The sequence below is a fragment of the Hyphomicrobiales bacterium genome (assembly GCA_016125495.1).
Classification (GTDB): domain Bacteria; phylum Pseudomonadota; class Alphaproteobacteria; order Rhizobiales; family RI-29; genus RI-29.
This window is the reverse complement of the sequence record WGLQ01000015.1, coordinates 1-56,125: the sequence shown is the minus strand read 5'-3', so window position 1 is coordinate 56,125 and position 56,125 is coordinate 1. Positions and strand designations below refer to the sequence as shown.

Genomic DNA, 56,125 nt, shown 5'->3' with positions numbered 1-56,125 from the left:
CGCCGCGGTCGGCCGCGAGGTCGTGTCACTCCTGAGGTCGATCATCGCTCGTCCTTTGCAGTTGTTGAATGAATTTCGTCCGTCGTTGTGGGGCGGTGCGCAGCCGTGTTCCGACCGCCCCCAATGACCCGGACCACTGCCGGCGGTTCGTCAGGCCGGGATGGTCATGGCAGCCTGCGGGCCCTGTTCCCGAAGAGCAATGGAGCGAGTGCCATGAAGGCGAGCCCGAATGGAAACAGCGCGCCTCGGCGCACATCGTAGCTCGTCAGATAGACGTCGAGGGGCAGGCCGAGCACGAGGATCGCAAGGCCGCTCTCGAGAACCACCAGTAGCAGCACGGCGAGGGCGCCCTCGGCAAGCCGGCCTGGACCATGCCCCTCCGTCGTCTCGCCGAAGATCCACCGTGCGATGAGCCACACGGCGATCAGCATCAGCGGGAACTCGATCCAGTGTGCCGCCTGCGCTCCAAAAAGCGGCGCGAGCGCCAATTCCCGCAGGGCGCCCAGGCAGAAGCCGGCGGCAAAGACGATCAGGCCGTACGCGATGACACGGCGCATTGCCTTGGCTGGCCCGGATCAAAAGAACGCCTGGAGGCCCGTCTGCGCCCGCCCGAGGATGAGCGCATGGATGTCGTGGGTCCCCTCGTAGGTGTTGACCGTCTCGAGGTTCACGGCATGCCGGATGACGTGATATTCGTCCGAAATGCCGTTTCCCCCATGCATGTCGCGCGCCATGCGGGCGATGTCGAGCGCCTTGCCGCAGTTGTTGCGCTTCATGAGGCTGATCAGTTCCGGCGATGCGATGCCCTCGTCCATCATCCGCCCGAGCCGGAGTGCCCCCTGCAGGCCGAGCGCGATTTCGGTCTGCATGTCCGCGAGCTTCTTCTGGATGAGCTGGTTCTGCGCGAGCGGTCGTCCGAATTGCTTGCGATCGAGCGTGTACTGGCGCGCCGCGAGCCAGCAGAACTCCGCCGCGCCCATGGCTCCCCACGCGATGCCGTAGCGGGCCCGGTTGAGGCATCCGAACGGCCCCTTGAGCCCCTTGACGCCCGGCAGCAGATTTGCCTCCGGAACCTCGACGTTGTCGAGCACGATCTCGCCCGTGACCGACGCCCGAAGGGATACTTTTCCCTCGATCTTCGGTGTCGAGAAGCCCGCCATCCCGCGCTCGAGGATGAAGCCTCGGATTTCCTCGCGCCCCGTTCCCTCGTCCTTGAGCTTGGCCCAGACTACCGCGATGTCCGCGACTGGCGAGTTCGAGATCCACATTTTCGATCCCGAGAGGCGGTAGCCGCCATCCGTCCGAACCGCCCGCGTCTTCATGCCGGCGGGATCCGATCCGGCATCGGGTTCCGTCAGACCGAAGCAGCCGACCAGTTCCCCGCTCGCCAGCCCCGGCAGGAAGCGCTCGCGTTGTTCCTGGGAGCCATAGGCATAGATCGGATAGATGACCAGGCTCGACTGCACGCTCATCGCAGAGCGATAGCCGGAATCGATCCGCTCCACCTCGCGGGCAACGAGACCATAGGCGACATAACCCTGGTCGGAGCCGCCGTAGACCTCCGGTAGCGTCACACCGAGCAGACCCATGTCGCCCATCTCGGTCATGATCGCGCGATCGAAGGTTTCGTTGCGGAAGGCCTCCTTGATGCGTGGCGCGAGCGCGTGCTCGCAGAACTGGCGCGCCGCGTCGCGCACCAGCCGCTCCTCCTCGGTCAGTTGCGCCTCGAGCCCGAACGGGTCCTCCCAGTCGAATGCGGCCAGCTCCGGGCGCGAGCTCGGGTTTTTCAGGTTGGCGTCCGTCAATACGATCATCTCGCTGCTCCGTTGTCGCGTGGGCCGCCCGACTGCTTTCGATGATCGGTCCGGGTCGTCGGCACCATGGTCTCTCCACCAGCATGCCACTCGCGGCTCGTTGGCGGCAAGCGGCGCCGGCCGATCAAGTCGAGGCCGCCTCGGCCTTGTCCGCCGGATTGTGCGCACCCGTCACCCGGATGGTGAAGGCATAGGCGAGTGCGAACTCGCGCAACCGCTCGAATCGACCGGGCGCGCCAGCGTGACCTGCCGACATGTTCATGCGCATCAACATCGGTTGGCCGCTCGTCGAGTGCGCCCTGAGGCGGGCGATCCACTTGGCCGGCTCCCAGTAGGTGACGCGGGGATCGGTGAGGCCGGCAATGGCCAGGATCGGCGGATAGGGCCTTGGTGCGACGTTGTCGTAGGGCGAATAGGAGGCGATGAGGTCGTACGCCTCGGCCGACTCGATCGGGTTGCCCCACTCGGTCCACTCCGGCGGCGTCAGCGGCAGGCTCGCATCGAGGATGGTATTGAGCACGTCGACGAACGGCACGAACGCGACCATCCCGGCAAAGAGCTCCGGCGCTCGGTTCGCGACCGCACCGATGAGGAGCCCTCCCGCCGAGCCGCCTTCGGCAACGATGCGTCCCTTCCCGGTGTAGCCTGCAGCGATGAGATGCTCGGCGGCGGCGACGAAGTCGGTGAAGGTGTTCACCTTGTGCTCGCGTTTGCCCTGGCGATACCACGCATAGCCCTTGTCCTTTCCGCCGCGCACGTGCGCGATGGCGCAGATGATGCCCCGGTCGGCGAGGCTGAGCCGGTTGGTGTTGAACGCGGCCGGGATCGAGATCCCGTAGGAGCCATAACCGTAGAGGTGCACCGGAGCGGTGCCGTCGATGGGCGTATCGCGGTGGTGGAAGAGCGAGATCGGCACGCTCTCGCCATCGGGTGCTGTCGCCATGATCCGCCGCGCGATGTAGTGGCTGGGGTCGTGCCCTGAGGGAACCTCCTGCGTCTTTCGCAGCACGCGGGCGCGCGTGACCATGTCGTAGTCGAACACTTGGGCCGGCGTGGTCAGGGACGAGTAGCTGAAGCGCAGCGTCGTCGTCTGGTGCTCGTAGCCAGGCGACATCCCGAGCCCATAGGCCTCCTCGTCGAACGCGATGGCATGCTCGGCGCCCGTCAGCCCTTCGCGAATGACGATGCGCGGCAGCCCGCTTTCGCGTTCGAGCCGAACGAGATGGCCGGCAAAGGCAGTCACATCGAGAATGAGGCGTCCAGGTCGGTGTGGCTCGATCTCCTCCCAGTGCTCCTCGCCGGGCGCGTCGACCGGCGCGGTGACGATCCTGAAATCCTCGGCACCCTGGTTGTTCGTCAGGATCACGAAGCGGTCGCCGACGTGTTCGAGGCCGTATTCGTGGCCACTGCGGCGGGCCGAAACGAGGCGCGGGGCCGTCTCGGGGGCGAGGGCGTCGACGACGTGCAGCTCGACGGTCTCGTGGTCGTTCGAACGGATGACGATGTGGGCACCGCTGAGCGTCGAGGAAACACTGACGAAGTATGCCGGGTCATCGTCCCGGTAGACCTCTACGTCGTCGTCGGACGGTGTCCCGACACGATGACGCATGACGGCGTAGGAGCGGTGGTTGTCGTCGAGGAGGGTGTAGAACAGCGTGCTCGAGTCGGCCGCCCAGACCATCCCGCCGGATGCATTCGCGATGCTGTCCGCGAGCGTCGTTCCGCTCACGAGATCCTTGATTCGTATGGTGTAGAATTCCGACCCCGCGAGGTCGACGGCATAGGCCAGCAACCGGTGGTCGGGCGAGTGCTCGGCCGCGCCGAGATTGAAGAAGTCGCATCCCTCGGCCATGGCGTTGCCGTCGAGCAGAACCTCGTCGCCGCCGCCGTCACGGGCCGAACGGCAGACCAACGGATACTCCCCGCCCTGCACGTGGCGCACGCTGTAGGCGTAGGGACCGTGCGGCGTCGGTACGCTCGAATCGTCTTCCTTGATGCGACCGCGCATTTCGGCGAGCAACGTTTCCTGCAACTCGGCGGTGTCGGCGAGGACAGCGTCGGCGTAGGCGTTTTCGGCCTCGAGATGGGCACGGATCGGTTCGGCGAGCGTTGCCGGATCACGCATCACCTGCTGCCAGTTCTCCGCCCGCATCCAGGCATACTCGTCCGCGCGCCTGCGACCGTGGGCTTCGAGCCGGACCTCGATGCGATCCGGCGCCGGTGGCTGATGGGTGCTGCGGGTGAGCGCCATGGTGTGTCCTTTCCAATCATTTTCGGCGCGCGGGCGGGAGCATGTCCGAGCGTTGCGCGCCCCTGTGCGAACCAACGGCAACGCAGCCTCCCTCTAGAGGGGGCTTGTATGGTGCGTTCGCCGAGGATCGATGACGCGGGCCGGTCGCACCGCCGCGTCTCGCTAGGGAGTGGAGCCGGGAGGCCACCCGCTCGGGCGGCCGATCGGCAGGTCAGTCCTGCGATGGCTCGAAGTCGAGTGCAACCCCGTTCATGCAGTATCTGAGACCGGTCGGCTCGGGTCCATCCGGAAAGACGTGACCGAGATGGGCATCGCATGTCGCGCAGCGCACCTCGGTTCGCACCATCAGCCAACTGCGGTCCACGTGCTCCGTCACGGCATCGGGGCTGACCGGCTCGAAATAGCTCGGCCAACCGGTGCCGGAATCGAACTTGGCCTCTGCATCGAACAGCGGTGAGCCGCAGCACACGCACTTGTAGATGCCGGCGTCCTTGTGGGCGTGATACGCGTGGCTGAAGGCACGTTCGGTGCCATGCTTGCGCGCGACGCGGTACTGCTCGCTCGTCAATTGCGCCTTCCATTCGTCGTCCGATTTCTGGACGCGCGGGCGCTGTGTCTCTTGCGGCTTGCTCATCTCGGCTCCACATCTGCACGGCTCGCTGCGCCTGGGGAATGGCGGCTCGTCGAGCACCGGGGCAGGTCACTCGCAGCGACGACTTGACGGACAGGATAGTCGTTGGCGCAGCGCCTTCCTAGGCCCCGTCGTCGGGAGCAGCGCATACGCCTGCCTCGAACATGCTCTTGGACCGCGAACGGCCTTGATATTGGGCGCGATTGTAATAGAACCGTGGCACTTGGTGAGGGCATCCGGAGTGGGACTCGCCGCGGGCCTTTGAATTCGGGGGAATGATGCGGCTCGCGAGCCTGGCTTTCTTTCTTTCGGTCTTCTGGCTGCTGCTTTCCGGCCACTATACACCCATGCTGTTGGCGCTCGGCGCGCTATCGGTCCTGGGCGTCGTGGCGTTGACCAGCCGCATGGGCCTCATCGACGATGAAGGCCACCCGATCGGATTTGCCTGGGGCGCCATGACCTATTGGCCCTGGCTCGCTTGGGAAATCGCCAAATCCAGCGTCTCGGTCGCCCGCATCATCTGGTCCCCGTCGCTGCCCATCTCACCGAGGATGGTCGAGGTCGAGGGCCATCAGCGCACCGCCGTCGGTCTCTGCACCTATGGCAACTCCATCACCCTGACGCCGGGAACGGTCACGGTCGGCATCGCCGGCCAGTCGCTCACGGTGCATGCCTTGACCAAGGAGGGCGCCGAAGACGTCGTCGCCGGTTCCATGGACAGGCGCGTCAAATCCTTCGAGGGGAGCTGATGATGTTCGCCGCGGTCGCCACGGCAATTCTCGTTGCCCTCGCTCTTGCCTTGGTTCGCGCGCTGCGCGGCCCGACGGTTTTCGACCGGGTACTCGCCGCCAACACCATCGGCACCCTCGCCATTCTCCTCCTTGCAGTGTTCGGCTTCATGACCGGACGGCCGGATTTCCTGGACATCGGCATCACCTATGGTCTCTTGAACCTGGTTGGTACGCTGGCGGTCCTCAAATACTGGCGCTACGGCACGCTCGGCGGCAGCGGGACGGAGGACGAGGCTTGATGCTGGAGCTGGCCCGGGAAATCGCAACGGCCAGCCTCCTCGGGCTCGGCTCGTTCTTCGTTGTCACCGGCGCGATCGGGATCATCCGCATGCCGGACATGTTCACCCGCATGCACGCGGCCGGCATGATCGACACGCTCGGCGCCGCGCTCATCATCGCCGGCTTGGTGTTGGAGTCCGGATTCACCCTGATCTCTCTGAAGTTGCTCGTTCTTCTCCTGCTGTTCTTTTTCACGAGCCCGGTTGCGAGCCATGCCCTGGCGCGCGCCGCGCTTTATGCCGGGCTGAGGCCGCGGGTCTCCGACGATTCGCTGAAGCTCGCCGATCCGCGCCATCAGCGCGCCGGCAAGCCGGCTGCACGGCGCTGAGGGAGGCGGCATGGAAGCCTTCATCAACATGATCCTCCTGACCCTGATGGCCATCGTCACTCTGGCCATCATGCGCATGAAGGACCTGTTCGGCGTCGTCATCCTCGCCGGCATCTATAGTTTCCTCATGGCGAGCGTGTTCGTGGTGCTCGATGCCGTCGATGTCGCGATGACCGAGGCGGCCGTCGGCGCCGGCATGTCGACCGTACTGTTCCTCAGTGCCCTCTACCTCACGAGCGCGCGCTCGGCCGGTCCGCTGCACTCGGGGGGCGTGGCGCTGACCCTCGCGCTGGTCACCGCGGGCGTTCTGATCTACGCCACGCTCGGCCTGCCGGAGTTTGGCACCGCCGACGCGCCGATCCACAAACACGTCGCCGACCGATACCTCGCCAAGTCCATCGAGGAGACGACGGTGCCCAACGTCGTGACGTCGATTCTGGCGAGCTACCGTGGCATGGATACGCTCGGCGAGGTGGCTGTCGTCTTCACCGCGGGCATTGGCGTTTTCATGTTGCTGACCGGCATGCGGCGCCCCGGCGCCCGAACCGCCGATGACGAGGGCGAGGCTCTGCCCGACGATGTCAAGGCGGAAGCCACGCGCGGCATTCCGCGCCTCTTCACCGACGACTTGAAGCCGCGCGCCGAGGGCGGCGCAGCCGCAACCAAGCGCCGGCCACAGCACGCGCGCGGCAAGGGGCATCGCAAATGAAGCTCGACATCATCCTGCGCGTCGTCGCCAAGCTCCTCATGCCATTCATGCTGATTTTCGCGCTCTATGTGCAGTTCCACGGCGACTTTGGACCTGGCGGTGGCTTCCAGGCCGGTGTGATCGTGGCGGCGACCCTCATCCTCTATGCGCTCATTTTCGGTCTCGATGCCGTCCAGCGCGTGGTGCCGCTGCGCGTTCTGGCCGTGCTTGCGCCGCTCGGCGTTCTGATCTTTGCCGGGGTCGGCGTCGCCGGGATGCTTCTCGGTGGCCAGTTCCTCAACTATTCCGTTCTCGACAGCCACGATCCGGCGCACGGCCAGCACATCGGCATCATCCTCGTCGAACTCGGTGTTCTCGTCACGGTCGCTTCGACCATGGCGGCGCTTTTCTATCTCTTTGCGGGGCGTGGCCGATGAACCCTTTGCTTTCCGAATTCATCGCCCACTACAATCACTGGATCACCATCTTCCTCATGGTGGCCGGGCTCTACATTGTCATCGCCAAGGACAACCTCATCAAGAAGCTCGTTGGCGTCGCGTTGTTCCAGACCTCCGTCTTTCTCCTCTACATTTCACCGGGCAAGATCCTCGGCGGTACGGCGCCAATCCTCGATCCACGGTTCGCGGTCTATTCCAACCCGTTGCCGCACGTACTGATCCTGACCGCGATCGTCGTCGGTGTCGCGACAATCGCCCTTGGCCTCGCGCTCGTCGTTCGCATCCACGAGAGTTACGGATCGATCGACGAGGACCGCATCCTTGAGATGGATGAGGATCGATGAACGCATCCGCGACCATGGGCCTCGCCGAGCAGTTGCCGGCGCTCGTTGTGGTGACGCCGCTGATCGGCTCGCTGCTGACCGCCGTGTTGCCGCGCGGCCATCTCGCATGGGCCGTTTCGCTGCTCGTCACCTGGGCGTGCGCGGTGATGGCGTTTCTCCTCCTCGGCAAGGTCGCCGGGGGGGAGGTGATCTCCTACCATCTCGGTGGCTGGCCACCGCCGTGGGGGATCGAGTACCGGATCGACCGGCTGTCCGCCTTCCTGCTGTTCCTCGTCACCGGTGTATCGGCGGTGATGGTGCCCTTCGCGCTGCGCAGCGTCGAAAGCGAGATCGCATCGCACAAGCAGGCGTGGTTCTACACCATGTACCTGCTTTGCCTTTGTGGCCTGGTCGGAATCGTGGTGACGGGTGACGCGTTCAACGCGTTCGTATTCCTCGAGATTTCCTCGCTCTCAGCTTATGCGATGATCGCGCTCGGTCGCGACCGCCGGGCACTGGTCGCGGCCTACCAGTATCTCGTCATGGGGACCATCGGGGCGACCTTCTATGTCATCGGTGTCGGCTTCCTCTACAGTCTGACGGGCAGCCTCAACATGGTCGACGTGTCGACGCGTCTCGGTGCGCTCGGCTTCGCCCCGCCCGTTCTCGCCGCCCTCGCCTTCCTCTTCGTCGGCCTCGGCCTCAAGCTCGCGCTCTTTCCGCTCCACAGCTGGTTGCCTGGCGCCTATGCCTATGCGCCGTCTTTCGCGACGACCTTCCTCGCCGCCACGGCCACCAAGGTCGCGATTTATCTCATGGTGCGGTATTTCTATTCCGTCTTCACGGCGAGCCGCATCTTCGAGGCCCTCCCGATCAACGACATCCTGATAGCGCTCTCGCTCGCCGGCATTTTCGGCGCCTCGATCGTGGCGTTCTTCCAGAGCGACATCAAGCGGCTGCTCGCTTATTCCTCCGTCTCACAGATCGGCTACATGACGCTCGGGGTCGGCCTCGCCAATCTCGACGGCCTGACGGGCGGCCTCGTGCATCTCCTCAACCATGCCGTCACGAAAGCCGCCCTCTTCCTCGCCGTCGGCTTCGTGTTCCTGCAGTGGCGCACCTGTCGGCTCGAGGACCTCGCCGGCATCGGCCGGCGGATGCCGCTGACGTTGCTCGCCTTCGCCATCGCGGGCATGAGCCTCGTCGGTGTGCCGGGCACGGCCGGCTTCGTTTCCAAGTGGTATCTGGCGCTCGGGGCCATAGAGAAGGGTTGGTGGTGGATGGTGATCGCCATCATGGTCTCTTCGCTGATTTCCCTGTTCTACGTCGGGCGCGTCCTGGAACTGGCGTTCATGCGCCCGCAGCCGGAGGTGATGGCCTACCGCAAGCCGTCGGTTGCCAGTTCGCCGTGGACCATGACGGTCCCGCTCGCGGTCCTGACGCTCGCGGTCGTGGCCCTCGGTCTCGATGCGACATACGGGGCCGACCTCGCGCGCGCGGCCGCCGAGATGCTGATCGCAAGGGGTCCCTGATGCTCGCTTCCCTTTCCGATGTCGAGCTGCTCGCCGCGATCCTGCTGGTCGCCCCGCTTGGCTGCCTGCTAATTCTGCTGTTCTCGTTCGAGCGCAATCTGCGCGAGACCGCGACGCTCGCGACGGCCGCAGCGCTTTTTCTCGGGATCGTCGAACTCGCCGGGCGTGTGCTCGCCGGCGCCCGCCCTGGTCTCGAGGTCGCAGAGATCGCGCCCGGCTTTTCGATCGCGTTCGCCGTAGAGCCTCTCGGCATGCTGTTCGCGGTGATCGCGAGCGGCCTCTGGATCGTGAATTCGATCTATTCGATCGGCTACATGCGTGGCAACGACGAGCCGCGTCAGACCGTTTTCTATCTCTGCTTCGCCATCGCGATTGCAGCAACCATCGCGCTCGCCCTCTCGGCGAACCTCGTCACGCTTTTCATCTTCTACGAGATCCTGACGATCTCCACCTACCCGCTTGTCGTCCACAAGGCCAACAGCGAGGCGGTCGCCGCCGGACGCGTCTATCTCGCGCTCCTGATGGGATCGTCGGTGGTCCTGCTGCTGCCGGCCGTGATTTTCACCTATGCGCTCGCCGGAACCACGGATTTCACCGCTGGTGGTGTCCTGGCCGGCAAGGCGGACTATGCGACGCTCGGCTTTCTCCTCTTTCTCTTCGCCTTCGGGATCGGCAAGGCCGCCCTGATGCCTGGCCATTTCTGGTTGCCGGCCGCGATGGTAGCGCCGACCCCGGTCTCGGCGCTGCTGCACGCCGTTGCGGTCGTCAAGGCCGGCGTCTTCACGCTCCTCAAGGTCGTGGTCTACACCTTCGGTCTCGACGCGCTTTCCGCCTCGGGTCAGGGCGAGTGGCTCGTGTGGCTCGCCGGCTTCACGCTGATAACCGCCTCCCTCATCGCGCTCCACCAGGACAACCTCAAGAAGCGCCTCGCCTATTCGACGGTCTCGCAGCTCTCCTACGTGATCCTGGCGGCCGCCATCCTGACACCGATCTCGGCCGTTGGCGCCGCCATGCACATCGCCGCGCACGCCGTCAGCAAGATCACGCTCTTTTTTGCCGCCGGCTCCGTCTACACCGCCGCCCACATCACCGAGATCAGCCAGATGCGTGGCATCGGACGGCGTATGCCTGTGACCATGGGCGCATTCGCGATCGGCGCGATAAGTATGATCGGGTTGCCGCCGACGGCCGGCTTTCTCGGCAAGTGGTTCATCCTTTCGGGGGCGGCTGGCAGCGGGCAATGGTTCGCGGTTGCCGTCATCGTGGCGAGCACGGTGCTCAACGCTTGTTATTTCCTCCCGATCATCTACACCGCGTTCCTGCCCCCCGCCGCCGACGTCGGCGCCGCGCATGCGTCTGGTCATGCCCGCGCCGATGAATTCCACGGCGCGCCCTGGCAGATCGTGTTCGCCATTTCGATGACCGCGCTCATGACGCTCGCCCTCTTTTTCTATCCCGACCCTGTTCTCGAACTGGCACGTCAGATGGTCGTGGTTGGAGAAGGCCGATGAGCGAGCCGCGTCAGGATCACTGGTTGGTGCGACCGGGCACCGTGCGCGTGCTCTGGGGAGCGTTCGCCGCACTCCTCGCCCTGACCGTGCTCGCCGATCTTTTCGTCGAGCACTACAACCATTTCGGCATCGAGGACGGCTTCGGTTTCGGCGCCTGGTTCGGCTTTGCCGTGTGCGTCGTCCTCGTGGCTGGATCGAAGCTTCTCGGCCTCGTCCTCAAGCGCCCGGATACCTATTATGATGATTGAGGCGAACACGTATCCGCCGGGCCTGCCGCTCATCGTCGCCGGCCTGCTGCTGCCGCTGCTGCCGGCCGTGCTCAGACCGCTATTGGTGCTCGGCGCCCCGATCCTCTCGGTGCTCCTCGTGCTCGCGACCGGCGATGGGCCGCAGCTGACCCACCAATGGCTCGGCCACACCCTGGTCCCCGTTGCGGGCGACGATCTGAGCCGTTTGTTCGGCCTCGTCTTTTCGCTGGTGGCCGTGACGGGGGCGGTCTTTGCGCTCGGCCAGTCGAACCGTCTCGAGATACCGGCCGCCTTCGTTTATGGCGGTGCGGCGATTTCGGCGGTGTTTGCGGGTGATCTGATCACGCTCTTCGTTTTCTGGGAAGTGATGGCCATCGCCTCGACGCTCGTCGTCTTCGCGGGCGGTCCTGCGGCGCGCGGGGCGGGCCTGCGCTATGCCGCCATTCACTTTCTCGGCGGGGTCCTGCTCATGGCGGGGATTGCCGGCGAGGTGGCCTCGACGGGTTCGATCGCCTTCGTGGCCTTCGATATCTCGACTTGGCCGCGCGTGCTCATGCTGGCCGGCATCCTCATCAACGCCGGCGCCCCACCGCTCGCGGCCTGGCTGCCCGACAGCTATCCCGAGGCGTCCTGGAGCGGCATGGTTTTCCTTTCCGCATTTACGACCAAGACGGCTGTGTATGCGCTCATCCGCGGCTTTCCGGGGGTCGAACTGCTCGTGCCGATCGGTCTCTTCATGGTGTTCTACGGGATCGTCTTTGCGATCCTCGAGAACGACGTGCGCCGCGTTCTCGCCTACAGCATCGTAAATCACGTTGGCTTCATGGTAACGGCCGTCGGTGTCGGCACGACACTGGCGCTCAACGGCGCGGCAGCCCATGCCTTCGCGCACATCCTCTACAAGACCCTCTTGGTCATGGCGGCCGGATCGGTGCTGCTGATGACCGGTAAGCGCAAGTGTACGGATCTCGGCGGATTGTTCCGGACCATGCCGCTCACCTGCCTTTTCACCGTGATCGGCGCGCTCTCGCTCGCTGCGTTCCCGTTCACGGCGGGCTTTTCCGCCAAATCGCTCATCACCGCATCCGTGGCCGAGGCCCATCTGGCGACCGTTTGGTTTCTGCTCGCGGCAGCCTCGGCCGGTGCCATGATTTATGCTGGTCTGAAGCTTCCCTGGTTCGTCTTTTTCGACCGGGATTCCGGCCTTCGCCCGGCCGAGCCGCCGCTCAACATGCTTGCCGTCATGGCGCTGCTCTCGGTCGCCTGCATTGCCGTGGGCGTTGCCCCCCGCCTGCTCTACGATCTCCTGCCGCACCCGGTGGACTACGAGCCCAACACGGCATCGCACATCGTCTATCAGCTGCAGTTGCTGCTCTTTTCCGGCCTCGCCTTCTTCCTGATGCTCGGCTGGCTGAGGCGCACGCTGACGATCACGCTCGATTTCGACTGGCTCTGGCGTCGCCCCGGAGCATGGGTGGCCGCAACGCTCTGGATGCTGCTCTCCGAACTCTGGAGGTTCGGCTCGGGCGTCGTGCGAGCGAGTGGCTCCTATGCGCTGGACACCCTCACCCGCCAGAACGGGCCACATGGCTTGCTCGGTCGCCAATGGCCGACCGGCAGCATGGCCTTCTGGACCACGGTGCTGCTGGGCGGTTCGCTACTGGCGTACTATTGGCAGTGAGTCCTCGGCGAGCTGGCCAACGCGTGACCAGCGACAAGGTTCACGAATACTTGTTGGGCACCATTCCACAGCGATCCAACGCTCACGGCGGGCAAGTGACCCATCGTATGCAGTGCCCGTTGTCTGCCGAACCTTCTGTCTGAATGTGGCGAAAGCTCGAAGACTACTCTCGCTATGCGCTTAATGTTTCTGCGAATTCAAAGTTGATCTGGCACCCGTAGTATCGCTACAGATGAGCGCATGGGCGCTTCTGTTGCGGGTGCAGTCGCGCGCAGAGTGAACATGTTTATCGAAGAGGACCGCGACCAGATTCACCAAGACGATGCACAGATCGGGACCGGTTGGCGGCGGCCCCGATGAGCGCTTCGTCATGAGGGGGCTCGCCGTGTTCCGGCGCATCGATCGGTCGATCGGCGTGGGACATGACGGGGGGTACGCGGCAAAGGGAGTAACGCAATGGACGATCCGAACTCGCAGGAGCGCTACGAGTTGATCGAACTCACCGCCGAGATCGTGGCTGCCTTCGTCAGTCACAACGCGGTTGCCGTGACTGACGTCTCGAGCCTCATCAGCGAAGTCCACGACGCTTTGTCGCGGGCAACCAATCGAAGCGAGCCGCTGGCCCGCGAGGAGCTTCGTCCGGCCGTCCCGATCAAGAAATCGGTCACCCCCGATTTCATCATCTGCCTGGAGGACGGCAAGAAGTTCAAGCAGCTCAAGCGGCACCTGCGCACGCATTACGATCTCTCGCCCGAGGACTATCGCGAGAAGTGGGGCTTGCCGGCCGATTACCCGATGGTGGCGCCCAACTATGCCAGGGCCCGTTCCCAGCTGGCAAAGCAGATGGGGCTCGGTCAGCGCCGCAAGACTGGTCGCCCCAAGGCCGTCCGCGTCTAGCGCCCCGCATTTCCTGCCTCCCCCCGTACCTCCGGACTGGCGCGCAGGACCCGGCGCGCCCTTCGACCCACCGCCAGCCACAGCTGCGCGAACCGCGTGCGCGCCGAGGTGCTGTGACACGAACGAGGACCAAACCCCGGCTCCCGATTGCTCTGCGAGCGATCGGCGGCCGATGGCTTGCCTCCACCCTTCGTTTGGATGGGGAAATTTACCCTCGAGGGCACCCATCATTTCACTGTGAGGCCCGTCACAGTCCCCGCACGCCATATCGTGCCTAATCTTGTCCTGGTGCCAGTGCTCCAGTGACAGGGTTGAAAAATGCTTCGACAACTTGACCACGTAGCTGCCATTCGTCACGCCCCCGGCTTGCTCGACGCCGAGCAACGGGGAGTGCGCATCGCGGTGGGATCATCGCTCGTCGCACTCGTTGCGAGCGTCCACGGCGTCGGCTTGGCGGAACTCGCCTTGCGCACGCGCGGACGGGCCCCGATCGCCTTTGCGCGACAGGTTGCGATGTATCTTGCGCACGTCACTTGCGGACTGACGTTGACGGAGGTCGGTCGCCTCTTCGATCGCGACCGCACGACCGTCGCCCATGCCTGCCGCTTGATCGAACTGCGGCGCGACGAGGCGCCGTTCGATCAGGCCCTCGATGTCCTGGAAGCCATTGCGATGGTCCGCCTGCGCGGGGCCGGCATCCACGGTATTCCGGGAGAGGACTGCCGATGATCGCGCGAACGACGACCGGAAGCGGGGCGCACGCCGGAATCGGTCTCCTTGCCCTGGTCAAGGCGCTTGCCCGCCCAAACGCGCACCTGGCCATCGGGCCGGGCACGTCACGCTGGTGCATTGCGGTTCCGAACGGCCCCGACGGCGAAATGCAGTCGCGATCCCTCGACATCGAGAACTCGATCGTCGAAGCCGCGCTCTCATCGGGTGTGCTGACGCGTGACGGTGGTCGGGTGCGCCTATCACCCGCCGGCCTCGCCTGGTTGAAACGCCGGATGTGCGACGGGGATGGGTTCACCGGCCAGCATCGCGTCGAGGTGTCGCGCCCGGTCGGCCCGCGCCAAGCCGACGTGCTGGTGGAGAACCTCATGGAAAGCCCCCTCGCCTGGTTGCGGAGCCGCACCGGCCGGGACGGCAAGCCGTTCATCTCGGACGAGGCGTTCGCGGCCGGCGAGCGGTTGCGGCGCGACTATACGTTCGCCTCCATGGAGCCCCGTGTGACGATGTCGTGGGCGCCGGCGGGCGGCGCCGGCCGTTCCGGTCGCAGGGGCCCGGCCCCGAACCCGGGCGATCTGCGTGACGACGTGCTCGCGGCCCGCGAGCGAGTTTATCGAGCGCTCGATGCCGTGGGCAGGGACCTTGCTTTGGTCTTGCGGCTCGTTTGTTGCGAGCAGACCGGCATCGCGGAGGTCGAACGGCGCATGGGCTGGTCACCCCGTTCCGGCAAACACATCCTCGAGATCGCGCTCCAGATGCTGGCGGTGCATTATGGGATCGCGAGACCGGCGCGCCAGACCGTTCCACGCTTTACCCATTGGGGTGCCGACGGCTACCGCCCGGGGCTCGACGGCGATTGAGCTGTGGCCGCCGGGCAGCCGCTGGCCGGGCCCTTCGCGGCCCCTAGGCCGATCCGCCTCCGCTCCCCACAGCCGAGGCCCGCCGCGCGTCGGCACGCACGCGCTCGACCATGGACGCCAGGCCGTTCGAGCGCTGTGGTGTAAGGTGCTCGGTCAGGCCCAGCTCCGCGAACACGCTCTGGGCATCGATTTCGAGGATCTCGCGTGCCCGACGTCCGGACATGAGGGCAAACAACACCGCGATGAGTCCCTTGACGATGGAGGCGTCGCTGTCGCCGAGGAATTCAAGGCGCGGATTGGCGGGGTCCTCCGTCGGAATGACGTGCGTTTCGAGCCAGACCTGACTGGCACAGCCGCGGACCTTGTTGGCGTCGTTGTGGGCCTCACTCGCCAGCACGGGCAACGCCCGCCCGAGCTCGATGACATAGCGGTAACGGTCCTCCCAATCGTCCAGGTAGGCAAAGTCCTCGCGGATCGCGTCGATGTCGGCCGGTTTGCTCGCCATTGCCGCCTCGCTTTCTTCCACACCGCCGTCGGACACCCCTAACGGCGACAAAAAATATCGACATTGCAGCGACTTGTCAGAGCCGAATTCAGGAAAGCTTCACCCTGTCGGGGCATAGCTTTGGGGGAATGGCCCGGAATTGTACGGCGTTGAGGACCATGACACCGATTCAAGCGCGCTTCTCGATCCTCGGCCCTCTGCTGCTGATGGCAGGGGTCGCAGGCAATGCCCTCTTCTTGCAGGCCGAGGGGACCGGCGCAAGGTGGCGAGCCCCGGTAGAGTCGCAGGCGTGGCCCCAGGCCGCCGCCGGCACCGGCGGAGCGACGATCGACACGACCTCTGGAGCAGGCGGCGGGGCGCGCCTCGTTCGGATCGTCGACCAGGCACCCGTGCCAGGCCTTTCGAGCCCCTCGGCCGGCTCCGGCAGCGGCGCTGGCGCCTCGAACGCCGCGCCAACGGCCGCCGCGAGTGGCGAGGATCCGACGAAGTCCAATCCGGTCGCCACTATTCAGAGAGAGTTGATCGAGCGGGGCTATGAACCCGGGCCGATCGATGGGGTTGTCGGCCTCATGACCCGCGCTGCGGTGATGGCCTACGAATTCGACGAAGGTCTCGCAATCACGGCTGAACCCGGCCAGGCGCTCTTGAAGCACCTCGTTTTCGGCGGAACCTCCATGCGCGGTGACGGCAACCCGCGTTCGGCGAGCGAGAATGCCCGCCGCGTCACGCGCAGCGTCCAGGAATTGCTGGTTCGACTGGGCTATGCGGGGGGGCCGGCGACGGGCGAGCAGGATGCCGCCACGCGTTCGGCCATCCGCGCCTTCGAGCGTGATCACGGCATGGCGCCGACGGGGCGGATATCCGGCCGGCTCGTCAGCCAGATCAGCCGCGCCGGCAATGTGCGCATGACCATCGTGGCGGAGTGGAATTGAGCGGCGGGCATTGACGTTCGTGTTGAAGTCGGCTCCTGTCCGCTCATGCGTCTGAAATCGGAAGTCTGGGTCCAGGCCTATCTGCGGCGGGTCAACGCCGCAGGGGCGAGCGCGATGCTGGTTCGCCGCGGCGACCGCGATGCAGGTGCGATCTACATCAAGATTTGCGACCTCGGGGGCCTCGCCTGGCTGTTTTCCCCCGCACCTCCCTCGCTCTCGCCGGAAGGACCGGCGCAGAGTTGGGCTGCCGAATTCGATGGCGATGCCCGCCCGGAGCGCGAGGTGGACGAGCGCCTCGCCGGCCTCCTCTCATACGATCGGGATATCTGGATCATCGAGGTTGAGGATCGGGGTGGGAGGCATTTCCTCACCGATTGGCTCAACTGATGTTCCGCATTATTTCGCGCCAATACAACTTGACCTCGGATACTTGCCAAATCAGCACACTCCGAAGTCATTTTCATATCATGACGTCAGCAATATCTTGCTCTTAGACAGCGGTTAACCCTCATTTGGAAAACCATGTTCGTGCAAGTTCGGCGCATCGCATGGACGTGCATTTCCGGGTCCCGCCACGCTGGGGTGGCTTGGCGGCAATCCGGGCGGGGGACTGCACATGGGGATTATTCTTGAATTCGGACCGCGCGAGAGCGGCACGCGCCGTCGCCGCGTCGCCTCGACTGGGGATGGAAATTGTGAGGTCGTGATCTTCCCGGGGGTGCGCATCGAGCGCTACGGTGACCGTCCGCAGCAGAGCGACACCCGTCTGGCGGCGGCCGGCATCCCGGGCGAGTAGGTGACGCGGGAGCGGTCGTGCCTTCGCGTTCGCGTCGGCTTCGCAAGCGATCGTCCATCCTGCCGAGACTATTCTTCGGTTTCTTCGCATCGTGCGCGCGAGAGCGCCTCGGTGGTGAGGGCTTCGTAGGCCGGGCCCTTGACGGGCGCACGCAGGATTACGATGCCCTTGGGCTCCGTGAGCGGCACGGTGAGTGTGCTTGCCATCGCGCCTTCGGCAACGGGGGCCGACGTCGTTTCAGCCTGCGAGCGCGTCAATACCAGCGAAATCTTCTGATGCTGCAGGTCGGTTCCGCCGATCGTGTAGCTGTTGAGGCCGAGGCGATTGTAGATGGCGATCGACCAGGAACCCTCGAGCATCTCCGTGGAAAAGGTGACGGCGCCTTTCGTCACGTCGAACTGGCAAACGGCGTAGTGCACGTCCGGTGACATGAGCGGCAGCGCCATCTCGCCCGGTTTTGCCCGGGCCAGCACCTGCAGCGTATTGACGGGATAGCGCACACCGAGCTGTTGCCATGCGCGCGCCGGTGCGATGTGGGGCAGCGTCAGGATCGCCAGCACGTGAACGAGCCCGCCCGCCAGCACTCCGAGCAGCACATAATAGTATGTCCAGCTGTCGAGCAGTCCCTTCAGCCTCAGCATTTGAGCCTCCGGATCGACGGCAGCTCTGCGGCCTCCTCGCTGCTCGTGCGCTCGTCGGCTCGGTAGGTCGGTCGATAGACGCGCAGGACGAGCTGCATCCGACTATCGCCGCCCGTGGGCAGCCAGTTGCCCGGGACGGGTTCGCGAGCGAGGAAAATCTTGTAGTTGCCCGAATGATCGCGCAGCAGCGCCGACCCGTTGAGCGAATAGCGCTCGGCCACCGTTCGCATGAGTTGACCGTTGAGATCGTATGCGGTGAGGCTCCACCACTCCGCGTTCGGTCCGCGTCCCTCGATCTGATACGTGCAGTCGGCATCGAGCCTGCGCCCGTCACTGTCGGTCGTGGCGAAATAATAGAGCGCCGACGTGCTGGTCACGGGCAGGCGTCCCGAGCGGGCGATATAGGCGCGCGTATAGGGATCGGCGTCGACCCGACCAGCCGCCGCCCAGACCGTCCAAGGACCGATTTTCCGCACCCAGAGCGGCGTGCCGGCGCTGATGGCATACCACGCGCTGCCGATGCCCGTGACGAGCGCCACCACCACCAGGATCGCGAAGTTGACGAGGAACCGCAGGGCCTCGGGTGGCCGCTTGCGATATCGGATCAGACCCACCGGGCGCACGTCACATGCTCCGGGCGGCGTGGACGATTTGTTGGCCGCCGCGACGCCGGGTGTCGCCGAGCCTCGATCCCGCGCGCCGCCTCATTGCGCCGCTCCACGGGCGATGCCGTTGCCATCGAGCGCTGCCCGCTCGCCGAGCGCCTCCGCCTGTTCGCTCGCCTCACGCAGCTTTTCCGCGATCGCCGCGAGCAGGTCCCGCGTCGCGACCGGCATTATTCTGTTGCGCTCCTCTTCGGTCGCAGCGGTCGGCTGGCTCTTGGCGAGCGCCGCAAGCCGCTGCAGTTCGGCGATCTGGTTCGGGTGGAGCGGCAATCCGGGTATTGCCGGGATGTTCGGTGAATCGTGCGCCCCCACCATGAACTCGCGCCAGATCGAGGCGGGCACGCTGCCCCCCGTGGCGCGCGCCGTCGGCGTGAAATCGTCGTTGCCGAACCAGACCCCTGCTGCGTACTTGCCCGTAAACCCGAGGAACCACGCATCGCGATAGCTCGAGCTGGTGCCCGTCTTGCCGCCCGACGTCGTGAAATCCAGGAAGGCGCGCTTGCCCGTACCGGCCGTCACCACCTCCCCCAGCATGTAATTGAGGTCCGCGACGACGCGCTCCTCGAAGAGCCGGACCCGCGGCTCGGCATCCCGGTCGCGGCGGTAGACCACCTCCCCGCTGCTCGACGTGATGTCGAGAATACCGTAGGGCTTGGCCGACATGCCTCCGTTTGCGAACACCGCATAGGCCCCAGTCTGCTCCAGCACCGTAATGCCGTCGTCGCCGAGCGCCATCGTGCAGCTCGGCCGCACCCGCCGAATGCCCATGCGCTCCATGTTGTCGATGACGGTTTCGCGCCCGACCTCGTGGCTGAGCTTTACGGCGACCGTGTTCGTCGAGCGTGCGAGGGCCGAGGCCAGCGTCAGCCGGCCGCCGTAGCCGCCTGAGTAGTTCTTGACGACGTGGCCTCGTCCGCACGAGAAGGGCGTGTCGCTGACGATGGTATTCGGCCGGTAGCCATGCTCGACCGCCGTCAGATAGACGTAGGGCTTGAACGACGAGCCCGGCTGGCGGCGGGCGGACGTCGCCCGGTTGAACTGGCTTTCGCCATAGTCGCGGCCGCCGACGAGGGCACGCACCGCGCCATCCGTCTCCATGGCGACCAACGCGGTCTGACTACGCTTTTGCACCTTGCCGTCCGTCCGCATCACGTGCGCCACGGCATTGTCGGCGACCTGCTGAAGTCTGAGGTCGATTGTCGTTCGTGCTGTCACGACATACGTGTTGCGCCCGTCGAGCAGCCGCCGCACTTCCTCGAACGCCCAGTCGAGGAACCAGTCCGGGCTGTTCGGGTTCTCGATCTGCACGATTTCGGCGGGATTGATGCGGGCGGCGTGGACTTGTCCTTCCGTCATGAAGCCCGCCTCGACGAGGTTGTCGAGCACCTCCGTCGTGCGCTGGCGGGAGGCCGCGAGATTGATGTGCGGGGCGTAGCTGGTCGGCGCCTTGTAGAGCCCGGCGAGCAGCGCCGCCTCCGCCACCGTGAGGTCGCGAACGGACTTGTTGAAATAGAACTGCGAGGCCGCTTCGACGCCGAAGGCGCCGCCACCGAGATAGGCCCGGTCGAGATAGAGCTTCAGGATCTCCTGCTTGGTCAGATGCGTCTCGAGCCAGAAGGCGAGGAACGCCTCCTTGATCTTGCGCTCGATGGAGCGTTCCGACGTCAGGAAGAGGTTCTTTGCCAGCTGCTGGGTGAGCGTGCTGCCGCCCTGGACCACCGCGTTCGCTCTGAGGTTTTCGATGAGGGCGCGCGCGGTTCCGAGGAAGTCGATGCCGATGTGCTGATAAAAGCGGCGGTCCTCCGTCGCCAGCGTCGCCTTGATGAGATAATCGGGGATCTCCTCCAGCGGCACCGCGTCCGAGTGCAAAACGCCGCGCTTGCCGATTTCCTTGCCGTTCACGTCGAGCAGCGTCACGCTGTACTCGCCGCGCGCCAGCCAGTCCTCACGGTCGACGGCCTGGAACGATGGAATGGCGAGCAGCAGCATGGCGGCCGCGCCTGCCGTGCCCAGCGTGAAGCCTTCCGAGAGAACCTCGCATGCGACCCGCCGCAAGCCGGTGACCCTGAACCGTCCGGCGAAGGCAGCCGCGGCGGCCCACTTGTCGAGCAGCATGCACCAGAGGCGATAGAGGCTCGAATCCAGCCAGGCGTCCACCGCCAACGGACTGATGAACCGGCTTCCGCCACCACGCTTGAAGAACCAGTCGCTCACGTTTCCGACCTGTCCCGATCTGCAGCCAATCCCACTTTCGCTCGCGCGCTTCGCTCACCCGACGCCAGCTTCGCCTTGCTCTCGGCCGTCGCCGTGCCCCCTCCGCCATCCCGTCCATCGACAGCCTTGACGTCGAGGCCGCCTTGGTAGCAGTGGTCGCTGGCGCACGACAGTCCTGCCGCGTGCGCCCGTGGCCCGTGCCTGAGGCGTCGGCTTGAGTGATTCCTTACCATATTGGCGAAACAAAAGCCTGGCGGAGATGTCACACGACGAGTGGGAGGCGCTCTGTGACGGTTGCGGCCGTTGCTGCCTTCTCAAGCTCGAGGATGTCGATACCGGCGAATTGCATCAGACGCGCCTCTCCTGCCGCCTCTTCGACATCGGTCAGTGCCGATGCACCGACTATGCGAACCGCCACGTGCGCGTGCCCGATTGCTTGCCGATGACGCCGCAGACCATCACGCAGATTCCGTGGATGCCCGCCTCGTGTGCCTATCGCCGGCTCGCCGAAGGCCGTGATCTGGCCTGGTGGCATCCCCTCGTGAGCGGGTCGCGCGAGACGGTGCACCTTGCGGGTATCTCCGTACGTCATTTCGCGATCAGCGAGGAGCGTGTCGAGGAAGACGACTACTTCGACTACCTCGTCGATGACTTCGCCGACCGGTGACGACGACTTATCCCCGGTCGGCGCGAGCCGGGTTAGCATGACCGGTTCGACAGTATTTCTCATGTATATGTGACCAAAACTTCTGTTAGTCATCACGATTTCTGTTGACAGCGTGACGGTGACGATGTAAAAAATTCGTATGGTCGGAGAAGTGCGGCCAGGAGGATGGGCGATCACCTAGGTGGTTGCCTTTTTTTGTTCTGGGGGGGTGCAGATTTCGACCCAAACGGTCCCCCGCATCAGTCGCATCGACTGGGTGCAAGTGCGTGCCGACTACGAATCCGGCAAATGCACGATAGGAGAGCTTGCCGAGCGCTTCACGATACCGCGATCGAGCATCTATCGCCGACGCAAGAAGGAGTGCTGGTCCAAGCCCGAGGTCGATCGTCCGCCCGAGGCGGGTCAACAAGCGCCGCGCCCGGGCATCGATCCGCAGGGCAGCCTGGCCGTTCCGTGCCACGACGTTGCCGCGCCTGGTGGCGCCTCCAACCTCAGCGAGCGGCGGCTCGACATGGTCCGTCGCTTCTATGCCGAACTCGACCGCCGTTTGCGTCGGATCGAGGCGCATGACGACGACCCCGAAAGTGTCGCCAGTGAGCGCAGCGCCAGGCTCCTCGCCAGCCTGGCTCGGACATTCGAGAAGTTGAACGACTACCTCGATCGGCGCGGGGGCTCGGCCAACCAGAAGGTTGGCGCCCCCGGTGCCGGCGTGAACGGGGACGCGGACGAGCGCGATGCGGAAAGCTGGCGCCATGAGATTGCGCGACGCCTTGCGGCGGCTGGCGCGGGAGGGCGGTCTGGAGCTGGCGCTGAATGAGCTGGACCGTGATCAACTCGTCCGCCTCGCGACCGACTGGCAGATCTGGGCACGAGACGATCAACTGCCGCCGGCCGCGACCGCAACCGGCCGCGCCTGGCGCACCTGGCTCATCCTCGGTGGGCGCGGGGCCGGCAAGACGCGGGCCGGAGCCGAGTGGGTGCGCGCCGAAGTGGCGGGCGCGCCCTCAGCCTTCCGCATCGCCCTGGTCGGCGAGACACTGGACGCCGCGCGCGCGGTGATGGTCGAGGGCGTCTCGGGCCTTCTCGCCGTCCACCCGCCCCGAGAACGGCCCCGCTACGAGGCCGCCCGCCATCGGCTCGTATGGCCTGGCGGCTCGATTGCCGAATTGTTTTCCGCCGAGACGCCGTCGCGGCTCAGGGGGCCGCAGTTCCATGCGGCCTGGTGCGACGAGATTTGCAAGTGGCGACACGCCGAGGAGACTTGGGACATGCTGCAGTTCGGCCTCCGCTTGGGTAGCCATCCGCGTCAAGTCGTCACCACGACGCCCCGTGCCATGCCGCTGCTGCGTCGACTGATCGACGACGGCGACGGCGTTGCCGTGAGCCGCGCTCGCACCAGGGACAACGAGGCCAATCTCGCAGCGACCTTCCTTGCCGCTGTCGAGGAGAGATACGGAGCCAGCCTGCTTGGCCGCCAGGAGCTGGATGGCGAACTCATCGAGGACCGCGAGGATGCGCTCTGGCGACGCGACTGGTTCGAGCGTCATCGCGTCGCGGCAGCCCCGCCCCTTGCGCGGATCGTCGTTGCCATCGATCCTCCCGTCACGGCTCATGCCGGCTCCGACGCCTGTGGTCTCGTCGTTGCCGCCAAGGGGGAGGACGGTCGCGCCTATGTGCTCGCCGACGAGACGCTGCAGCGCGCCCCGCCGCACGTCTGGGCAACGTATGGGGTGCGCTTGCTCGAGGCCCATGGCGCGGACTGCATCGTCGCGGAGGTGAACCAGGGCGGCGACCTCGTGGATGACCTCCTCCAGCAGATCCGCCCCGGTGTCGCCGTGCGTCAGGTTCGCGCCAGCCGCGGAAAGTGGGTGCGCGCCGAGCCCGTGGCGGCCCTCTATGCTCGTGGTCTCGTCTCGCACGTCGGCCATTTTCCGGCCCTCGAGGACCAGCTCGCCGCATTCGGTCCCGATGGTCTCGCGGGCCGCGGCAGCCCGGACCGTATGGATGCGCTCGTCTGGGCGCTGACGGAACTCATGCTCGTTGGCGGCGCCGCCCCGCGCCTGCGCACGGTCTGACACCGGCTCGATCGCTCGAGCGACGCAGGAACCGCTTCAACAGGAACGGACCAGCCCCATGTCACTTGTCTCGCGGCTCGCCGCCGGGATCGCCTTCGCGCGTTCGATTTCACCCTTGAGGACGAAATCGGCGCCGGGCCATCACCTCGTCGCATTCCACGACGCGAACTCCCCGCGCTGGTCGCCCCGTGACTACGGCGCGTTCGCTCGCGAAGGGTTCATGCAGAATGCGGTCGTCTACCGCTCCGTCCGGCTGATCGCCGAAGCGGCCGCCAGCGTGCCGCTCGTCGTCACCGAACTCGGCCGCCGCCTCGACACCCACCCGCTCGTCGAGCTGATCGAGGGGGCGAGGGATACCTGTGGCGCTGCGGACTTTTTCGAGGCCTGGTACGGCTACCTGCTGGTCGCAGGAAACGCCTACTGCGAGGTGGCAACCGTCTCGGGAGAACCGCGGGAGCTTCGTCTCCTGCGCCCCGATCGGATTTCCGTCCTGCCCGGCCGCGATGGCTGGATCGACGGTTACATCTACAGTGTCGGCGGCGAGCGCCTTCATCTCCGTGACGACCCCGACGCGCCGGTCTCGCGCGTTCTGCACCTCGGACTTTTTCATCCTCTCGACGACCACTTCGGCTTCAGCCCCATAGAGGCCGCGGCTCCTTCCATCGACATCCACAACGCCTCCGCCCGCTGGAACAAGGCGTTGCTCGACAATGCCGCGCGACCTTCGGGGGCGCTCGTTTATCAGGCAGCGCAGGGCAACCTGTCCGACGAGCAGTTCGCGCGTCTCAAGGAGGAATTGGAGGCGAGCTATCAGGGCGCCCGCAATGCCGGACGGCCCCTTCTCCTCGAGGGTGGTCTCGACTGGAAGTCGATGGCCCTCAGTCCCAAGGACATGGATTTCATCGAGGCGCGCAACGCCGCCGCGCGCGAGATCGCCCTGGCGATCGGTGTGCCGCCGATGCTCCTCGGGATCCCCGGCGACAACACCTACGCCAATCTCCAGGAGGCCAATCGAACGTTCTGGCGTCAGACCGTGCTTCCGCTGGTGCGCCGAACACTGACGGCATTCGAGCGTTGGCTCGCGCCGGCCTTTGGCGAGCCTGTCCGGCTCTGTCCCGATCTCGAGGCCATCGCGGCTCTGGCGAGCGAGCGCGAAGCGCACTGGAAAAAAATAGAAGCCGCGAGCTTCCTGACGCTCAACGAGCGGCGTGCCGCCGTCGGCTACCCACCGGTCGCGGGTGGCGATCGCATCGTCACCGCAAGCGAAGCCGGACAGCGGGGAGAGTGAAGTATGGAGAATGCCAAAGGGCCATCGGCGCATGCCGGTCCACGCGAGTACGCCTTTACCGCCCTCGACTTGAAATCGGTCGGTGAAGAGGGACTGTTCGAGGGGTACGCCAGCCTCTTCGATCGCGAGGACCTCGGCCGTGATCTGATCCGCCGCGGCGCCTTTGCCGGGACGTTGGCGCGTCGCGGTGCCGGTGGCGTCAAGATGCTCTTCCAGCACGATCCTGCCGAGCCGATCGGCAGGTGGAGCGAGTTGACGGAGGACGAGCGCGGGTTGCGTTGTGTGGGGCAACTCCTGCCGGATGTCCGCCGCGCCCGGGAGATCCTCTCCCTCATGCGGGCCGGTGCGCTCGATGGGCTCTCCATCGGTTTTCGCGTGGTGAAGGCCCATCGCGACCGTTCGAGCGGTCTGAGGATCATCGAACAGCTCGACCTCTGGGAGATTTCAGTCGTCACCTTTCCGATGCAGCCGATGGCCCGGGTCGCGCAGGTCGCCGCCTCTCCCTTCGCCGCCGGCCAGCCGACGGAGAGGCAATTCGAACGTTGGCTGACGCGGGACGCCGGCCTCACGCGCACCGAGGCCCGGGTGCTGATCTCCGAGGGCTTTCGGGCACTGTCCCGCCGTCTGGAGGCGCGGGGCGGGGCCGACGACAGCGAGGAACTCTGCCGCACCATCGACACCGCGCGGCGGTTGCTCGAGACCAGTTACGGAACGAGGAAAGGAAAGAAAACATGAACGATGCCACAGGCCGCGCCTCGCGCGGTACCGGATCCGGCGCCGCCAATGACGTGGCGGGCGCCTTCGAGGGCTTCATGCGTGCCTTCGAGGCCTTCAAGGAAACGAACGACGAGCGTCTTGCGCAGATCGAGCGGCGCTTTACGACGGACGTCGTGACCAGTGACAAGCTCGAGCGCATCAATCATGCCCTCGATCGCCAGAAGCGGGTTCTCGACGAGGTGAGCTTCAAAGGTGCGCGCACGCCGCGCGACGGTCAGGCCAGCGAGCGCGTCTCGAGTGAGCATCGCGCGCGCTTTCACGAGTACGTGCGGCACGGAGAGGCGGCCGGTCTCGTCCGGCTCGAGGGCAAGGCCCTGTCGCAGGGGAGCAATCCGGATGGCGGCTATCTCGTGCCCGAGGAGACGGAACGCCAGGTGATGCGTGCGCTCTCCGCCATCTCACCGATGCGCGCGATCTCGGGCAACCGGCAGGTGAGCGGCACGGTCTACAAGAAACCCTTCACCATCACCGGTCCCGGCGCCGGCTGGGTCGGCGAGACGGCGGCCCGCCCCGAGACAGCGAGCCCGACCCTCGACGAACTGAGCTTCCCGACCATGGAGCTCTATGCCATGCCGGCGGCGACGGCGACCCTGCTCGACGATGCCGCCGTCGACATCGACCAGTGGATCGCCGAGGAGGTCCGCGTCGCCTTCGCCGAGCAGGAGGGCGCAGCCTTCGTCCACGGCAACGGCACGACGCAGCCAAAGGGGCTCCTCACCTACACCAAGGTGGCGAACGCGAGTTGGTCGTGGGGCAATCTCGGTTATCTCGCGACGGGTGTATCGGGAGGGTTTCCGGCGAGCGCGCCGAGCGATAAGCTCATCGATCTCGTCTATGCCGTGCGCGCCGGCTACCGGGCGAATGGTCACTGGCTGATGAACCGCGGTGTGCAGGGTGAAATCCGCAAGATCAAGGATGCCGACGGAAACTATATCTGGCAGCCTGCGCCGCGCCCGGGGGAAGCGCCGATGCTCCTGAATTTCCCCGTCGCCGAAGCCGAGGAGATGCCTGACATCGCCGCCGACAGCTTTTCGATCGCCTTCGGTGACTTCTCGCGTGGCTATCTCGTCGTCGATCGCATCGGCATTCGGGTCCTTCGCGATCCCTACAGCTCCAAGCCCTACGTCCTCTTCTACACCACCAAGCGTGTCGGCGGTGGCGTCCAGGACTTCAACGCAATAAAGCTCCTGCGGTTCGCGGCGGCCTGACCCATGCCGCGGGGCGGCCGGCGGGACATCAGTCCGCCGACCGCTTCGGGTCGTCGAGTCCCGGCCCGACCCGCATTCCGTCAGTCTCCATCATATCGTCCCCGCCCTGGCCCGAGGAGGTCCCGGCCCATGCCCCTCATTCCGATCGCCCAACCGTCCGTCGAGCCGGTCGCCATCGAGGATACGAAGGCGCATCTTCGCGTCGACAGCCCCGACGAGGACACGCTCATCGCCAGCCTCGTCTCGGCCGCCCGGGTCCACCTCGAGCAGCAACTCGCCATTGCCATGATCGCCCAGAGTTGGACCTACGTGCTGGACCGCTGGCCCCGCGAGTATTCGGTTTGCCTTCCTCTCCACCCGGTCATGAGCGTCGATGTGATCCGTGTTCTGGCCGGTGACGGCAGCGTCGAGGTGGTCGACCCGGCAACCTATCTCGTCGACGCGGCATCGCGTCCCTCGCGCATCGTGCGTCGCACTGGAGCCGTCTGGCCCAAACCGACCCGTGTGCTCGGCGGCATCGAGATCGACTTCACAGCGGGCTTTTCTGCAACCGGCATCGGTGTGCCCCAGCCGCTACGTCAGGCCATCCTGCGGCTCGTCGCCCACTGGTTCGAGCGCCGCGAACTGATCGAGGTCGGGCGCAGCGTCGCCCCGCTGCCGGTGAGTGTCGAGGAACTGGTTCGCCCCTATAGGAGGATTCGCCTGTGACCACGATTTCGATCGGCGATCTGCGCCACCGCCTGACGCTCGAGACGCCAGTCGATGTCCCCGATGGAGCCGGCGGCTTCGAGCGGACGTGGCAGGATGGCGGGGTGGTCTGGGGTCGGTTGAAACCCCTCTCCGGACGCGAATTCGTGGCGAAGGGAAAGCTCGCCAGCCGGATCACGCACGAGATCACCGTTCGCTATCGCACCGATGTCCTGCCCAGCATGCGGTTGCGGCTCGCCACGCGCGTCTTCGAAATTCTCGCTGTGATCGACGATTACGAGCCGGGCCGCTGGCGCACTTGCCACTGCGAGGAGGTCGAGCATTGAAGGTCGAATTCAGATCCGCACGACATGCTGCAGGCATGGGTGAGTCCCGCTCGCGCCTCGTGGCACGCCTTCGCGCCCTCCGGCTCCTCGATCGCCGCCCCATGATCGCCCGCCATCCGGTGCGTGGCGTGCTCGTTCGGCAGAACCGGTTGGGTCCAGCGGGCGAACTGCCCGTAATCGGGTGGAGGCAGCCATGAGCCCCGCACCTGGTTGGGCGTTGCAGCGGGCGCTCTTCGAGACCCTCGTTGCAGCGCCCGGTGTTCTTTCCATCCTCGGCGGCGCGCGCATTCACGATCATGTTCCGCGCAATGCCGAGCGCCCCTACGTCGTTTTTGCGAACGCCAGCGAAATCGATGCCGGCACGAGCGAATGCGCTGCCACGGAGCACGTCCTCACCCTCGACATCTGGTCGGATGCACCCGGCCGTAGGCAGGCCCTTTCGATCGCCGCTGCAATCCGCGATGCCCTCGAGACGTCGTCGCCGGCCCTCGTCGGCCATCACCTCGTCGATCTCCGGCAGGTCTCGACCACGCTCACGCCCGACCAGGATGGTGGAGGCTTTCGGGCGAGCATGCGCTGGCGCGCCGTCACCGAACCGCTCTGAGTGGGCGGCGCCATGACGTCATCAAGATAATCGTCCTCGTATCGGAAAGGAGCCAGACATGGCTGCTCAACGTGGCCGCGACCTCCTCCTCAAGGTCGACGCCAACGGCCTCGGCACGTTCACGACCGTCGCCGGGCTGCGCTCGCGCACTCTCGCGTTGAACGCCCAGACCGTCGATTCGACCCACACCGAATCGGCCGGCCGATGGCGTGAATTGCTTTCCGGCGCGGGTGTGCGCTCGGCGCGCATCGCCGGCACCGGCGTCTTCAAGGACGCTGCCTCCGACGAGACGATCAGGGCCGCGTTCTTCGATGGCGCCATCCTCGAATGGCAGATCGTGATCCCCGACTTCGGGACGATGAGCGGCCCCTTCCAGATAACCGCTCTCGAACTGGCTGGCAATCACGATGCCGAGTTGACCTTCGAAATCTCCCTGGAGAGCGCGGGCCAACTGACATTCACGGCGGCATGAGGAAGTGACCATGGCGAACGCACGACGCGGAGAGATATCCGCGGTTCTGGGCGGCCGGGAGCGTCGCCTCGTTCTCACCCTTGGCGCGCTGGCGGAACTCGAATCGGGGCTTGGCGCCACCGACCTCTCGGCCCTCGCCGAGCGACTGGCGGGCGGACGACTTGCCGCCCGCGATGCGATCTCCATCATCGGGGCTGGATTGCGCGGCGCCGGTGAGGAGATATCCGACGGGGATGTTGCCCGGCTCGACTGCCCCGATGGTGTGGCCGGTTACGTCGCCATCGTCGCCCGCCTCCTGGCTGGCGCCTTTCCGTCGGGCTCCAACTCATGAGCGGTTGCACGCGACAGTGGGGTGCGCTGGCTCGCACCAGGCTCTTTCCCTGGGACGACGCGATGGCCCTGGGACTCGGCGTTCTTCGGCTTTCGCCCCGCGAATTCTGGTCCATGACCCCGATCGAACTCGATGCCGCCATCCGCGGCCTCGAGGGGCGCTTCGATGTCGCGGGAGCTCCATTGAGAGCCGACCTTCTCGCGCTCATGGCGCGTTATCCGGACAATTGAGGAGGGCGCGAGTATGGACGAATTCTCGGACGATCTGCGTTTTTCTGTCGAGGTCGATACCGCCGCGGCGCAGCGCGCGCTGGCCGACATGTCCCGGCTCGGTCAGAGCTTCGCCCAGCACATGTCACGCGCCTTCGTCGATGTCGCGGTCAAGGGGCAGTCCCTGGAGGATCGTCTGCGTCGCCTTGCTCTCAGTCTTTCGGACCTCGCCCTCAAGGCGGCATTTCGCCCCCTCGAGAATGCGATCGGATCGGTCTTCGGCCAGTTGCTGGCGGGGGCGGCGCCCTTCGCCATGGGCGGGGTACCCGGGCGTCCCGGCGTCACGGCCTTCGCATCGGGCGGCGTTGTTTCGTCTCCCGTTGCGTTCTCCTTCGGGCGGGGCGAACTCGGCATCGCAGGTGAACGTGGAGCCGAGGCCATACTTCCCCTACGCCGTGGCTCCGACGGACGTCTCGGAGTCGCTGCGGGATCCGGCGCCGGCACCGTCGTCAACGTGTCGATCTCCACTCCCGACGTCGAGGGGTTCCGGCGCTCCGAGGGGCAACTCACGGCGCTCCTGTCGCGAGCCGTCGCACGCGGCCGGCGCAATCTCTGATCCGTCGAGCGACCCCCCGTATCGGTTCGCCCGGTTCATTCCAGGAGAGACGGCATGGCATTTCACGAGGTCAGGTTTCCGACTGGGGTTTCGCTCGGCGCAACGGGTGGTCCGAGCCGCCGCACCGAAGTCGTCGTGCTCGGTTCGGGGCGGGAGGAGCGCAACAGCCGCTGGGCGGACTCGCGCCGGAGCTACAACGCGGGCTATGGCGTCCGCGATCTCGACGACATCCACGAAGTCCTCGCCTTCTTCGAGGAGCGGCGCGGCCGCCTGCACGCCTTCCGCTTCAAGGATCATGCCGATTTCCGCTCCGGATCGCCGCAGTCTCCAGTGGTGCCGGGCGATCAGGTTCTCGGAACCGGAGACGGCGTCACGTCCGATTTTCGGCTCGTCAAGCGTTATGGCGCCGCGAATCCGTGGGTGCGCGCGATCGAAAAGCCCGTTTCCGGCTCGGTTCGCCTCGCGGTCGATGGCCTGGAACTGGTCGAGGGGAGTTCATTTATGATCGACACGACCACTGGCATCATATCGTTCCTTCCTGGCGATGTTCCGCCGCCCGGTGCGGTCGTTACCGCCGGATTCGAGTTCGACGTGCCCGTGCGCTTCGACACCGACAGCCTGGAAATCAACATTGCCGGATTCCGTCACGGCGCCATTCCGAGCATCCCGATCGTCGAGGTTCGCCCATGAGGACGCTTCCGGCCGGACTCGCGGTCCATCTGGCATCGGGAGTGACGACCCTCTGTTGGTGCTGGCGGGTCGAGCGACGCGACGGCGTGGTCCTCGGCTTCACCGATCATGATCGCGACCTCGAATTCGACGGCACGATCTATCGCGCGAGCAGTGGTCTGAGCGCCAGTGAGATGCGTCAGACCGTCGGCTTGCAGGTGGATGATTTCGACGTCGAGAGCGCACTCTCCGACGCCACCTTGACGGAACAGGACCTCGCCAACGGCCTCTTCGACGCCGCTGTCATCGAGATCCACCGGGTCAACTGGAACGATGTCGCCGAACGGGTTCTCATCCGCTCCGGCACGATCGGCGAGGTGGATCGTGCGGGTGCCGCGTTCAAGGCGGAGGTACGCGGGCTCTCCAACCGACTCCAGCAGCCGCGCGGGCGCCTTTACCAGTTCACATGCGATGCCGACCTCGGGGATGCGCGCTGCGGAATCTCACTTTCCTCTCCCCAATTCACGGGCGATGCGGTCATCACCGCCGTCGTGGGGCCGCGGCACTATCGCGTCTCCGGCCTTTCCGCATTTTCCTCTGGGTGGTTCACGCACGGCCTCCTGCGTTGGATTTCAGGGGCGAACGCCGGCGCCGCCGTCGAGATTCGGCGCCATGTCCGCGATGCCGACGGCGACGCCCTCGAACTCTGGCACGCGCCTGCGGGGCCGGTGCTTCCCGGCGATGTGATCCGTCTCACCGCCGGCTGCGACAAACGCCTGGCGACCTGCCGCGACCGTTTCTCCAACGCCGTCAACTTCAGGGGATTTCCGCATATGCCCGGGAATGATTTCGTCCTCTCGGTCGCGCGCGCCGGCGATGGTCCGCGCGGCGGGAGTATACGCTGATGGAGGATGCCCTGTCGCGCGCGCGCGTCGTCGCCGAGGCACGGCGCTGGCTCGCCACGCCCTACGCGCATCAGGCGAGCCTCCTCGGCGTCGGTTGTGATTGCCTCGGTCTCGTGCGCGGCGTCTGGCGATCCCTCGTCGGACCCGAACCCGAGGCGCTACGACCCTACACCCGTGAGTGGGCGGAACTCGACGCCGGTGAGCCCCTGTTGGAGGTGGCTCGGCGTCATCTCGTGCACGAGGCGCGAAACCGCCTCGAGGCGGGCGACGTCGTGATTTTTCGTCCGCGCCTGCATGGGCCCGCCAAGCACGTCGCCATTCTTTCCAGTCCCGACCGCATGATCCACGCCCAGGAGGGTCATTGCGTGGCCGAGGTCGCGCTCGGTCCATGGTGGCGTCGGCGCATCGCCGGTCTCTTTTCGCTTCCTGGACTGACCGACCTCTAGTACGGAGTTCGACCATGGCGACACTCGCACTCGGCGTGGCTGGAGCTGCGATCGGGGCTCAGGTCATCCCGGCCGTTTCGCTGCTCGGCACGACGATCACGGGCGCAGCGATCGGCCAGGCCGTCGGCGCCTTTGCGGGTGGCCTCATCGACCAGGCCCTGTTCGGGGCATCGGGCCAGTCGGGCGTGGTCGAGGGGCCGCGACTATCCGAACTGCGCGTTCTGGGGTCGACCGAGGGGGCCGCGATCGCGCGGGTCTACGGGACCACGCGCCTTTCCGGTCAGGTCATCTGGGCGCGCCCCATCGAGGAGCGCGCCGTGACGTCGGGCCTCGGCGGTGGCGGCAAGGGCGTTGGCGGTTCGGGTGGGGGCACGCGAACCGATTATACCTACCACGCGAGCTTTGCGGTCGGGCTCTGCGAGGGCGAGATCACGCGGATCGGACGGGTCTGGGCCGACGGCGAGCCGCTCGACCTCTCCCTTCACCTCACACGGTTGCACCGGGGAACGCAGGACCAGCTTCCGGACAGTCTCATCGAGGCGGTCGAAGGTGCCGGCTCGGTCCCCGGATTCCGGGGACTCGCCTACATCGTCTTCGAGGATCTCGACCTCACGCCTTTCGGCAATCGCATTCCGCAACTGAGTTTCGAGGTGGTCCGGGTCGTCGACGACTTCAACCGCAGCATCGCGGCCATCAATATCATCCCCGCATCGGGGGAGTTCGCCTACGACACGACCGAGGTCACGCGAAGCGCCGGCCCGGGCGTCACGGTTGCGGAAAACGTGCATGCATTCTCGGGGGGCACGGATTGGAGTGTCTCGATCGATCAACTGCAGGCCGAATTGCCCTCCGTTCGCAATTCCGCACTCGTCGTCGCCTGGTTCGGCGATGATCTCCGGGCTGGCGACTGCCGCATTCGACCAGCCGTGGAGGGCGCAACCAAGGTGACGCTGCCCTACCCATGGCGGGTTGCTGGCCTCGACCGCGCCGATGCCCACGTCGTCTCGACGATCGAAGGTCGCCCCGCCTATGGCGGCACGCCGAGCGATCGCTCGGTGCTCGCCGCGATTGCCGACCTCAAGTCACGTGGCCTCGCCGTCACTTTCAATCCGTTCGTCCTCATGGACGTGCCACCCGCGAACGCATTGCCCGATCCCTATGGCGCCACCTTGCAGGGGGCATATCCCTGGCGGGGACGCATCACGGTGACCCCAGCCGCCGGTCTGCCCGGAACGGCTGATCGCACCACGGCGGCCGCATCGCAAATCGCCGCCTTCGTCGGCCTCGCCGCTCCCACCGACTTTTCCATCGTCTCAGGTGAAATCGTCTATTCCGGCCCGGCGGAATGGTCCCTGCGCCGTTTCGTCCTGCATTATGCGCATCTCTGCGCGCTCGCCGGAGGCGTCGATGCCTTTCTGATCGGATCGGAGCTTCGCGGCCTGACGAGCGTTCGTGATGGCACCGGGGGGTATCCGTTCGTCGATGCTCTCGTCGCGCTGGCGGCCGATGTCCGGGCGATTCTCGGCCCCTCCGCGCGTATCACGTACGGCGCGGATTGGAGCGAATTCTTCGGTCATCAGCCGGCGGATGGCAGCGGCGACGTACATTTCCATCTCGACAAGCTCTGGGCATCGCCCGCGATCGATGCCGTCGGCATCGATGCGTACTGGCCCTTGTCGGATTGGCGGTCGGGCATCAGTCCCCTCGATGCCGCCACCGCCCCCGCCGGCATATACGACCTCGCTTATCTGCGCTCCAACATACGTGGAGGGGAATACTTCGACTGGTACTACCCGAGCGAGACCGACCGCAGGGCCCAGAACCGGGTGGCGATCACCGATGGCCTCGGCAAGCCGTGGGTGTTCCGCCCGAAGGATATCTGGTCGTGGTGGTCGAACCAGCACTTCGACCGCCCGGGAGGAGTGGAATCGGCAACCCCGACCGGCTGGGTTCCGCGCTCCAAGCCGATTTGGCTGACCGAGGCCGGCTGCCCTGCCGTCGACCTCGGCGCCAACCAGCCCAACGTCTTCTACGATCCCAAGAGCGCAGAGTCGGCGTTGCCGCATTTCTCTCTTGGAAAGCGCGACGACCTCATGCAGCGTCGCTATCTCGAAGCGCTGATCGGATTTTTCGATTCCACCAGACCGGACTTCTCCGAGGACGACAATCCGCAGTCGCCCCACTATCCCGGCCGCATGTTGGATATCGAACGGGTCTATGTCTATGCTTGGGACGCTCGGCCCTACCCAGCGTTCCCACTGGCCATCGAGGTTTGGGGCGACGGCCACAACTGGGCACGGGGCCATTGGCTCAACGGTCGTACGTCCGGCTCCTCGTTGGCAGCCGTGGTGCGAGCGATCCTCGACGATCACGGCCATTCGGTGGGCGACGCATCGCAGCTGCATGGCTTCGTGGAAGGGTATTTGATCGATCGGCTCGGCTCGGCACGCCAGGCGCTTCAGCCGCTCGAACTCGCGTACTTCTTCGATAGCATCGAGATCGGCGCCGACATCGCCTTTCGCCCTCGCAACCGTTCCGCCCTCGCCGCCACGTTCGACCGTGACGGGCTCGTGGAGACTGCGCCCGGTGCTCCGCTCGTCACCGTCCGCCGGGCGGAGGAGGCGGAATTGCCCTCCTCCGCGCGTATCGCCTACGTGAACCCCGCTCTCGACTACCGCCAGTCCGCGGTGGAAAGCCGCCGGCTCGCTGGCCACACCGAGCGCGTCGCGGTCGCGGAAGTCCCCCTCGCCCTCGGTGACGGTGCCGCCCAGGCGATCGCCGACCTTTGGCTTCACGAGACCTGGACCGCACGAGAGGAGGCTCGAGCGACGTTGCCCCCGAGTGCGCTCGCGATCGAACCCGGGGATCATATCGTGTTGTCCTCCGCGCAAACCACCTCCCGCCTGCGTGTGGTCTCGGTCGGTCTCGGCGATTCGCTCGCGATCGAGGCGCGCCCCGTCGACCCGACGATCTACGGAGTGCTCGGAGAAACCGAAACGCAGGCATCGATCGCACTGCCGGCGGTGCACGGCGCGAGCGATCTGCTTTTTCTGGACCTGCCGTTCGCCGAAGGCGGAGGCGGTCAGATCGGTTCGTTCGTCATGTGCGATCAAACGCCATGGCCGGGCGCCGTTTCCGTTCTGCGCGAGGCGCCTGGTGGTGTCGTCGCTGCTCCTGTGACGGTGCGACGGCGGGCCGTCCTCGGCACCCTGGCAACGCCGCTCACTGCGGGGCCCCTGGCGCGCTGGGACAATGCAGGGACCTGCGAGATCGAGCTGGCGAGGGGGGCGCTGACTTCGCTTCCGGATGCACTCGTGCTCGCCGGCGGCAATCTTCTCGCTGTCGAACAGGACACTGGCTGGGAACTTCTGCAGTTCGCCCGTGCCGAGCCTGTCGCCGCAAGCCGTTACCGCATCACCCGACTGCTGCGGGGGCGCTTCGGCAGCGATGTCGAAATGGCGCCGAGCGTGCCGCCCGGTCGGCGATGCGCGCTCATCGATGGTGCTGAGACGCCGTTGCCACTCTCGCTCGACGATGTCGGCCTGGCGACCGAATGGCGTTTCGGTCCCCCGAGCCGCGATATCGCACACGCCTCCTGGACCGCGCGCTCGCACGCCTTCAGCGGTGCGGCGCTGCGGCCGCTGGCACCTGTGCATTTGCGCGCGCGGGTCTCGGCTGGTGACGTCATCTTCGCTTGGACGAGACGAACGCGCATCGGCGGTGACGGATGGCATCTGGCGGAGGTTCCACTCGGCGAGGTGGATGAGAGCTATCTGATCGAGGTTCTCGATGGCCTCTCCGTGCGCCGCTCGTGGACGACTGTTGATCCCGAGGTCGTCTATACGGCGGCCCAACAGATTGCCGATTTCGGTTCTCCACAATCCACCTACCGTGTGCGCGTCCGCCAGTTGAGTGCCCTCGTCGGCCCCGGTGCCGCCCGCGAAGCCCTGCTCGCGGTTCTCTGAGCGCCGGTTGCAGCCAAGGCCAGCGCCGCCGCGACCGCTTGCCCCGTTCGTCCAAACAATGGAGGTCTGCCCATGTCTCCCCCGCCGTGGCTGTCCGAGGCCTTTCGCGAGCACGGCACCAGGGAAGTGCCAGGCTCCGGCCACAACGAGCGCATCGTGCGGTATGCGCGGGAGGCCGGACAGAATTGGGTCCGCTCGGACGAGACACCCTGGTGCGCCGCCTTCGTCGGCGCCGCCCTCGAGCGCGTCGGCTTGCGGGGCTCGCGTTCCCTGCTCGCCCGGTCCTATCTCGACTGGGGCGTGTCGACCGACGTCCCCCTGCCCGGCGCCATCGCGGTTTTCAGCCGCGGCAGCGACCCGCGCTCGGGCCACGTTGCCTTCCTGCTCGAACGCTCGCGCGACCATGTCGAGGTGCTGGGTGGCAACCAGTCCGACAGCGTCAGCGTGGCGCGCTATCCAGCCTCCCGTCTTCTCGGGCTGCGCTGGCCCGCCGGTGTGACGGTTCCATTTCATGGAGAGGAAAATATCGATTTTCTCGCCGCGCTCGCTCATGTCCTGCGTCACGAGGGAGGATGGTCGAACGATCCGCACGATCCGGGTGGAGAGACCAATCAGGGAATCACACTCGAGGTTTTCGCGCGTCACCTCGGCGAAGCCATCGACGGCGGCTCCCGGCCTCGCCTCGTTGCTGCGTTGAAGTCGATTGGTTCCGACCTCGTTCGCGAGATTTATCATCGACGTTACTGGACCGTCTCGAAAGCCGGACTATTGCCTGCCGGTCTTTCACTCCTCCACTTCGACTGTTCCGTGAACCAGGGCCCGGCGCGGGCCGCGCGCTTTCTCCAGTCCGCTGTCGGCGCCGAGGTCGACGGTGAGATCGGCCCCCTCACCCTCGCGGCCGCACATCGAAGCGATCCACGGGTGGCGATTGCCGCCTATGGCGACCTCCGGCGCCGGCACTACCGTTCGCTCCCCCACTTCTGGCGCTTCGGGCGTGGCTGGATCGCCCGCCTCGACGACATCACGCGGCGCGCCAACGAGGCCGCCGTCCCGGCCCCGATGCCGCGGGTCGAGACGCCCCGACCACCGCATCAGTCCCGCAAATCAGGAAAGGATGACACCGACATGTCCAGTGCACCGAAATGGTGGGGGCAATCCCTCACGATCTGGGGGGCGATCATCACCTCCCTTTCGACCATCCTGCCGCTCGTCGGGCCGTTGGTCGGTCTCGATCTATCGGCCTCCTCGATCATCGAGTTCGGTGACCAGGTGACCCGGATGCTGCAGGTTCTCGGCGGTCTCGTCGGCACGGCGATGACGGTTTACGGTCGTCTGAGGGCGACCTCGCCCTTGACGCAGCGGTCGTTCGCGCTGCGGGTCTGAGCAGCCGGCATGCCCGACGAAGGGACCGGGCGACGCCCACCGCCCGGTTCATCGCACGTTCAGCGTACGTGGCGCTTTCTAGCACCATGACGAAATACATTCGATCGGTCGCGATGCCGCTGGCGGCGCTTCTGGCCAGCCTGCTCACAACCTCCGGTCTCGCCGGTTCTGCCGGCGGAGCCGACGAGTTGGCGTGCTTTTCGAGCTGGAGTGATGCGGGCCCGGTTCTTCGCGCCGAGCGCTTGATGGACCCCGCACGGTTGCGCGCCATTGCCGAGCAGCGGCTCGGCGGCTCGATGCTGCGCCTTTCGCTGTGTCGTGCCACGGTGGATGGCGTCTATCATTTCCGCATCGTCATGATTGACGACGCCGGTCAGATCCGGACCCATACGGTGCGGGCCGACGACCCTTTTCCGAAGTGAGCGACGGCGAGTAGCCTTCGCCGTCGCCGACGCTATAGTAGCGCGCATAGCTCCTCGCATGGAGGAATCGGCGTGCGCATACTGGTTGTCGAGGACGATCCGGACCTCAACCGGCAGCTCAAGGAGGCCTTGAGCGAGGCCGGCTATGCCGTGGACACGGCGAGCGACGGTGAGGATGGCCATTTCCTGGGCGATTCCGAGCCCTACGATGCCGTCGTTCTGGACCTCGGTCTGCCGACCATGGACGGCATCAGCATTCTCGAGCAATGGCGCCGTAACGAGCGCAATATGCCGGTTCTCATTCTCACCGCGCGTGACCGCTGGAGCGACAAGGTGGCCGGCATGGACGCCGGAGCGGACGACTACGTGGCCAAACCCTTTCACATGGAGGAGGTTCTGGCCCGCATCAGAGCACTTCTGAGGCGCTCGGCCGGCCATGCCAGCAACGAGATCGAATGCGGTTCGGTTCGACTCGACACACGTCTGGCGCGCGCCACGGTGAATGGCGTCTCCATCAAGTTGACTTCGCACGAGTACCGGCTGCTTTCCTACCTCATGCACAACATCGACCGCGTCGTTTCGCGGACGGAACTCGTCGAGCACATGTACGACCAGGATTTCGACCGCGACAGCAATACGATCGAAGTCTTCATCGGCAGGCTTCGCAAGAAGTTGCCCGACAACATGATCAGGACGATCCGCGGCCTCGGCTATTGCCTGTCGGCGCCTACGGACTGACGGGGCAGCGCACGTGAGCCAAGTGTCGAAGTTGGCTTGGCGTGCGGGCCTCATGTCCGTGCTGCGCATCGACCCCGGGTCGATCAAGTTCCGGATCATCGCGGCGACCGCGCTCTGGGCCCTGCTGGTGTTGCCGCTGGCCGGCTGGACGCTGAATTCCATCTACCGCGACAAAGTCGAGCAGGAGTTCGATCGGCGCCTCGATCAGCTCATGACCCTGCTGCTCGCTTCGACGAGACTGGACGAGGGTGAACGGCCGGTGGCGCCGGACGATTTCGGTGGTCCGCTGTTCAGCCTGCCGATCAAGAACGGCTGGTACTGGCAGATCGAGCCGGTCGAGCCCCGGGGCAATTGGCGTCTGATGTCGGAATCGCTGCTCGGCGAGCCGCTCGCGGACCCCCGTATTGCTCCCGAAAGCCCGCAAGCGCTGTCCGCTGCCCCCTTCGATCTGGATCTCCCGGACGGCCAGCGTCTCAGGGCAATCCAGAGGCCGGTTCAAACCGAGGTTGCAGGCATTGCGCGACGCTTCCTCTACCTCGTCACAGGCAATCGCCGTGAGGTCGACCAGGATGTCGCCTACTTCGCCAATCGGATCGCCCTATCGCTCGGCGCCCTCGGCGTCGGGCTCGTCGCCCTCACCTTGGTTCTCGTCGGTTATGGTCTGCACCCGCTCGATCGGGTGAAGGCCGGCCTTGCCCGCATCCGTTCCGGCGAGGCAACGCGCCTCGAGGGCGAACTGCCGAGCGAAATCCAGCCGCTGCAGATCGAGCTCAACGCGCTCATCCAAAGCAATCAGGAGGTCGTCGAGCGGGCCCGCACCCACGTCGGGAACCTCGCGCATGCCCTCAAGACGCCGCTTTCCGTGATCGCCAACGAAGCGAGCCGGGAGCAGTCCCCCCTCGCCTGCAAGGTTCACGAGCAGGCTGGCATCATGCGTGATCAGGTCAACCATTACCTCGATCGGGCACGCATGGCCGCCCGCGTCGGCGTCATCAGTGCCATGACGCCGGTCCGCCCGACGGCGCTGGCCATCGCCCGTACGCTCGAGCGGATCAACAGCGAGCGCGCGATTGCCATCGACGTGGACTGCCCGGACGGCCTCAGTTTCCGCGGTGAGCGCCAGGATCTGGAGGAACTGCTCGGTAATCTGGTCGACAACGCCTGCAAGTGGGCGCGATCGCGTGTGGAGGTGCGCGTCAGTCGCCAAGCCCAAGCATCGCCAGGCCATCGGCCGATGCTGGTCATCGACATCGACGACGACGGGCCGGGTTTGTCGGTCGCCCAGCGTGAAGCCGCCATGAAGCGCGGCCAGCGCCTCGACGAAAGCAAGCCGGGCTCGGGTCTCGGCCTATCGATCGTGAGGGACCTGACGGGCCTCTACCAGGGCCGGTTCAGGCTGGCCGATGCGCCGCTGGGAGGGCTGCGTGCCCGCCTCGAGCTTCCCGAGGCGGTTTGACCGCGTCCCTCGGTTCTGGCACGGCACTATCAGGGGCCGAAGTTTCGCCCGAATCCCGAGTGCATGTCCCTTCTCGACAGTTGTCGATTGCGTTCGTGATTCGCCGGGGCTTCGGCGCCGTCCCATCCGCTGCCGTCAGCCGCCACGTGAATTGTTGGTGATCCGAGGAGGCGCGCGACGTCGCGACCCGCACCGGACGGTTACAGGACAGGAACCGATGATGAAACGTGCCTTCTTTGCGACGATTGTCGCGGTATCAGCCCTCGCGGCATGCAGCGGTCCCAATGGTCAGCCGACGAAGTCCGATGCCGGCCTTGCCATCGGTGCCATTGCCGGTGGCGTCATCGGCAACCAGTTCGGCCAGGGCCAAGGTAATACGGTGGCAACCGCCGTCGGCGCGGTGATCGGAGGCATCGTCGGCAGTGAGATCGGGCGCTCCATGGACGAAGCCGACCGCCGGGCTGCCGCATACGCCGAGTTCCAGGCCCTCGAACAGGGGCCGTCCGGCACCTCGACGCCATGGCGCAATCCGGACAGTGGCCACTACGGCATGGTGGTGCCCGAGCAGCCCTATGAACGCGCGGGCACACACTGCCGAGACTACACCCACACGATCTACATCGGCGGTGAGCCCGAAACCATGCGCGGAACGGCTTGCCGCAATCCGGATGGAACCTGGCGCAAGGTGGCCTAGCCGGCGGCAAGGGCGAATATGGGTTTCTCGGGGCCGGAATTCGAGCCGTATCTTGACCTGCGCTCCTTGCAGCCGGCCGGCTTGATCCCTAAAGACAGGAACGGAACGCAAGGGCGCGCCGGTCGGTGACTGGCGCGCAAGCTGCGACAGCCGACGACGTGGAACCGGCGGTTCAGGTAACCGATGATTTTGTGGGTCATTTTCGCTTTGATGACGGCTGCCGTCGTCGTTTATATCGCGCGACCACTATTTTCTGACGCTGCCGGCCGCCGTCGGGCCGAATACGATGTCGAGGTCTATCGCAGCCAACTGTCCGAACTCGATCGCGACCGTGACAACGGCGTCATCGACGTCGGCGAGGCCGAGGCCGCCCGCACGGAGATCGCGCGCCGTCTTCTCGCCGCCGATGCCCGGATCGCGCAAGGCGGCGTGGCCTCGAGAACCGCGATCGGAGCGAGGCTCGGGCTCGCTCTGGTGGGCATCGCGCTGCCCGCACTGTCGCTCGGCCTCTACTTGGTGCTCGGGGCGCCCGAACTTCCGGCGCGCCCGCTTGCCGAACGCATGGCGGACCCGATCGAAGGAAAGCGCATCGAGTTCCTCGTCGCCCAGGTTGAGGCCCGCCTGCGAAGCAATCCCGACGACGGCCGCGGCTGGGACGTTGTCGGGCCGGTCTACCTGAGGCTCGAGCGCTACGACGATGCCGCTGAGGCATTCGTGAACGCCATCCGTCTGGAGGGTGAAAGCGTCCGCCGCCTGATGGGCTTTGCCGAGGCCACGACGAAGGCGGCCGAGGGTGTGATCGGACCGAGAGTGCGGGTTGCGCTGGAACGTGTCCTCGCACTCGAGCCGGGTGTCGTCGAGGCCCGGTTCTGGCTGGCCGTGGCCGACGAGCAGGACGGTGACAAGTCGTCCGCCGAGACGCGATATCGAGAACTCCTGGCCTCCGCTGCGGCCGACGCACCCTGGCGCGACATGGTGAGCGCGCGCCTGGCGGCCCTCGCGACAGGTGGCTCGCGGTCGGAGGCGAACGCCGGTGCGGGCGAGACGACCCGTAGCCCGACGCCCACGGGAAGCGGCGGACCATCCGCCGCCGATGTCGCTGCTGCCGCAGCCATGTCGGCCGACGAACGCGCGCAGATGATTCGCGGCATGGTGGATGGGCTTGCGGCAAGGCTAGCCGAGAATGGCGCCGACCTTGCGGGTTGGCAGCGCCTGGTGCGGGCCTACCGTGTGCTTGGCGAAACGCAGAAGGCCGATGCCGCCCTCGCTGAGGCCCGCGGTCTGTTCGTTGGCGACCCGGCGGCCCTTTCGGCGCTCGAGGGGCTCTGATAGTGCGGTCCTTGACGAGGGGAGGCAGCGAGGCGAAATGACCCGCAAGCAGCGCCGATTGACGATGATCGCGGCCTTCGGCTCGGTGCTCGCCGTGGCGGCCGGGCTGGTGTTCTACGGTCTCGGCGAGAGCTTCCTCTACTTTCGCAGTCCGACCGACGTGATCGAGAAGGCCATCCCCGTCGGTCAGCGCTTCCGGCTCGGTGGCCTCGTCGGCGAGGGCAGCCTCGTGCGTGACGGCTCGACGACCGCGCAATTCACGGTGACCGACACCGCCAACACGCTTTCCGTGCGCTATAGTGGCGTCCTGCCCGATCTTTTCCGGGAAGGCCAGGGCGTGGTCGCCGAGGGGCGCATCGGGTCGGACGGCGTCTTCGTCGCCGACACGGTTCTGGCAAAGCACGACGAGACCTATATGCCCCCCGAGGTTGCCGAGGCGCTCAAACGCCAGGGGCAATGGAAGGGCGCGGGCGCGGGCGCCGGGGCAACGAACTGACCACGAACGAGGAGGCGTTTTGCGCATGACCATCGAACTCGGCCATTTCGCTCTCCTCCTGGCGGTTGCGGTCTCCTTCGCGCAGATGTGCCTGCCTTTCGTCGGAATGGCGCTGGGCGACGCCCGCCTGCCGCGTATGGCCGTCGCCGCCGCCCAGGCCCAGCTGGCACTCCTCGTGACCGCGTTCATCTCCCTGACGATCGCCTATGTCGGCTCGGACTTTTCCGTCCGCAACGTCTACGAGAACTCGCACAGCGCCAAGCCGCTGATCTACCGGCTTTCGGGCGTCTGGGGCAATCACGAGGGCTCGATGCTGCTCTGGGTCCTCATCCTGGCGCTGTTCGGCGCCGGTGTCGCGACATTCGGGCAGAACCTGCACGACCGGCTGAAGGCCAATGTCCTCGGTGTGCAGGGCGCGATCGGTTTTGCCTTTCTCCTCTTCATCGCACTGACGTCCAACCCCTTCTCGCGCATCGATCCCGCCCCCGTCGAGGGGCAGGGCCTCAATCCGATCCTCCAGGACCCGGCACTCGCGTTCCATCCGCCGTTCCTCTACGCCGGCTACGTCGGCTTCTCCATCGCCTTTGCCTTCGCGGTCGCCGCGCTCATCGATGGTCGCATCGATGCGGTCTGGGCACGTTGGGTGAGACCCTGGACACTGGCCGCCTGGATGTTCCTGACGCTCGGCATCGCCATGGGCAGTTGGTGGGCCTATTACGAGCTCGGCTGGGGCGGATGGTGGTTCTGGGACCCCGTCGAGAATGCCTCCTTCATGCCGTGGCTCGCCGGCACCGCGCTCCTCCACAGCGCCAGCGTCATGGAAAAGCGCGACACCATGAAGGTCTGGACCATTCTGCTCGCGATCATGACGTTCTCGCTGAGCCTCCTTGGTGCCTTCCTGGTGCGCTCGGGAGTGCTGACGTCGGTGCACGCTTTCGCGGTCGACCCCGAGCGTGGCGCCTTCATCCTGGCGATCATGGGGGTGTTCATCGGTGGTGCGCTCGGTCTCTTCGCCTGGCGGGCGCCGCTGCTTCGCAATGGCGGCATCTTTTCCCCGATCAGTCGCGAGGCCAGTCTCGTCCTCAACAATCTGCTGCTGACCGTGTTCTGCGCGGCCGTCCTCATCGGCACTCTCTATCCCCTCCTACTCGAGGCGCGCACCGGGGAGAAGATTTCCGTCGGACCGCCCTACTTCAACATGGTGACGATGCCGTTGATGCTGCCACTGTTGCTGGCACTGCCGTTCGGCCCGCTGCTTTCCTGGAAGCGTGGCGACCTGCTTGCGGCCTCCGAGCGGCTCTATGCGGCCGCTGCGATCGGTTTGCTCGTGCCGCTCGTCCTCCTCGCCGTCGCCCAACCGGCTCCCTGGCTCGCACTCGTCGGCGCGGCACTGGGCGTCTGGGTGATACTCGGCGCCGTCAGCGAGTGGGCGTGGCGCATTCGGCTCCACGAGCGCCGCTGGTCCGAGGCCTGGACCCGTGCCCGGGGGCTGCCTCGCTCGTCGTACGGCACCCTGCTCGCCCATGCCGGCGTCGGGGTCATGGTGCTCGGGATCGTCGGCTCCAGCGGCTGGATGAGTGAACGGATCGTCTCGATGCGTGCGGGTGAGACGGTTTCGATCGCCGGCTATACCCTACGTTTCGATGGTACGAGCGATCGCATGGGACCGAATTACCGCGAGACTGTCGGCACCTTCGCGGTTCTCGACGAGGCCGGCGCCGTACGTTTCGTCTTGGAGCCCTCCAAGCGCCTTTACGTCGCGCCGCGCCAGGCCACCACGGAAGCGGGCATCCGCCCCTCCCTTCTCGGCGATCTTTATTTGACGCTCGGCGATTCGGCGGGTGACGGCAGCTACGCGGTGCGCGTTAATTTCCATCCCCTCGTGCGTTGGATCTGGATCGGCGCCGTGATCATGTTCTTCGCCGCGATCGTCTCCCTCTCCGATCGCCGGCTCCGGATCGGCGCGCCGCGTCTTGCAAGGTCGCGCGAGCCGGTGACGGAGGGCGCATGAAGGCCGGTCGTCAGATCGCCCTCCTCGGGATGCTCTCGGCCTCGATCATCGCGGCCACCGCGGCGTTCGCCGTCCAGCCCGACGAGATCCTCTCCGATGCGGCGTTGGAGAAGCGCGCGCGGTCCCTTTCGGCGGAACTGCGCTGCGTGGTCTGCCAGAATCAGTCGATCGACGATTCGAACGCGCCGCTTGCAAAGGACCTGCGCATCGTCGTCCGCGAACGGCTCACCGCCGGCGACTCCGATGCCGAGGTGATCGACTACGTCGTCGCGCGGTATGGCGAGTTCGTGCTGCTTCGCCCGCGCCTTGGAACGCATACCTTGGTATTGTGGCTGGCGCCGCCGACGCTGTTTCTGCTCGGCATGCTGGCCATCTTCTGGCGCACCCGAGAGGTCGCACGCGGCAGGCCAGCCTCGCGCCAGGTGGCGCCCCTTTCACCCGAGGAGCAGCAGCGGCTCACCGAATTGCTGAAATCCGACCGCGCCCCCTGAGCGACCGGCAGGTCGGGCGGGAGGTGAGTTTGGCGTTGGGGCGGGCGATGCGGGTCGCGTGGGAACCGCAGGCGGCGGATGCCGGGCGAAAGGAACCGATATGGGCAGCACCTCCACACAGATGTCGTTCGCGGGCTGGAACGGCGCCAAGCTTTCGGCCCGGCTCGAGCTGCCCTCCGAACCGCCCCGCGCAGTCGCGCTCTTTGCGCACTGTTTCACCTGTTCCAAGGACGTTTTTGCCGCCACGCGCATCGCCCGGGGGCTCGCCGACCGGGCAATTGCCGTGCTCCGCTTCGACTTCACGGGCCTCGGCGAAAGCGAGGGTGAGTTCGCCGGCACGCATTTTTCCTCCAATGTGGAGGATGTCGTGCGCGCTGCCGATCATCTGCGCGGGGTGCTCGCGGCACCCTCCATTCTCATCGGACACAGCCTCGGCGGTGCCGCAGTGATCTCGGCCGCATCGCGCATTCCCGAGGTGCGTGCCGTCGCCACCATCGGTGCCCCGGCCGATGTCGCTCACGTTCTCGCGCATATCTCTCCACGGCTCGGCGAGATCGAGGAGCGCGGCGCGGCCGATGTCACGCTCGGCGGTCGAACATTCAAGATTCGGAGAGAGTTCGTCGAGGACGCCCGCGCCGCCGGGCTCCTCGGCAAGGTCGCCGCGCTCGGTCGTGCGCTCCTCGTCATGCACGCTCCGCGCGATGAGGTCGTCGGCATCGAGAATGCGGCAAGGATTTTCGTGGCCGCCCGCCACCCCAAGAGCTTCGTCTCCCTCGACGACGCCGATCACCTCCTGACGCGCCGGCGTGATGCGACGTATTGTGCACGCGTCATCGCCGCCTGGGCGGAACGCTACGTGGCTGTCGACGGTGCGCACGATGGGGGCAAGGAGCAGGCGGCAATGGGTGCGCTTGGGGTTGGTCCTGGCGGAATGGAAAACCGGGACGAGCTTGCCGCTCTCGGCCCTGCGAGCGACGGACCACCGCCTGCGGGAGTCGTCCGGATCGAGGAGACCGGCGTGGGGCGTTTCCAGCAGCGTGTCTCGAGCGGCTCCCATATTCTCTTTGCGGATGAACCGCTGGACGTCGGAGGTGACGACTCGGGGCCCGGACCCTACGATCTCCTCGCCGCGGCGCTCGGAGCCTGCACCTCCATGACGCTGCGCATGTACGGCGCGCGAAAAGGCCTGTCCTTGACGCGGGTTCGCGTCGACGTCAGTCATGGCAAGGTCCACGCCGAGGATTGCAGCGACTGCGGCGAGGGCCGCGTCGGGCGAATCGATTGCTTTGAGAGGAGAATAAAGGTCGAAGGCGACCTGACAGGGGAGCAGCGCGCGCGCCTGCTCGAGATCGCGGATCTCTGTCCGGTGCACAAGACGCTCGAGCTGAGCAGCGTCATCGTCACGCGCCTCGACGAGGCGTGAGGAGCCGCGACAGTGCTCTGCGCGGCGCTGCGTTCAGCGCAGCAGCCCCTCGAGACGCGTCGTCAGCGTCTGCAGCTTCCGCTTCAGTCGCGCGCACGCTTCGAGCCGAACCTCCAGTGCTGAAATCCGCTCCGAAAGCGGCGCCGTCGAGGATGTGCCAGAATCCCTTGAAGCCCCCCTTGCAGTCTCCACCCCGATCAATTCATCGGTATCCGGTGCCCGAAGCGCTCCGAGCCGCAATGCCAGGTGCTCGATGGTCTGTTGAGCCTTTCGACCGCTGAGGGAAATCCGCCACTTGGCGGAATCCACCTGTTCGCTCAGTTGCTCGGTCGCTGTGCCGACGAGTTTCTGGGCCACCGGAAGGAATTCGTGCAGGATGAGCTGTTCGAGCGCACCGGCCGTGACCACCGGCTCGCGCCGCCTTCGCCACCACTGTTGCCACCACTTCTGCTCGAGATCGAACGCCAGCGCCTGACCGAGCGGGGCGAGTGGCGGGTAGACGAACGAGCTACCGATCGCCGCGAAGTCGAGATCGATCTCGATGTCCGGCAACGCCTCCATGAGGAGGTGACGCATGCGGATGGCCGTGATGCGCTGGGTGTTGACGAGACCCTGCCTCGCCCACCGGTACTCGCGCACGAAAACCTCCGAGATGCGTTGGTGGAGCGGGCTGGTGTCGCAGCGATAGACGCGCTCGCCACCTCCACCGCCTTCCAACCGCTCCAGGAGCCGGGCGCGCTCGTTGCGGGCGAAGGCGTATATCTCCTTGCGAAGGCTCGCCTCGAGCGACGACCGAAGGCTCGGGCCGACCTGGTCGAGATCGCTCATCGAGCGCCGACACAATTCGTTGAGCCGTTCCGCTATGGAATTGAGGCGCTTACGCTCGCGGTCCGCCCGGTTCCGCTCCGCTTCCACCAGACGGCTCTGGTCGAGGGCGTTCTCCTTCTGCCTTCGCATATCCTCGAGATCGCCACGGATTCCCATCTCGACACTCTCGGCAACCGTTGCAAATGTCGCGCTGGCCTGATGCGCATAGTGGCTGGCCCGGCCGCGCGACATGAGCCAGGACAGGTTGAGTTCCAGGTCGGCAAGGCCTGAGCAGCGCAGCATCAACCCCTGGCGGAATTCCGCATCGCCAGATCTGCGAAGCCAGTTTTCTTTCTCATCCTCATCGGGTGCGAGCAGCCTCGTCGCGTAGGCGATGAGCCTGTCCACTTCGGTCGGCGCGAGCCGGGAGGAATCTCCGGACAGCGCCAGATTTGCCCACCTTGCGCTTCCGAGCACGATCGGCACGCGCGTTCCCGGCAGTTCGGCGGCGAGCACGTTGCGGATGCGCTGGCGCAATGCCTCGGCACGATCGGGCAGATCGTCGACCTCGTCGATCCGGTTGACGAAGAGCAGGAGCCGCTCCTTGCGCAGTCCTCTGAGGAGCCGCAGAAGTCCGAGATCGGACAGCCCCATCGGCTCGTGCGCGGATACGAGGACCACGCAGGCCTCCGCGTCCTCGATCATCCGCAGTGTGATCTCCTCACGCACGAGAAACGGGTCGTTCGTGCCCGGCGCATCGATGAGGGTCAGGGGGAATCCCCTGCTGTCGAGATCGAAATAGAGATCCGCCGAGCGCGTGATGTCGGCGAAGTGCTGTCGCTCCGTTGCTCCGGCGCTCGCCTCCGCGGCGACGTAGCGGGCGATCAGCTCGGGGCTGGCCTCCTCGAAATGATGTGCCTTTCCGAGGTATCCACCGAGATCGTCTCCCAGCCTCCGGCTGACGTTCGAACGCATCTGCTCGAGCTGGCGCTGAAGTTCTCCCTGGTTGAAGTTCGGCAGCAGCGTCTCCGCCAGTTCGCGAAGCCGTCCCCCGCCCTCCGCCAGCCGCGTCCACTCCGCTTCATCGAAGAACGTGAACGTCGCGCCGCTGTTCGGGCCTTCGGGAAATCCGAAGTGGGCGCGGGTGACGACCGCCGTCCAGGGCACGTCCGCCGTGGGCAGCAGCTTCGGTCGGCGGATCAGAGCGTTCAGGAGTGATGTTTTTCCTCCTTTGACCTGACCGATCACGCTGATCTGGCAGGTTTCGCACCGCATCGCCCGCAGGGCCCGCTGAACGAGGTCGGCCCCTTCGCCATCGAGTTCGCGCGCCAGCTGCTCTCCGAGTGCCAGCAGCGAGTCGGTTGCCTCCCTGAGCTCTCCGCCGAGCGCCAGTCGCCCGAGTGCCGCGATGTTCGCCGCTCGCGCGCCCATTGTCCCCCTCCCCGCCGTGTCCGGCTTTCTTTCCCTGCTTGGCCTTGGCTTCCGTCGCCGGGGCGCGCGGGACGCCGTCCGCCGTCCGACGGCCTCACCTTGCCAATATCCTTCCTCGCACACTCGCAAGAACGGCCGCGCGCGCACCGCCACGGGTCAGCGGCTTCGCTGAGGTTTCGGGCCTGTCGCCTTGCGGTGGGCGCGTTCGCGCAGGAACTGCGTCGGGTCCCCTAGCTTCCGACCGTCCTGGTCCGGCCGGGCTCCAGCAGCGCGAGCAGACTGCTCCGACCATCCTGGCACTGCTGGCGCAATCGCTCGCCTGCCTCACGCGTTGCGTCCGAGAGCAGGATGGGTTTGCGCCGCAAGGCCTCGTTCATGGACTTGAGGTCGGCGAGCGAGGGCAGTTCGCGGCGCTCCTGCTGCCCGAGCACGCCCATATCGAGCGCGAGCCGCGTGACTTCGTTCGTGTAGTCACGCGATGCAAAGAGGGCGAGGATAAGGCTCGAGAGGATGTGGATGTTGGAGTGCACGATCTTGTGCAGTCCATCGAGGAAGCGCTCGAGTTTGACCGGGTCGCGGCCCGCGCGCACGTGCAGCGCTGCGAGATTGTCGAGCGCGATGAGCGTGAGGTCGAGGCCATAGTCCTGCACGGGCCGGTCGAGGTCCTTGGTCGTCACGAAGCGGACCTGCAGGCGTGCGTCACGCAGGAGGTTGATGTCGCCGTTCTCGAAGTCGCCGACGACGTTGGCGACATGCTCGACCATCTGTTGGACGACGAGGTGGACCTTGTCGATATCGACCGGTTCGCCCGCGAGCCGCAGGCGCTCCAGTTCGGCTTTTGCGCGAACGATCTGGATTTCGAGGGAGTCCAGCGACGCGACGGCGCCCGCGACGAGATAGACCGCCGCTTCGATGCGTTGGATGCTCTTGGAATACTGCTCGGCGCGCCCGGCGTCGACCTCTCCGAGGCGCTGCGAAAGCGGTCGTTCGTCGTTAGCGCCAACACTGATGACGACGCCATCGCCCTCTGGCGCCACCTCGTGGTCGATGTCCCTTTGCTCGTCGCCCAACTCGCTGACCCGCAAATGCCCGTTACCGATGGCCTTTGCCCGGCCGAACCCCAGACTGTTACTCCAGAACGACATCGAGCCCCCCGGTACGCAACGATCGGCCTTGCGGCCATGGTCCCCAGCCGTATTGAGAGCCACGAAATGTGGAATTCTTGTGGATACCGTATAGAATAATCTTGGTTGAGGCTTCCAGGTTCTGGCCGTTCGACCGGTTCCTTACCGCAACCACTTGAGCAGCCACGCGGAAGCGGCGCCATCGCCGCATTTCGGTCGCCGTCGCGTGACAGGGTTTCAGTCGTGTCCGGTTCGGCGCCATCGCGTTGCTGGCTATCGCCGGGAGCGGTGGCCCGTCGGCGCGCCGATCGCGGGATCGGGGCTGGCGGATCGGATATTGGGGACGGACCGTGGAGTGGCGGCGATCGTCGCGGCGCGGCCCGGGTGGATCGGACGTAAGGCTTGCGGACGGGGCGTGATTGATGTCGTCGGTCGCTGGAGGAGACGACCCGCGGGCCGAACAGCGTGCCGAGGAGGGACGTGCGGCTGGCGACCATGCGCAGGCCGACAAGACGTCGCCGGCCCGCCAGGGTTCAGGCCAGTTGGCGGCCACGGACGAACTGCGCGAAAGCGTGCTTCGTGCCGTGCGCACGGCCGTCAGCACCACGGTGCGCGGCGGCATGCCCCATCGCGCACTTCCAGATCTCGACATGGATTTCTCGGTGCGCCCGGGGCAGAGGCCCGCCACGCCAGTCGCGCCCATCCCGCCGGCCGATGAGGCGGTGGCGAGCAACGTTGCCGCCCTAGCCGTGCGCCCTCTCGCCTTTCCCGCAGGGGTTTCCGACTGCGCTCCGTCGACACTACGTGATCTCGAGCAGCGGCTGGAAGGTGCGCATTCGCGTCAGGGAGTTGCTCCGACCCGGTCCGGCGGCATAGAGACGAACCCGCCCCACCTGGATTGCGAACCCGCAGCTGCGGGCAGCGGCAAGCACGAACCGCAGTCACACCTCGTCATCGCCGACGAACCAGAACCCGTCCGCCCACGCGCGGCGCAATTCATCCCGATTTCCCGGCGCGCCCGTCGCCTCCAAGGTGTCGCGAACGAGGCGCGTGGCACTACGGCTCATGGCGCCCGGCCATGGCTCATGGCCACGAGCGCGGCCGGCGCCTTGGTTCTCGGCCTCGTCGTCGCGGCGCAGCAACTCGGGCCTTGGCCGGAGCCGACTGACGAACTGCTGAGCGCGGCCTCGGGCTCGTTGCCACCGGATCGAAATTCCACCGGTACCGGGCTCGTCGTGGCGTCGCTCGATCGCGCCCCGATCGCCTCGGTTGCTCACGCACCTGCGGAACTGCGCTTGGAGGCCGCCGTCCCGGGGGCGATCGCGTTTTCGGGAGCTGTCGGCCCCACCGCGGGCGCCGAGGCATCGAAGGTCGATGCCGATATCTCCGTCCCCGTCGAGTTCGGGTCGCTCGCCAAAGTCGCGACCGTCGGCACGCTCGCCGTCGAGCCCGGGGATCCCGGCTCGGGCGGTGCGCCCCTCGAACGCGAAACCGGGGCGTCCGAGGCGGTCCCCTCCCGCATGCCGTCGAGCGTCCAGGCGACGCGGACATTGGCGTCACTGCCGCGAGAGCCGTCGATTGCGGGTATCGAACTCGCTCCACGGCCGCCGGGCCGCGCCGCGAGCGGTGTCCGGCCGCTGATTGTCGCGGCACGAGCCGCGGAATTTCCATCCCTCGAGACCGAGGTCCTGGCCGCCGAGCGCCAAAGCCACCGCGCCCCCACCGTCCGCCTGACCGCGACGGACGCCGACGTGGAACTCTCGACCACGCCCACTGAAAGCAGCCGGGCAAGCGATCGCGATCCGCGCCTCGCCATGGAGCTGGCGGCCGAGCACCTCGAGAAGGGCGACGTCGGCACCGCCCGCGCGTTGCTCGGGCCGTTGGCAACGCCGGATCACCCTGATGCCATTCTCGCGCTCGCCGAGACTTATGATCCCATCATCCTGGGCCGCAATGCCGGTGCCGAGGCGCAGGCCTCCGCTGGCCGCGCTCTCGCGCTCTACTCGAGCGTCGCCGATCTCGTCGGCTCGGCTTACCCTCCCTTGCGGGCTCGCCTCGAAGCGGCCAATCCCCTGGTCGCCCAGGCCGTGTTGCCGGTGGCCCTGGGCGAGGCGAATGCCATGGTCGCGCGCGGCGACATCCTGTCGGCGCGAGAACTCCTGGCGGCGACGGCTCGTGTGATCGCGAGCGCCGAGGTCGCCCTTGCCATGGCGCGAACTTACGATCCGAGCTTGCTGGCTCGGGTTCCGGGGGGAACGGCCCTGGCCGATGTCGCCGAGGCCGAGAGCTGGTACCGCAAGTGGCAGGGGTTGGCGATCGATGAAGGTTCGCTGTCCGAGAGCGCCAACGTCGACGCCATCATCCGTGCCATGCGCCGCCATCGTGCGCCGGCCTCGGCGGGTGCCATCACCAGCGACACCCGGTGAGGTAAGGCGCGGCGCGCTTCGCTGTTCCGCGCCAGCGGCGACCGCCGCCATGAATGGCGTCGCCGGCCGGTGAGCCCGAACCGGCGATCCGCCCATTGAGCGCCATATCGCGCCGCCGTCACCCGTGCACCGGCCTCAATTGGCCGATGACGAACCGCCTTCGGCTTTCGGAGCCTGCTCTGCGGTGCGTGCGCGCTCCTCCTCGGCGAGTTGCTCCCAATAGGCCGTGAGGTGGCGGTCGATAATGCGATCGTACTCGCCGTCTTCCCGAAGACGACGCAGCGCGCTGTTCACGTAATAGAGCAGCGTGCGGGCGTGCGGATGCGTCTTTGGCACCGTCACCCTCAGGGCCGAGATCGCGAGCGGTCGTTCGATCGCCTTGACCTGGTTGGACAAACCGAGCGAGGCGAGCGCGGCGCGTCCCGTGAACTCGTTGAGCGCAACCCCGTCGATGCGCCCGTCCACGAGCAACCGGAAGCATTCCTCGACCGACTGCGGCCTGAGCAGCGTGATCCGGTTTTCCGACAGCCAGTTGCGACCATCCTGGTTGAGGTCGAACACGAAGTAGCCGGCGGGCCGGCAGAGCGTTCGACCGAGAATTTCCCCGTCGCTGTTGAATTCGAAGGTCGAATCCTTGCGCACGAAGAGCAGGATCAGCGGCTCGAAAAGCGGCTCCGAGAAGAAAAAGCTCTGGCAGCGCATCTGGCTGTCTTCATCGAGCTGGTTGAACTGCTCGCATGGCGGCTGGAACCAGGGAAAACCGAGGTCGAACGCCCGGTTGCGCAGCAGCGGATTGAGGTGCGCCGCCCAGTCGTTCACCCAGGAGATATTGTATTCGATCGGCGTCGTCGCTTCGGCCTTGAGCCGCTCCATGGCGGCGGTCACCACCTCGGTCAGCATGCCGCCGTTCTCGAGTGCCCGTTCGGTGAAGGGAGCATACCCGCTCGCCGTGAGGAATTCGACGCGGCGCAGGCTCGACGACGTCGTGATCGGCGCGGGTGCCGCCGGGATCGCTTCGACGGTCGCGGCGGGCGGCAGGTTCGTCTCCTGGCCGACGCAGGGAATACGGATGGAAAGCCCGGGCACCAGAAGCGAGTTGCCGGCCCCGAGCCTGTCCTGGTTGGCATAGAAGATGATGGTCCAGCTGGCCGCCTGTCCGTAGACGGTGCGTGCGATGCGCGCGAGCGAGTCGCCTTCCTGGACGACGTATTCGCGGCCGCACTCCTGGGCCGCCGCCGGTCTGGAAAGCCCGGCCAAGAGCATCGGGACCACGACTAGGGCCATCAATGAGGTCGAAAGATCTCGAAGTTTGCGCATTTGCCCCCCTAGGCCATCACCACACCACTTTCTTTGCCGAATTTGTCGGGCACCGACGGCGGAATGATGACAGGCGCCCCCTGATCGTGTCCATCGGGCACTGTCGGACCACGAATTACTGTGGCGGGGTTCGCGTTTCACGTCGGCTCGGGCTGGGGGAAGCGGCGCGTCGTCTTGCGCCGGGTTCGGGTTGGCGGTTTGGGCTGGCGTGATTGGGGGAGTACGATGGCGAGGATTCTGCTGTCGCAAGGATTGCGGCCCGGCCTTGCACTGGCGCTGTTCTTGATCGTTCTCGCGCCGCGGGCGTTGGCCCAGACGACCGCTTCCCTCGACGAGGTCAACCAGGGCCGGCTGACGATCCTGACCAGTGGCGTGGCCGATCCGTCCGCCCCCTCCATCGCCGCCATCGCCGATCTCGCGCGCCTCTTCGATCGCCCGGGGCGGCTGCGGATCGTGCCGGCCCTCGGCTACGGCCAGGTCGCGAACGTGCGCGACGTACTGCGCTTGCGCGGCATCGACATGGGGGTCATGAACGCGGACGTGCTGCGTTTCCTGTCCATCGAGCGCCAGTTCGCGAGGGCACAGCGCGACCTCAGGCTCGTCACGCCCCTCTATGAGAATACGCTTCTGGTCGTGGCCCGCGACAATGTGCCCGACCTCGCCTCCCTCGCCGGCCGCGTCCTCGTCACGCCGGGGCTCGACACCCCGGAGCACATCAGCGCGCGCACCTTGTTTTCCCTCCTCGGAATCGAAATCGCCATCGAGCATCGCCAGGACCGAAATCCGCTGGACCAGGTCGCCGCCGGGCGTGCCGATGCAACGCTGATCGTGGCGGGTGATCTCGATGCCGCGCTCGGCGCCGTGGCGCGCCGCAAGGGACTGCGGGTTCTGCCGGTGCCCGCGAGCGAAGCCGTGGCCGCGGTCTACCGCCCGGTCCGTGTCGCGTCGGCCGCGACCCCCGGTGGGCTCGATACGGTCGGAGTCGCGACCCTGCTGGTCAGCTTCAACTGGAAGTCGGATTCGCCGCGCTATCAGCCCGTTCGCACCCTCATCGACACGATGTTCCGCCGCTTCGCCGATTTACGGGACCCGTCCCGCCACCCGATCTGGCGCACCTTCGATCCCGACACCGCGATCCCGGAATGGCAGCACCTCGATCGGGTTGCCGAACTGCTGTCGTCGACGCGGACCGCCCGTGCGCGGATCGATGCCGAGCGTGTTCCACCATCAGCTTCCCCGGTCCAGCGTCCGGCCCCCGAGGGCGAGGACCCCCGTTCCGTCGAAGTGCCCTTGGCGCGGCTTCCTGCGGCATCCGGTGCGACACCCCCGCCTGCTGACCGAGGCACCGCATCGACGGGCCTGACCACCCGGGGCGAGACCACGGCCGCCGTGGTGGATGCCGCGACCGTACCCGTGGCGCCGCCTGGCGGCGCGAACGCGGTGGCAAGCCCCGTCGAGTCATCGAACGCGGGCGCCTCGCCGCCGACCCGACTGGCGAATGCTGAAGGCGCGGCATCGGCCACCACCTCGAGTGACGGCGCCTCGTCGGGCCCCCGCAAGGTGGCGGACGATGTCTCGGACGAGACACCCGGCCTCGGCCTACGGCTCGCCGCTGTGGCCATCGACCAGTTCGCCGACCAGTCGCTTCCAGCCGGTGGCGTCGCCGTCGAGCTGCTCCGGACGGCGTTGACGGAATCGACGCCGGAGGGAGAGGGTGCCGCCGTCGCGAGCCTCGAGTGGGTGGGCGAAGGCGAAACCATGCTCGTCGAGCGGCTCGCGGCCGGTGAGTTCGACGCCATGCTTCCCGTTGTCCTGCCGAATTGTGAGCGACCCGGCGAGATCACGCTGCGCTCGGCGCTGGCCTGCGACAATTATCGCTTCTCGGCGCCGATCATGCAGACACTCCTCGTCCTGTTTGCGAGGAATTCGCTCGAGATCGACCTCGCCAAGGGCGAGGAACTGGTCGGCAAGCGGGTCTGCGTTCCGGACGATCAGGACGTCTCGCCGTTGCGCGACTTCGTCGAGGATCGTGGCGTCTCGCTCGGCAGCGTCGTCGTCGAGCGCCGTGCGACTCCTGCCGCCTGCCTCGCGCTTCTGGCCGAGGGCAGCGCTGATCTCATGATGACGAACGACCGGATCGGCCAAGCTGCGGTCGAGGCCGCGGGCCTTCAGGAGCGCGTGCGTCTGCTCGAATCGCCGGTCGGCGTCATCACGTTGCATGCCGCCGTTCTGCGCGCGCATCCCGACGCCCAGAAGATCCTCGCGCGCCTCAACGGGGCCCTCGAGGAACTCCGCCAGAGCCGCACCTTCTCGATGATCATCGAGCGCCAAATCGTCGGCAACTGAATTGGAGGCGCCGCTCTGCAGACGACTGCGGTGCGGCACTGTCGATCAGGTCCACAGGTCGGTCGATCGCTTCTGGAAGACGGGGGGGGGGGGGGGGGGGGGGGGAGGGGGGAGAAACGGGGGTGGTCCCGGAGCGCAGAGACCGGGGGGATCCGCCCCAGAGCAACTTGCCCCAATCCCCGGGAGGCTCCGGG

58 protein-coding genes (1 of these 58 cut by a window edge) are annotated in these 56,125 nt (G+C 66.3%); 46 read left to right on the top strand and 12 right to left on the bottom strand.

Annotated elements, in window-relative coordinates; translation table 11 throughout:
* The 5 genes from GC150_12605 to msrB form a co-directional block, all read right to left on the bottom strand.
* On the bottom strand, positions 1-45 hold the start of the coding sequence (locus tag GC150_12605) for an aminotransferase class I/II-fold pyridoxal phosphate-dependent enzyme (protein ID MBI1385742.1). Its footprint begins 1,002 nt before the window's first position; only the first 45 of its 1,047 coding nucleotides appear in the window; it begins with the start codon at positions 43-45; its stop codon lies off the left edge, out of view.
* A gap of 119 nt (positions 46-164) precedes the next feature.
* Entirely contained in the window at positions 165-557 is a 393-nt protein-coding gene (locus tag GC150_12600; protein ID MBI1385741.1) for a hypothetical protein, read from the bottom strand.
* Positions 558-575: 18 nt separating this feature from the next.
* Positions 576-1,814 (bottom strand): acyl-CoA dehydrogenase, encoded by a 1,239-nt coding sequence (locus tag GC150_12595; protein MBI1385740.1) that lies wholly within the window; start codon positions 1,812-1,814, stop codon positions 576-578.
* A 124-nt stretch (positions 1,815-1,938) separates the two neighbouring features.
* The gene (locus tag GC150_12590; GenBank protein ID MBI1385739.1) at positions 1,939-4,065 is read right to left on the bottom strand and encodes a prolyl oligopeptidase family serine peptidase; all 2,127 of its coding nucleotides are present in this window, start codon (positions 4,063-4,065) and stop codon (positions 1,939-1,941) included.
* A 211-nt stretch (positions 4,066-4,276) separates the two neighbouring features.
* Positions 4,277-4,699, bottom strand: a complete 423-nt coding sequence (gene msrB, locus GC150_12585; GenBank protein MBI1385738.1) for a peptide-methionine (R)-S-oxide reductase MsrB — start codon at positions 4,697-4,699, stop codon at positions 4,277-4,279.
* A 272-nt stretch (positions 4,700-4,971) separates the two neighbouring features.
* Between msrB and GC150_12580 the strand changes: the two genes are divergently transcribed.
* The 13 genes from GC150_12580 (at position 4,972) to GC150_12520 (ending at position 15,018) form a co-directional block, all read left to right on the top strand.
* Complete coding sequence (locus GC150_12580; GenBank protein ID MBI1385737.1) at positions 4,972-5,445, top strand: cation transporter; 474 nt, start codon at positions 4,972-4,974, stop codon at positions 5,443-5,445.
* Positions 5,445-5,726 (top strand): pH regulation protein F, encoded by a 282-nt coding sequence (locus GC150_12575; protein ID MBI1385736.1) that lies wholly within the window; start codon positions 5,445-5,447, stop codon positions 5,724-5,726. The genes GC150_12580 and GC150_12575 overlap by 1 nt, the downstream gene beginning before the upstream one ends.
* On the top strand, positions 5,726-6,094 hold the full coding sequence (locus GC150_12570) for a hypothetical protein (GenBank protein ID MBI1385735.1): 369 nt from the start codon (positions 5,726-5,728) through the stop codon (positions 6,092-6,094). The genes GC150_12575 and GC150_12570 overlap by 1 nt, the downstream gene beginning before the upstream one ends.
* 10 nt (positions 6,095-6,104) lie before the next feature.
* Positions 6,105-6,803 carry a DUF4040 domain-containing protein gene (locus tag GC150_12565; protein MBI1385734.1) on the top strand — a complete coding sequence of 233 codons (699 nt, stop codon included), beginning with the start codon at positions 6,105-6,107 and terminating at the stop codon, positions 6,801-6,803.
* Positions 6,800-7,219, top strand: coding sequence for a Na(+)/H(+) antiporter subunit B (locus GC150_12560; GenBank protein MBI1385733.1), 420 nt, complete (start codon positions 6,800-6,802; stop codon positions 7,217-7,219). The genes GC150_12565 and GC150_12560 overlap by 4 nt, the downstream gene beginning before the upstream one ends.
* The gene (locus tag GC150_12555) at positions 7,216-7,584 is read left to right on the top strand and encodes a Na+/H+ antiporter subunit C (GenBank protein MBI1385732.1); all 369 of its coding nucleotides are present in this window, start codon (positions 7,216-7,218) and stop codon (positions 7,582-7,584) included. The genes GC150_12560 and GC150_12555 overlap by 4 nt, the downstream gene beginning before the upstream one ends.
* A 14-nt stretch (positions 7,585-7,598) precedes the next feature.
* The gene (locus GC150_12550) at positions 7,599-9,095 is read left to right on the top strand and encodes a monovalent cation/H+ antiporter subunit D family protein (protein MBI1385731.1); all 1,497 of its coding nucleotides are present in this window, start codon (positions 7,599-7,601) and stop codon (positions 9,093-9,095) included.
* Positions 9,095-10,606: a monovalent cation/H+ antiporter subunit D family protein gene (locus tag GC150_12545; GenBank protein MBI1385730.1), complete on the top strand. Its 1,512-nt coding sequence runs from the start codon at positions 9,095-9,097 to the stop codon at positions 10,604-10,606. Before GC150_12550 ends, GC150_12545 begins: the two co-directional genes overlap by 1 nt.
* Positions 10,603-10,854: a hypothetical protein gene (locus GC150_12540; protein MBI1385729.1), complete on the top strand. Its 252-nt coding sequence runs from the start codon at positions 10,603-10,605 to the stop codon at positions 10,852-10,854. The genes GC150_12545 and GC150_12540 overlap by 4 nt, the downstream gene beginning before the upstream one ends.
* Positions 10,847-12,535, top strand: a complete 1,689-nt coding sequence (locus GC150_12535) for a Na(+)/H(+) antiporter subunit D (GenBank protein ID MBI1385728.1) — start codon at positions 10,847-10,849, stop codon at positions 12,533-12,535. Before GC150_12540 ends, GC150_12535 begins: the two co-directional genes overlap by 8 nt.
* A gap of 456 nt (positions 12,536-12,991) precedes the next feature.
* Entirely contained in the window at positions 12,992-13,432 is a 441-nt protein-coding gene (locus GC150_12530; GenBank protein ID MBI1385727.1) for a MucR family transcriptional regulator, read from the top strand.
* 318 nt (positions 13,433-13,750) lie between these two features.
* Positions 13,751-14,161 (top strand): chromosomal replication initiator DnaA, encoded by a 411-nt coding sequence (locus GC150_12525; protein MBI1385726.1) that lies wholly within the window; start codon positions 13,751-13,753, stop codon positions 14,159-14,161.
* Positions 14,158-15,018: a hypothetical protein gene (locus tag GC150_12520; GenBank protein ID MBI1385725.1), complete on the top strand. Its 861-nt coding sequence runs from the start codon at positions 14,158-14,160 to the stop codon at positions 15,016-15,018. The genes GC150_12525 and GC150_12520 overlap by 4 nt, the downstream gene beginning before the upstream one ends.
* Before the next feature lie 43 nt (positions 15,019-15,061).
* Here the strand turns inward: GC150_12520 and GC150_12515 are convergent, their stop codons facing one another.
* Positions 15,062-15,523 carry a cysteine desulfuration protein SufE gene (locus tag GC150_12515; protein MBI1385724.1) on the bottom strand — a complete coding sequence of 154 codons (462 nt, stop codon included), beginning with the start codon at positions 15,521-15,523 and terminating at the stop codon, positions 15,062-15,064.
* 128 nt (positions 15,524-15,651) lie between these two features.
* Between GC150_12515 and GC150_12510 the strand changes: the two genes are divergently transcribed.
* The 3 genes from GC150_12510 (at position 15,652) to GC150_12500 (ending at position 17,251) form a co-directional block, all read left to right on the top strand.
* Positions 15,652-16,455: a hypothetical protein gene (locus GC150_12510; protein ID MBI1385723.1), complete on the top strand. Its 804-nt coding sequence runs from the start codon at positions 15,652-15,654 to the stop codon at positions 16,453-16,455.
* 45 nt (positions 16,456-16,500) lie between these two features.
* Complete coding sequence (locus tag GC150_12505) at positions 16,501-16,842, top strand: DUF1491 family protein (GenBank protein ID MBI1385722.1); 342 nt, start codon at positions 16,501-16,503, stop codon at positions 16,840-16,842.
* Positions 16,843-17,071: 229 nt separating this feature from the next.
* On the top strand, positions 17,072-17,251 hold the full coding sequence (locus GC150_12500; protein ID MBI1385721.1) for a hypothetical protein: 180 nt from the start codon (positions 17,072-17,074) through the stop codon (positions 17,249-17,251).
* 68 nt (positions 17,252-17,319) lie between these two features.
* On the opposite strand, the gene GC150_12495 is transcribed toward GC150_12500, so the two are convergent.
* From GC150_12495 to GC150_12485, 3 genes are all read right to left on the bottom strand, one after another.
* On the bottom strand, positions 17,320-17,892 hold the full coding sequence (locus GC150_12495) for a hypothetical protein (protein ID MBI1385720.1): 573 nt from the start codon (positions 17,890-17,892) through the stop codon (positions 17,320-17,322).
* Positions 17,886-18,515, bottom strand: coding sequence for a DUF1214 domain-containing protein (locus GC150_12490; GenBank protein ID MBI1385719.1), 630 nt, complete (start codon positions 18,513-18,515; stop codon positions 17,886-17,888). Before GC150_12490 ends, GC150_12495 begins: the two co-directional genes overlap by 7 nt.
* Before the next feature lie 81 nt (positions 18,516-18,596).
* Positions 18,597-20,771: a PBP1A family penicillin-binding protein gene (locus GC150_12485; protein ID MBI1385718.1), complete on the bottom strand. Its 2,175-nt coding sequence runs from the start codon at positions 20,769-20,771 to the stop codon at positions 18,597-18,599.
* Between the two features lie 259 nt (positions 20,772-21,030).
* On the opposite strand from GC150_12485, the gene GC150_12480 reads away from it, so the two are divergent.
* The 27 genes from GC150_12480 to GC150_12350 all read left to right on the top strand — a co-directional run bounded on the left by GC150_12480 (position 21,031) and on the right by GC150_12350 (position 46,480).
* Positions 21,031-21,438 (top strand): YcgN family cysteine cluster protein, encoded by a 408-nt coding sequence (locus tag GC150_12480; protein ID MBI1385717.1) that lies wholly within the window; start codon positions 21,031-21,033, stop codon positions 21,436-21,438.
* A 208-nt stretch (positions 21,439-21,646) separates the two neighbouring features.
* A complete protein-coding gene (locus GC150_12475; GenBank protein MBI1385716.1) occupies positions 21,647-22,255 on the top strand; it encodes a hypothetical protein in 609 nt (202 codons plus the stop codon).
* Entirely contained in the window at positions 22,173-23,513 is a 1,341-nt protein-coding gene (locus GC150_12470) for a DNA-packaging protein (GenBank protein MBI1385715.1), read from the top strand. The genes GC150_12475 and GC150_12470 overlap by 83 nt, the downstream gene beginning before the upstream one ends.
* Before the next feature lie 58 nt (positions 23,514-23,571).
* A complete protein-coding gene (locus GC150_12465; protein MBI1385714.1) occupies positions 23,572-24,801 on the top strand; it encodes a phage portal protein in 1,230 nt (409 codons plus the stop codon).
* A 3-nt stretch (positions 24,802-24,804) separates the two neighbouring features.
* Positions 24,805-25,536 carry an HK97 family phage prohead protease gene (locus tag GC150_12460; protein ID MBI1385713.1) on the top strand — a complete coding sequence of 244 codons (732 nt, stop codon included), beginning with the start codon at positions 24,805-24,807 and terminating at the stop codon, positions 25,534-25,536.
* Positions 25,533-26,786 (top strand): phage major capsid protein, encoded by a 1,254-nt coding sequence (locus GC150_12455; protein MBI1385712.1) that lies wholly within the window; start codon positions 25,533-25,535, stop codon positions 26,784-26,786. The genes GC150_12460 and GC150_12455 overlap by 4 nt, the downstream gene beginning before the upstream one ends.
* A gap of 129 nt (positions 26,787-26,915) precedes the next feature.
* Positions 26,916-27,494: a hypothetical protein gene (locus GC150_12450; GenBank protein ID MBI1385711.1), complete on the top strand. Its 579-nt coding sequence runs from the start codon at positions 26,916-26,918 to the stop codon at positions 27,492-27,494.
* Entirely contained in the window at positions 27,491-27,820 is a 330-nt protein-coding gene (locus GC150_12445) for a phage head closure protein (protein ID MBI1385710.1), read from the top strand. Before GC150_12450 ends, GC150_12445 begins: the two co-directional genes overlap by 4 nt.
* 193 nt (positions 27,821-28,013) lie before the next feature.
* Entirely contained in the window at positions 28,014-28,424 is a 411-nt protein-coding gene (locus GC150_12440) for a DUF3168 domain-containing protein (GenBank protein MBI1385709.1), read from the top strand.
* A gap of 58 nt (positions 28,425-28,482) precedes the next feature.
* A complete protein-coding gene (locus GC150_12435) occupies positions 28,483-28,896 on the top strand; it encodes a phage major tail protein, TP901-1 family (protein ID MBI1385708.1) in 414 nt (137 codons plus the stop codon).
* Between the two features lie 10 nt (positions 28,897-28,906).
* Positions 28,907-29,227, top strand: coding sequence for a gene transfer agent family protein (locus GC150_12430; GenBank protein MBI1385707.1), 321 nt, complete (start codon positions 28,907-28,909; stop codon positions 29,225-29,227).
* The gene (locus tag GC150_12425; protein ID MBI1385706.1) at positions 29,224-29,457 is read left to right on the top strand and encodes a phage tail assembly chaperone; all 234 of its coding nucleotides are present in this window, start codon (positions 29,224-29,226) and stop codon (positions 29,455-29,457) included. Before GC150_12430 ends, GC150_12425 begins: the two co-directional genes overlap by 4 nt.
* 13 nt (positions 29,458-29,470) lie before the next feature.
* The gene (locus GC150_12420; protein MBI1385705.1) at positions 29,471-30,052 is read left to right on the top strand and encodes a phage tail tape measure protein; all 582 of its coding nucleotides are present in this window, start codon (positions 29,471-29,473) and stop codon (positions 30,050-30,052) included.
* Between the two features lie 54 nt (positions 30,053-30,106).
* Positions 30,107-30,742, top strand: coding sequence for a TIGR02217 family protein (locus GC150_12415; GenBank protein MBI1385704.1), 636 nt, complete (start codon positions 30,107-30,109; stop codon positions 30,740-30,742).
* Positions 30,739-31,626: a DUF2163 domain-containing protein gene (locus tag GC150_12410; GenBank protein ID MBI1385703.1), complete on the top strand. Its 888-nt coding sequence runs from the start codon at positions 30,739-30,741 to the stop codon at positions 31,624-31,626. The genes GC150_12415 and GC150_12410 overlap by 4 nt, the downstream gene beginning before the upstream one ends.
* Positions 31,626-32,072, top strand: coding sequence for a peptidase P60 (locus GC150_12405; GenBank protein MBI1385702.1), 447 nt, complete (start codon positions 31,626-31,628; stop codon positions 32,070-32,072). Before GC150_12410 ends, GC150_12405 begins: the two co-directional genes overlap by 1 nt.
* 14 nt (positions 32,073-32,086) lie before the next feature.
* The gene (locus GC150_12400; protein ID MBI1385701.1) at positions 32,087-36,037 is read left to right on the top strand and encodes a hypothetical protein; all 3,951 of its coding nucleotides are present in this window, start codon (positions 32,087-32,089) and stop codon (positions 36,035-36,037) included.
* A gap of 72 nt (positions 36,038-36,109) precedes the next feature.
* A complete protein-coding gene (locus GC150_12395) occupies positions 36,110-37,420 on the top strand; it encodes a TIGR02594 family protein (GenBank protein MBI1385700.1) in 1,311 nt (436 codons plus the stop codon).
* Positions 37,421-37,533: 113 nt separating this feature from the next.
* Complete coding sequence (locus tag GC150_12390) at positions 37,534-37,842, top strand: hypothetical protein (protein ID MBI1385699.1); 309 nt, start codon at positions 37,534-37,536, stop codon at positions 37,840-37,842.
* A gap of 72 nt (positions 37,843-37,914) precedes the next feature.
* Positions 37,915-38,580 carry a response regulator gene (locus GC150_12385; GenBank protein ID MBI1385698.1) on the top strand — a complete coding sequence of 222 codons (666 nt, stop codon included), beginning with the start codon at positions 37,915-37,917 and terminating at the stop codon, positions 38,578-38,580.
* Between the two features lie 52 nt (positions 38,581-38,632).
* The gene (locus GC150_12380; GenBank protein MBI1385697.1) at positions 38,633-40,036 is read left to right on the top strand and encodes a histidine kinase; all 1,404 of its coding nucleotides are present in this window, start codon (positions 38,633-38,635) and stop codon (positions 40,034-40,036) included.
* A gap of 217 nt (positions 40,037-40,253) precedes the next feature.
* Positions 40,254-40,730 carry a glycine zipper 2TM domain-containing protein gene (locus tag GC150_12375; GenBank protein ID MBI1385696.1) on the top strand — a complete coding sequence of 159 codons (477 nt, stop codon included), beginning with the start codon at positions 40,254-40,256 and terminating at the stop codon, positions 40,728-40,730.
* 183 nt (positions 40,731-40,913) lie between these two features.
* Entirely contained in the window at positions 40,914-42,059 is a 1,146-nt protein-coding gene (ccmI, locus tag GC150_12370; GenBank protein ID MBI1385695.1) for a c-type cytochrome biogenesis protein CcmI, read from the top strand.
* A gap of 37 nt (positions 42,060-42,096) precedes the next feature.
* A complete protein-coding gene (ccmE, locus tag GC150_12365; GenBank protein MBI1385694.1) occupies positions 42,097-42,555 on the top strand; it encodes a cytochrome c maturation protein CcmE in 459 nt (152 codons plus the stop codon).
* A gap of 25 nt (positions 42,556-42,580) precedes the next feature.
* Entirely contained in the window at positions 42,581-44,566 is a 1,986-nt protein-coding gene (locus tag GC150_12360; GenBank protein ID MBI1385693.1) for a heme lyase CcmF/NrfE family subunit, read from the top strand.
* Entirely contained in the window at positions 44,563-45,057 is a 495-nt protein-coding gene (locus GC150_12355; GenBank protein MBI1385692.1) for a cytochrome c-type biogenesis protein CcmH, read from the top strand. The genes GC150_12360 and GC150_12355 overlap by 4 nt, the downstream gene beginning before the upstream one ends.
* 100 nt (positions 45,058-45,157) lie before the next feature.
* Complete coding sequence (locus GC150_12350) at positions 45,158-46,480, top strand: alpha/beta fold hydrolase (protein ID MBI1385691.1); 1,323 nt, start codon at positions 45,158-45,160, stop codon at positions 46,478-46,480.
* A gap of 33 nt (positions 46,481-46,513) precedes the next feature.
* Here the strand turns inward: GC150_12350 and GC150_12345 are convergent, their stop codons facing one another.
* Positions 46,514-48,718, bottom strand: a complete 2,205-nt coding sequence (locus GC150_12345) for a hypothetical protein (GenBank protein MBI1385690.1) — start codon at positions 48,716-48,718, stop codon at positions 46,514-46,516.
* Between the two features lie 230 nt (positions 48,719-48,948).
* Positions 48,949-49,863, bottom strand: a complete 915-nt coding sequence (locus GC150_12340; protein ID MBI1385689.1) for a hypothetical protein — start codon at positions 49,861-49,863, stop codon at positions 48,949-48,951.
* 401 nt (positions 49,864-50,264) lie between these two features.
* Here GC150_12340 and GC150_12335 point away from each other — a divergent pair, with 401 nt between their 5' ends.
* Positions 50,265-52,268, top strand: coding sequence for a hypothetical protein (locus tag GC150_12335; GenBank protein ID MBI1385688.1), 2,004 nt, complete (start codon positions 50,265-50,267; stop codon positions 52,266-52,268).
* Positions 52,269-52,403: 135 nt separating this feature from the next.
* Here GC150_12335 and GC150_12330 read toward each other — a convergent pair whose 3' ends face one another.
* On the bottom strand, positions 52,404-53,585 hold the full coding sequence (locus tag GC150_12330) for a transporter substrate-binding domain-containing protein (protein MBI1385687.1): 1,182 nt from the start codon (positions 53,583-53,585) through the stop codon (positions 52,404-52,406).
* A gap of 225 nt (positions 53,586-53,810) precedes the next feature.
* Here GC150_12330 and GC150_12325 point away from each other — a divergent pair, with 225 nt between their 5' ends.
* Positions 53,811-55,931: a transporter substrate-binding domain-containing protein gene (locus GC150_12325; GenBank protein MBI1385686.1), complete on the top strand. Its 2,121-nt coding sequence runs from the start codon at positions 53,811-53,813 to the stop codon at positions 55,929-55,931.
* 1 nt (position 55,932) lies between these two features.
* The coding region (locus GC150_12320) for a hypothetical protein (GenBank protein ID MBI1385685.1) at positions 55,933-56,125 on the top strand (193 nt) is incomplete at its 3' end.

Bases quoted from the DNA above. Each gene is read 5' to 3' on its own strand.
- GC150_12600 (MBI1385741.1), bottom strand. From the start codon at position 557: ATGCGCCGTGTCATCGCGTACGGCCTGATCGTCTTTGCCGCCGGCTTC.
- GC150_12595 (MBI1385740.1), bottom strand. From the start codon at position 1,814: ATGATCGTATTGACGGACGCCAACCTGAAAAACCCGAGCTCGCGCCCG.
- GC150_12590 (MBI1385739.1), bottom strand. From the start codon at position 4,065: ATGGCGCTCACCCGCAGCACCCATCAGCCACCGGCGCCGGATCGCATC.
- msrB (MBI1385738.1), bottom strand. From the start codon at position 4,699: ATGAGCAAGCCGCAAGAGACACAGCGCCCGCGCGTCCAGAAATCGGAC.
- GC150_12580 (MBI1385737.1), top strand. From the start codon at position 4,972: ATGATGCGGCTCGCGAGCCTGGCTTTCTTTCTTTCGGTCTTCTGGCTG.
- GC150_12575 (MBI1385736.1), top strand. From the start codon at position 5,445: ATGATGTTCGCCGCGGTCGCCACGGCAATTCTCGTTGCCCTCGCTCTT.
- GC150_12570 (MBI1385735.1), top strand. From the start codon at position 5,726: ATGCTGGAGCTGGCCCGGGAAATCGCAACGGCCAGCCTCCTCGGGCTC.
- GC150_12565 (MBI1385734.1), top strand. From the start codon at position 6,105: ATGGAAGCCTTCATCAACATGATCCTCCTGACCCTGATGGCCATCGTC.
- GC150_12560 (MBI1385733.1), top strand. From the start codon at position 6,800: ATGAAGCTCGACATCATCCTGCGCGTCGTCGCCAAGCTCCTCATGCCA.
- GC150_12555 (MBI1385732.1), top strand. From the start codon at position 7,216: ATGAACCCTTTGCTTTCCGAATTCATCGCCCACTACAATCACTGGATC.
- GC150_12550 (MBI1385731.1), top strand. From the start codon at position 7,599: ATGGGCCTCGCCGAGCAGTTGCCGGCGCTCGTTGTGGTGACGCCGCTG.
- GC150_12545 (MBI1385730.1), top strand. From the start codon at position 9,095: ATGCTCGCTTCCCTTTCCGATGTCGAGCTGCTCGCCGCGATCCTGCTG.
- GC150_12540 (MBI1385729.1), top strand. From the start codon at position 10,603: ATGAGCGAGCCGCGTCAGGATCACTGGTTGGTGCGACCGGGCACCGTG.
- GC150_12535 (MBI1385728.1), top strand. From the start codon at position 10,847: ATGATTGAGGCGAACACGTATCCGCCGGGCCTGCCGCTCATCGTCGCC.
- GC150_12530 (MBI1385727.1), top strand. From the start codon at position 12,992: ATGGACGATCCGAACTCGCAGGAGCGCTACGAGTTGATCGAACTCACC.
- GC150_12525 (MBI1385726.1), top strand. From the start codon at position 13,751: ATGCTTCGACAACTTGACCACGTAGCTGCCATTCGTCACGCCCCCGGC.
- GC150_12520 (MBI1385725.1), top strand. From the start codon at position 14,158: ATGATCGCGCGAACGACGACCGGAAGCGGGGCGCACGCCGGAATCGGT.
- GC150_12515 (MBI1385724.1), bottom strand. From the start codon at position 15,523: ATGGCGAGCAAACCGGCCGACATCGACGCGATCCGCGAGGACTTTGCC.
- GC150_12510 (MBI1385723.1), top strand. From the start codon at position 15,652: ATGGCCCGGAATTGTACGGCGTTGAGGACCATGACACCGATTCAAGCG.
- GC150_12505 (MBI1385722.1), top strand. From the start codon at position 16,501: ATGCGTCTGAAATCGGAAGTCTGGGTCCAGGCCTATCTGCGGCGGGTC.
- GC150_12500 (MBI1385721.1), top strand. From the start codon at position 17,072: ATGGGGATTATTCTTGAATTCGGACCGCGCGAGAGCGGCACGCGCCGT.
- GC150_12495 (MBI1385720.1), bottom strand. From the start codon at position 17,892: ATGCTGAGGCTGAAGGGACTGCTCGACAGCTGGACATACTATTATGTG.
- GC150_12480 (MBI1385717.1), top strand. From the start codon at position 21,031: ATGTCACACGACGAGTGGGAGGCGCTCTGTGACGGTTGCGGCCGTTGC.
- GC150_12470 (MBI1385715.1), top strand. From the start codon at position 22,173: ATGCGGAAAGCTGGCGCCATGAGATTGCGCGACGCCTTGCGGCGGCTG.
- GC150_12465 (MBI1385714.1), top strand. From the start codon at position 23,572: ATGTCACTTGTCTCGCGGCTCGCCGCCGGGATCGCCTTCGCGCGTTCG.
- GC150_12460 (MBI1385713.1), top strand. From the start codon at position 24,805: ATGGAGAATGCCAAAGGGCCATCGGCGCATGCCGGTCCACGCGAGTAC.
- GC150_12455 (MBI1385712.1), top strand. From the start codon at position 25,533: ATGAACGATGCCACAGGCCGCGCCTCGCGCGGTACCGGATCCGGCGCC.
- GC150_12450 (MBI1385711.1), top strand. From the start codon at position 26,916: ATGCCCCTCATTCCGATCGCCCAACCGTCCGTCGAGCCGGTCGCCATC.
- GC150_12440 (MBI1385709.1), top strand. From the start codon at position 28,014: ATGAGCCCCGCACCTGGTTGGGCGTTGCAGCGGGCGCTCTTCGAGACC.
- GC150_12435 (MBI1385708.1), top strand. From the start codon at position 28,483: ATGGCTGCTCAACGTGGCCGCGACCTCCTCCTCAAGGTCGACGCCAAC.
- GC150_12430 (MBI1385707.1), top strand. From the start codon at position 28,907: ATGGCGAACGCACGACGCGGAGAGATATCCGCGGTTCTGGGCGGCCGG.
- GC150_12425 (MBI1385706.1), top strand. From the start codon at position 29,224: ATGAGCGGTTGCACGCGACAGTGGGGTGCGCTGGCTCGCACCAGGCTC.
- GC150_12420 (MBI1385705.1), top strand. From the start codon at position 29,471: ATGGACGAATTCTCGGACGATCTGCGTTTTTCTGTCGAGGTCGATACC.
- GC150_12415 (MBI1385704.1), top strand. From the start codon at position 30,107: ATGGCATTTCACGAGGTCAGGTTTCCGACTGGGGTTTCGCTCGGCGCA.
- GC150_12410 (MBI1385703.1), top strand. From the start codon at position 30,739: ATGAGGACGCTTCCGGCCGGACTCGCGGTCCATCTGGCATCGGGAGTG.
- GC150_12405 (MBI1385702.1), top strand. From the start codon at position 31,626: ATGGAGGATGCCCTGTCGCGCGCGCGCGTCGTCGCCGAGGCACGGCGC.
- GC150_12400 (MBI1385701.1), top strand. From the start codon at position 32,087: ATGGCGACACTCGCACTCGGCGTGGCTGGAGCTGCGATCGGGGCTCAG.
- GC150_12395 (MBI1385700.1), top strand. From the start codon at position 36,110: ATGTCTCCCCCGCCGTGGCTGTCCGAGGCCTTTCGCGAGCACGGCACC.
- GC150_12390 (MBI1385699.1), top strand. From the start codon at position 37,534: ATGCCGCTGGCGGCGCTTCTGGCCAGCCTGCTCACAACCTCCGGTCTC.
- GC150_12380 (MBI1385697.1), top strand. From the start codon at position 38,633: ATGTCCGTGCTGCGCATCGACCCCGGGTCGATCAAGTTCCGGATCATC.
- GC150_12375 (MBI1385696.1), top strand. From the start codon at position 40,254: ATGATGAAACGTGCCTTCTTTGCGACGATTGTCGCGGTATCAGCCCTC.
- ccmI (MBI1385695.1), top strand. From the start codon at position 40,914: ATGATTTTGTGGGTCATTTTCGCTTTGATGACGGCTGCCGTCGTCGTT.
- ccmE (MBI1385694.1), top strand. From the start codon at position 42,097: ATGACCCGCAAGCAGCGCCGATTGACGATGATCGCGGCCTTCGGCTCG.
- GC150_12360 (MBI1385693.1), top strand. From the start codon at position 42,581: ATGACCATCGAACTCGGCCATTTCGCTCTCCTCCTGGCGGTTGCGGTC.
- GC150_12355 (MBI1385692.1), top strand. From the start codon at position 44,563: ATGAAGGCCGGTCGTCAGATCGCCCTCCTCGGGATGCTCTCGGCCTCG.
- GC150_12350 (MBI1385691.1), top strand. From the start codon at position 45,158: ATGGGCAGCACCTCCACACAGATGTCGTTCGCGGGCTGGAACGGCGCC.
- GC150_12345 (MBI1385690.1), bottom strand. From the start codon at position 48,718: ATGGGCGCGCGAGCGGCGAACATCGCGGCACTCGGGCGACTGGCGCTC.
- GC150_12340 (MBI1385689.1), bottom strand. From the start codon at position 49,863: ATGTCGTTCTGGAGTAACAGTCTGGGGTTCGGCCGGGCAAAGGCCATC.
- GC150_12335 (MBI1385688.1), top strand. From the start codon at position 50,265: ATGTCGTCGGTCGCTGGAGGAGACGACCCGCGGGCCGAACAGCGTGCC.
- GC150_12330 (MBI1385687.1), bottom strand. From the start codon at position 53,585: ATGCGCAAACTTCGAGATCTTTCGACCTCATTGATGGCCCTAGTCGTG.
- GC150_12325 (MBI1385686.1), top strand. From the start codon at position 53,811: ATGGCGAGGATTCTGCTGTCGCAAGGATTGCGGCCCGGCCTTGCACTG.